Below are 57,671 nucleotides of genomic sequence, written 5' to 3' on the forward strand. Positions count from 1 at the left end.
CTCCGCCTTCAGCTCCAGCAGGATATCGATAAGCGTATCTTGTGCCGGCAGATCCAGTCCCGACATTGGCTCATCTAGCAGGAGCAGCTGCGGCCGGAGGAGCAGGCTCTGGATCAGGTTGACCTTCTGCAGCATCCCCTTGGAGAAGCCTGCCAGCTTGCGGCTGCGTGAGGATTCGAGACTGAACAGCTGCAGCAGTTCGTTGATCCGGGATGCCGAAGCCGCTTCAGGGAGCCCGGCAATCCGGCCCATGCAGCGCAGATAGTCTTCGGCGGTGAGCTTCAAGCCGGGAAAGGCTTCAGGTGCATAACCTGTGGTTATCACCTGGCGGTCGCAGATAAGAGCGCCGGAGGACAGCTTGAGCAGTCCCGCGAGGATGGACAACAGTGTACTCTTGCCGGACCCGTTGCGGCCAATCAGAGCCGAGGCCGTGCCAGGAAGAACCGTCATCGATATTCCGGTCAGTACCGGGCGGCCTCCATACCGCTTGCTGCCTTCAGTAATTGTAATTAGAGGTGATGCATTCGTGGCTTCCAGGCCTCCTTCCATTCGTGCATGCCTATGGGCCGCACCGGACGGCAGCCTGATTATTCTTTTATGTAACATTCGCCGGAATGCCTTTATTCTCCTTTTTAATTTCCCGGTTCCATCCATTTCACATCGAAAAAACCAGAACTGTGCAGAATAAAGTCTGCAGCCGCCCTGGTTCCTGTTAAGTATTCAATGCAGTATATGTTAGTCCTTAAGGGTGATGTCAGGCGTAGACTTCAACAGCTTCACTGACCCTTCTGCAGGCCATGGCTGCATTGCGGCAGGTATCGATGCAATCCTGGCAATGGTTATGCTTATGACGGCTGCTTGTGTCGGCGCAGCGGTCACAGATGTCAGCACATAATTTGAGGATTTCGGCCACGAACGGGCTTCGGCGGGTCATCGCTTGAATAGCGAAGGAGCAGATGTCTGCGCATTCACGGTCCAGCTGGATGCTCTCCCGCAGATCGGCCAGATCATATTCCTTGAGGCTTGAGACATAGCTATAGTTACAGGCATCCATACATTCAATCAAAGCATTAATGCATTCCTGATATTGAATTCGGGTCATAGCCTTACAACCTCCTGCAATTAGTATAGGGTATGCCTATGTATTAACCTGCAAGAATAAGAACGAACCATTCATAAGGAACGGCAGATGGTTAACTATAGGCTTCGTTTGACCGCTGCGGGTCTGGTCAGCAGTCGTCCCTCCAGGCGCAGAAGCTCCCTGCGCAGCTCTCCGGAGGAGAAATGCTCACCGATGAATACCGCAACATCCGGCACCTCTCCCTGGGGCGTAATTCTCATGAAATCCGCTTCCCTGTAGGCATACTGAAACAGAAACCGGCTGGAGGTATCGGTAAAAGTTACGATCCCCTTGGCCCGGTATACATCGCGCGGCAGCTCCTTCACAAACTGTTCAAATTCCTCACTGTTCACGGGATTCTGGAAATAATGGGTGTAAGCCATCACATGATCATGGGAAGCATGCATCGCCCCCTCAGGTCCGCTCTCCACCTGCTCTCCGCCCGCAGACCGGTCTTCCGTATGGACGGCTCCCACACTGCCCAGCAGCACTTCCGGCTCCAGTTCACAGCGTACCGCAGGCAGAATCTCCGCGTAGGCGTTCCACTTGCGTAATACCTCTGAGATTTCTGCAATCTCTGCGGCTTGAATACGGTCCGTCTTGTTCAGGATCAGGACGGATGCACAACGGATCTGCTCCTGCATCAGGCGGTACGTAGCCCCTTGCTGGGAGCGGTAGAGCTCCAGCAGATGGGCGGCATCGACGACGGTAATCAGCCCCTTCAGCTCTACCTGCTGATATAGCGAGGTCTCCGTTACCGCATCCACAATCTCCAGCGGGTTGGCTGCGCCCGTTGCCTCGATGATAACTACATCCGGGGATTCTTTCTTGACCAGCGTGGTCAGCTCGGTGCTCAAATCGCCCCTGCTCGTGCAGCAAATGCAGCCGCCCAGCATCTCTGCCATCGGCACAGACTGCTCCACCAGCAAGCCGTCCAGGTTCACCTCACCCAGCTCATTCATAATTACAGCCGGCCGCAGGCCCTGAAGATTCCAATGATCCAAAAGACGCTGTAGTAATGTGGTCTTGCCGCTGCCGAGAAATCCCGACAAAATATATACTGGTAGTGACTGTTCCAAGTTTGCTCTCTCCCTGCCTCAAACGGTTATGGTAGCGAGTGTACTACAATGACCGCCTCTGTGCAAGGCAGTACTGCCTATGTAGGCCTACAGCAGCTTCCCCCGGAGCTTGTTATTACTGCTTCCATCCCCTATCATGAGAAATATAAGCTGCACAGCAGATATTAAAAGGAGCTGGTTCGTATATCATCCGTCGAAGAACACCGGAGCGAAGCCCCGGATTCAGTCGCTTGCTACATCATAACGGTCTCAGATACCCGGACCATCGATACGGACACCGGAGGGCCTCTGATCCAGAGTCTGCTGGAAGGCGCCGGCTATACCGTGACCGGACGCACCATCGTCAAGGATGATTATGAGGATATCCGGGAGCTGGTCTACAAAAGCTCCGTCCATTCCGGCATCGAAGCTGTGCTTCTGACAGGAGGGACCGGTATTTCCCCCCGTGACACCACCTATGAGGCCGTAGCCTCTCTGCTGGACAAGTCGCTGCCGGGCTTCGGGGAGATTTTCCGGCTGCTGAGCTTCACCGAAGATATCGGCTCAGCCGCTATGCTCAGCCGGGCCATTGCCGGCACGATCGGCAGCACCGCTGTCTTCTCCATGCCCGGCTCCACCGGTGCGATCAAGCTGGCCATGGAACGGCTGATCCTGCCCGAGCTGCGCCACGTCATGCGCGAGATCTACAAGCGTTCGTGAGCTGCAGCATGGACGGACACCTATTTTGCCGGAAAATAGACAAATGAACAAGCAGGCTCCTGCATAACGCGTATACTGGCATAAGTCCACTGCGAAGGAGCTGAGTGTAATGAGAAATTGTCCGAAATGTCCTACTGAAACGGTTACAGATCCCACACAGGTTGTATATGAAGATTACTATCATCCCCAGGTGGTCCAGGTGGTCCACCATGTCGAGGTTGTCAGACGCCACCACTGTGTTCCGGTCCCTCACCATATCTACACTTATTCCGTCCGGGATGAAATGTGCGGGCCTACCGCAATGGTGCGCAGCAGAAGAAGATAGTCTGCCTCTCCCGTCAGTAGGATAGTATATTGCAAAAAGCCAAACCGCCGTCTGCGCTTGAAGATACGCGCAGCGGCGGTTTTGCTTTTGCCGGGAGAGTCTATACAATTGGCGGGTCTGTATGAACGTCTGCATCGGGTGCTGTAGCCGCCCAGCGAGTGAAGGTGACCTCAAAGCCAGCCCGCGTCGGAGCACACAGGAATGGTCCCGCTTGGCTGCCAGTCTCATACGGGAACCGGGCAACTCGGATGGTCCGCCATGGATGATTCTCAGTTCGCGCTCTGAGGATTACCGCATCCTTCATCCGCGAAGCCCGCAGGGTAATCACCTCGCCCTTCCATTCAGGAATAGGGGACAATGACCAGTCAGAGTAACCGTCCGTCACAACTGCACCTATATGGGGAACACCATCATTCAGCTCAATACCGGCTTTGATCCATTGCTCACTGCTGTGCCATAGCATAATGCCTGCCTGGTCATACAGCTCCGTGAACCCGTCCAGAACAAAGCTGATCTCTATCGCCTCTGCCTTATCCCAGGGGGCAAGCAGCGCATGACCGCTATCATGCTGGAAGCCGTACATCGTTTTTTCCCAGTAGTCGCTGCCCTCCGCTGAGAGGGTCACCAATTGACCGTCCACGGTTCTGCTTGACACCGGTTTATTGCTCCATGCTCCATCCTGCCAGTCTATGAATCTCATTACAGGCTCACCTCTCCTTGTCGTTTGCTCATCATCCGGTTAATGATTTCAGAGCTTACTATCATCACTAGGATATACCCGATCATTGCCGGCGGGAGAATCATGAAGGTGCTCCGCGCCGCCGCCCAGCCCAACAATGGAGGCAGAAACGCACCGCCGGTGTAAGCCAAGGCCATCTGATACCCCATAATCTTCTGCGAATGCTCTGCTCCGAACCGGGCGGGCGTCTCATGCAGCATGCAGGGGAAGATCGGTGCCGAGCCAAGGCCAATCAGAATAAAAGCGACCAGTGAATACACCGCCGGAAGCGGCAAGGCCAGCAGCAGCGCACCCGCGAGTGAAACCGCCAGTCCGCCGCGAATCAGCGTACGGTTGCTGAACCGGAAGGTAATGAAGCCGGTAATCAGCCGCCCGGCCGTGATTCCGCCATAATAGAGCGAGACCCATCCGGCCGCCGTTGCCGGGGATACCTCCTTGACGTTCACCAGATAACTGCTGCCCCACAGCCCTACCGTAGCTTCCACTCCGCAATAGAACAGGAAGGTAAGCATCGCCAGCTTCACGCCTTTGATCCGCAGCACCTTACCCTCAGCGGGAACGGCCGCCGGCCGGGAATCTGCCTTCTCAGACATCTCTACAGGCTGCTGTCCGCCCTGTTTGCTTACCCTTGTCCACAGCGGCAGACTGAAGAACAGTACCACGACTAGTGCAAACTGAATCATGCTGACCGCGAAAAATCCTGTTCTCCATGACTCACCATTCGCAATATACCGCGACATCAGGATCGGCCCCAGCATAGCCCCTATCCCCCAGAAACAATGCAGCCAGCTCATATGATGCGCTTTGTAATGAGTTGCCACATAATTATTCAACCCTGTGTCGATCGAACCGGCCCCAAGACCCAGCGGCAAGGCCAGCAGAGCCACCCACAGGACGGAGGAGGAATAAGAGAAGCCGAGCAGGGCAAGAGCCGTTACCGCCACGCTGATAAAAGTAACCATTCCCGTTCCGAGCCGCTTCAGTACCACACTGCTGGCCAAGCTTGAGATAATCGTCCCGGCGACCACTATCATTGACAGCAGTCCGGCCAGCTCGACCGGCGCCCCGAAATCCAGCCGGATAATCGGCCAGGCTGAGCCAAGCATCGAATCCGGCAGTCCCAGGCTGATGAACGCCAAATAAATAATAATTAAGAATACCGTTGCCATGCTACCCCCGCCTAACCTTCTAATGATCGCTGAATTCCTCCACCTGCAGCGGTGGTGGCTTGACCTCAAAACCACTTTTTAACTATCAGTCGCCTCGTTACTATATTACTTTATAAAAGTATTATAATAAATAGTTTTTTCGGGCTATTTGTGGTTACAAAATAGCCCGGCAGAGTGACTCTGCCGGGCGGGTACTAGCTTTAGCTGTTTCTTATGCTTATGAATACCAAGCTTCCAATAAGATCCTACACCTTACAAGTCTGGATGCTCATGCTTCGCTTTGAGGCGGCTCCAGCGGCGCTGAACTTCACCCTCGAAGCTGCGCAGAGCCGGTTCATTCTCCGGCTTCAGCAGATGGCGGGTCTTGCCCATCGTCTTCAGCCAGGCGGATACTTCTATCCGTTTGTCCTTATCTTCCGGGTTGTAAGTGATACTTGTAATTCCCTGCTCAACTTCATAGAGCGGGAAGAAGCAGGATTCGACAGCCAGGGACACGATATCCGTGCCGTCCTTGTCTTCACTCATCCAGTTCAGCGGACAGGCAATGAGAATCTTGCCGTAGACCAGGCCTTCATTTTGCGCATACCACTGGGCTTTTGCTGCCTTCTTCAGCATATCCTGCGGATAAGCTTCACAGCCGGTGAAGACATAAGGAATGTTGGTAGCCGCCATAATCTGTGCTGTATCCTTGTGCTGGGTCACCTTGCCCTGCTGGGTTTTGCCGATGCTTGAGGTGGAAGTCCGGTGTCCGAGCGGTGTCGAATAGGACTGCTGTGCACCTGTGTTCATGTATCCTTCGTTATCATATTCTACGATAATCATCTTATGGCCGCGCAGCGCTGCACCGATTGCAGGTCCCATTCCGATGTCCATTCCGCCGTCACCGGTAACCATCACGAACGTGAAGTCTTCCTTCAGCCCCAGCCCGTCAAGCTCACCCCGGCGTTTGCGTTCCCAGAACATCTCAACCACACCGGACAGTGTAGCCGCACCATTCTGGAACAGATTGTGGATGAACGTCGATTTATGGGAGGAATACGGATAACCTGTAGTCGTTACCATCGCACAGCCGGTGTGGTAGAGCGCTACGATATCGCCTTCGATCCCCTTGAAGAACAGCTCCAGCCCGGAGAAAATCCCGCAGCCCGGACATGCTCCGTGCCCTGGAGACAGGCGTCTTGGCTTCTTCATCAGCGAACGCACCGGCGGAACTCTGACACTCAGCTTGCCGGTCTCTTCGTTCTGGGTTACCGTGATCAGGCCGGTCTTCAGCTTATCGAAGTCCATCGGCTTCAAGAGGCGCTTCGGCGCATTCTCCGGCGCTCCCGGATTGTGGCCGTAGTAATCGAACGGAATCTCGACACGGTCTGCAACAACGGCATCCATAGCCAGCTGGAAGAAGTGGTGTCCGTCTTCGGCGTAGAAGTCTTTACCGCCCAATCCGTAGATCCGGCTGATAACCTTAGTCGTGGTATTGCCGTAAGTGAACAGTGCTGCCTTAATCTCGTTCACCATGTTACCGCCGTGTCCGCCAACCGAATCTGCACGGTCACCTACAGTAATGGCTTTGACATTCTTCAGCGCTTCGGCAATCTGCTTCTGCGGGAACGGGCGGATCATGTTCGGGGAGATCGCTCCCGCCTTGACTCCCTGCTCGCGAAGCTGATCGACTACATCCTTAATGATCTCCGAAGCGGAGTTCATCAGGAAGACTGCGACATCGGCATCCTCCATCCGGTACTGCTCGATCATCTCATAATGGCGTCCGGTCAGCTCTGCGAACTCCTGCGCGATCTCTTCGAACACTTCACCGGCATTGTACATCGCAACGGATTGCTGATAACGGTTGTTAATGTAATCCGGTTCATTCATGTAAGGTCCCACAGTGACCGGGTTATTACGGTCCAGGGTATCAGTGAAGCCTGCAGGCGGCTGTTCGCCAACGAACTTGTGAACATCCTCACGGTGGGCAAAAGCCTGTACCCGGCGCTTCTGGTGCGAAGTGAAGTAGCCGTCAGAGGCCACCATCACCGGCAGCCGGACCTTGGCGTGCTCCGCCAGCTTCAGGGCCATCAGGTTCATATCATAGACCGACTGCGGATCACGGCACATCAGGATCGGCCAGCCGGTGTTCAGGGCAAAGTACAGATCCGAATGGTCTCCGTGAATATTCAGCGGTCCCGAGATCGAACGGCAGACCAGGTTCATGACCATCGGCATCCGCGTACCTGCTTGTACAGGCAATTGCTCCAGCATGAACATGTAGCCTTGAGCGCTCGTTGCGTTGAACACACGGCCGCCCGCTGTAGAAGCGCCATAGCAGATCCCGGCGGAGCTGTGCTCGCCGTCGGACGGTACCAGCATGATATCGTGCTGGCCGCTGGCCTTCATCGTATCGAGGAACTGGGCCACCTCAGTCGATGGGGAGATCGGGAAATAACCCATGACATGATAGTTAATCTGATGCGCGGCATAGGCCGCCATTTCATTGCCGGACTCGTATAGGAATTTCTGCTCCACCTTGGCGGAGCCTAGTTCTTTTTCATAATCAATAGCCACAATGTATTCCACCTTTCTTCCGGGTTTTAGACTGGAGTTACCAGATCGAACTGATGCTTTACGGTATGACTGTCTGCGAAGCCTTCCTTCTCTCTCATGCTGGATAATGCTGAGGTCGGACAGGCACCGATACATTTCAGGCAGCCTTTACAGTACTGGTAGTCAATACCGAGCAGGAACATCTGCGAACGGCCCTTGCGGTCCAGACGCTCTTCCCACACGAAGCACTGGTCAGGACATACCGTGTCACACTGTGCGCAGTTAATGCAGGACTCCATTTCATAGACCGGAAGCATACCGGAACGGGAGATGCTTAGATTCTTCAGGAAGCTGCCGCCAGGATTCGTAATCGTTCCGCCCATCGGCTGCGTCTCATAACCGAGAGCCGAGATATCGGAACGTACATATTCCGGCATGCTGTCTCCGGCAGCCAGCTCGAACTGCATGAACTTCACTTCATTGTAGCCGCGCTCGAAGGTTGTAATAGCGGACTGGACAGCCTGCGGATATTTTTTGCCGAGGGACTTTTCAATGACGCCCTTCATAATTTCAGTGTCAAGGAACGGGCAGAGCCGGAAAAGCGCCCCCAGCATGGCCATATTGACGCGGTTCTTCTCCTTGAGCGCGATGCTGGTAGCATCAATCACTGCAATCGTGCCGGCCTTCATCTTCAGCAGCTCTCTGAGTTCTTCCGGCGTCTTGGCCGAGTTCACGAGAACGGTGCTGTGTTCATGAATTCCGCTGGTTACATTAACGGTCTTGGCAAGTGCTTCGTGAAATACGCCGACAACATGCGGACGCTCGACCGGCGAAGTATCGCGGATATGGGTATCCATATCACAGAAACGGATGTGAGCCTTAACCGCAGACCCCTTCTTCTCCGAACCGTACGATGAGAAGCTGACGCCGTTCAGCCCTGCGCCGACCACTCCTGCTTCCGCCAGCATTTTACCTGCCAGGTTCGCGCCCAGGCCTCCAATGGATTCCAGACGAATCTCAAAGAATCCCAGTTCATTTACTATTGGCAATTGTACCACCGACATAACCCCTTTCTTAGTACATCCTTTTGACTTTTTCAACGATTGTAACTTGATTTTGTAAGCCGCGAAGTGACATATCTTGCATTTTCCACGCTCAGGAAATCACAATTCTTTATAGATTTATGCAGGTTTCTTTATACGCGACAGTGCGGTGTTATTTCAATAGAAGGAAAGCTTCCATGAAAATGACAAAATGTGAAGATTGTGTGTAATCCCGCACTTTCCTAAGCAAACTGTGGATGAGATGTCATCCTTAATTTAGCAATAAAATTAAAAATTAAGATGTTAAAAATATCACAGAAATAATGATATATATCACAGGTGCCTGGTACTAAAAGAAAGAAACTCCTATCCAATCAAGGAAGGAGTTCCATCTTCATTACTATTCCTGCTTAGTAAGCCCACCAGTTGCCTGACATGACAATCATCGAGAACAGCTTGAGGCTGTCTTCATAATAGTTCTCTGCTGCACTGTTAGCCGTATGGGTCCAGAGGGAGTTCAGCCAGCTCTGATTCGCGGAAGAGGTCATTGCGCCCACTCCGAAGGGGCCGTAGAAGGCTCCGCTGTTATAGCTGCCAAAGGTGGTTCCGTCCAGCTTGTAGCCATCCTTGATATTGCCTGGTGTGCCTCCGGTCTTGGTTTTGATCCAGGAGTTAAGCTGATTCAGCTGGGATAAGGCGCGATTGTCGCCGGTGAGCAGATAATCGGTGGTGATCCGCCATGGAACCCGGCACGAATTATAGTTGTAGTCCCCGTCACGCTGAGATTCCAGGAAGTTCGCAGCAGCAGGCTGATACGTATTGTTAGAATAGACTACGAAGTCAGGAAGCAGGCCGGTTGTGGAGCTATAGCCGCTATACAGGCTGTTGATTAAGGTATAAGTCTTGTTCGTTACGTTCTGCCAGCGGGCATCCCCCGTAGCGGCCTGGAAGGCTTTGAAATGATTCACCATGAAATCCGACGGGCGGGTGGCTGTGTTATAAGAGCCGCTGTTCGCCCAGTCTCCGAGACGGATTGTCCACTGGGACTGATTGATGTCATTATTCATAATGGCGTTGATAATATTGGTCGCAGCCTGCAAATAGTTAACAGTTCCGCTGCTGCCCCATTGCTTGTGGGCAAGCAGCAGAGAGTAAGCAATATCCAAGTCGCCGTCTGTGGCTGAATTCTGGCCTTCGATATTCTGGAAGCTGCTGTTCTGCTTCCAGGACATCAGGTAAGGATTAATAGAGCTGGGATGCTCGGTGTAATAATTATAGAGTCCATTGTAATAGGTCTGCGCATTGCCGTCATAGCCGGCCATCAGGACGGTGAACAGCATCCCGTAGCCCTGCGCTTCAGATACGGTCTCGCCATTCGAATTATACTTCACATAGTATTTCCCGGTGCCGGCCGGCTTGAGGTATGTCCCCTTCCAGGCATCCCATTTGGTCTTCACCGCATTATCCAGTGCAGTCTGGCTTACATGATTCGGCTTGATAGTTCCGCTGGTGTAGGCCGTGTGCTGCGGAAACGGCTTGTTGACAGCGGCGAAGGCGGACCCCGCAGGCAGGATGAAGATGGCTAAACAAAGAATCAGCAGACTTGCCCAGTGCAGCTTGCGCTTGGTTGGCTTGTTCATAGATCTTTCACTCCTCAACAGTTAGTGGATTGATAATGTTATAGAATTGCTTGTCTCACAAATGGGCAATGGCAGGTTAAGCTCACCTCCTACATCGAGAGTGGCGGCTACAATAAAGAACGCAGCAGTTATAATGAGCTTGATGGCGGATTTTAGAGCGCTTACACTTTTGCCGCAAAAATCGATCTCTTTCTTCCAATTCTGTCATTTGTAACATATTCAATATATGATTTCATAGACTTGCTGTCAATAAGCAGATGGTTGGCCGCTCACACAAAAAGCCCTCTCAAACCGCAGAATTCACACTGCAGGCCTGAGAGGGCTGACTATATTCTTATTCTAATGAAATGCGGACCAGGTTCTACTCCACATCGGTAATCATATGCTCTGCAATCAGCTGCTGCTTGCGGTTCCATAGCTGCTCGCTGAGATTCACCCGGAAGACTTCCGGGTTCAGCTTACGCAGATACTCCGGCCAGAACAGGTCAAGCTGCTCCTGATGGTAGCGGCGGATCTCCGCCAAATCCGGCAGGGTATAGACCTGGAACCCGTTCACCACAACCGGCTCCAGCATCCGCACCGCGTCGTAACGCTCCACATGCTTCTTCATATAAGGATGCAGCGGGTTGAACAGCTTCAGCCGGACACCGCTGCGGGGCGCAGGCTCATCCGCGAAGCTGATATAGTCAGCCAGCGCCTTGCCGTTCTGCCCGATAATGCGGTAGACTTCCTTTTTGCCGGGCGTAGAGACCTTCTCGGGGTTCGAAGAGATCTTGATTGTAGGAATCATCTCACCGCTTGGCGCTTCAATCTCAACCAGCTTGTAGACGCCGCCGAGTGAAGGCTGATCCGAAGCGGTAATCAGCTGTGTTCCGACTCCCCATGTATCAATTGCCGCCCCTTGCGACTTCAAGTTCATGATGGTGTTCTCATCCAGATCATTGGAGGCCACGATCTTCACATACTGCAGCCCGGCTTCATCCAGCATCTCGCGCGCCTTGCGGGACAGATAAGCAAGGTCACCGCTGTCCAGCCGGATGCCGTTCATCCGCTTGCCTTGCGCTTCCAGCTTCTTCGCCGTATTGATCGCATTCGGCACACCGCTGCGCAGAGTATCGAACGTATCCACCAGCAGCGTCACGCCGTCCGGCATCACTCTCGCATAAGCGTCGAACGCCTCCTGCTCGCTCGGGAAGCTCTGCACCCAGGAATGGGCATGGGTGCCCTTCGTAGGGATGCCGAACTTCTTGCCGGCCAGCATATTAGAGGTCGCGTGGAAGCCGCCGACATAAGCGGCGCGGGCGCCCCAGACTGCGGCATCTGCTTCCTGCGCGCGGCGCGTTCCGAACTCGAGCAGCGTGTCGTTAGGGGCCACCTGCTTGATCCGCGACGCCTTGGTAGCAATCAGCGTCTGATAGTTCATGAAGTTAAGGATCGCAGTCTCAACCAGCTGCGCCTCCATAATTGTGCCTTCGACCCGGATCAGCGGCTCATCCGGGAACACCAGGGCCCCTTCCTTCATGGAATGGAGACTGCCCTGGAAATGGAACTGCAGCAGCTCCTCCAGGAAGGCCGGCGCATAATTCTCCTCCTGCTCCGACAGGTAGCGGATATCCTCTTCCGTGAACCGCAGCTCCGCGATGTACTGGGCAATCCGCTCCAGTCCGGCGAACACGGCGAACCCGTTGCCGAACGGCAGCTTGCGGAAGTAGGCTTCGAATACCGCCCGGCGCTTATGCGTACCGTTCACCCAGTGGGCATACATCATATTAATCTGGTATTTGTCTGTATGTAGAGCAAGTTCTCTCCTCAAGTCCTCATCTCCTAATCATTACACTGCCTGTAGTTGGATGCTGCCTCTGCTGATGTGTTACTGCTCTCCTAACGCCGTGACGACTTTTGCGCCAAGACTGCCGCGGAAGTGTCCGAGCGCCCATACATGACCGTCGGGATTGAAGCTGGCGACGGCATCCTCATGCACTGTAATCCCGAAGCCGTGGTTGTAGGCATCTACGGCCGTATGCAGCACACAGATATCCGTGCAGACTCCGATCAGATGCACCTCGGTAATGCCCCGCTCACGCAGCTTCAGCGCAAGATCCGTGCCGCAGAAGGCGCTGTAACGCGTTTTGTCCATCCAGTAGATGGCTTCCCGGTTATCCTCGTAGACAGCCTTCAGGCTTCCGTACAGCTCACGTCCCTGACTTCCCCGCAGATTATGCGGCGGAAACAGCTTGGTCTCCGGGTGGTACGCGTCATCCGCCTCATGCAGATCTACAGCCATCACCACATAGTCCCCGCTCCGTACGAATTGTTCCGTCAATTCACTGACTCTAGGCGCAATATCGATGCCGGGCTGGCCGACAGGCAGGTTCCCGTCAACGAAATCATTCGTGAAATCAATTACAATCAGTGCTCTCATGGTAGATCAGCCTCCTCCAAGGTTAATGGGCCTGCACTTCCCGGCAGCTTACGTATAAATGGATAATAACGGCTCATGGTCCGTGAACATATAGAGCTGTGCCGGGCGCTGGGAGTATTGATTGGAGCTGAGCGGGTTCCCCGCTTCATCGCTCACTTCTTTTAATATACCCTGACGGCTGCGTGTTGACGTAATTTTGCGGATAAAATTCGGTTCTTTGAATTCCGGCACCACCGTCTGGATCACCTGGTACAGCTCGCTGAGCGTGAAATGGCGCGGCAGGAACTGCCGGGCAATCGTCGTCTGCAGCATCTGCTGCTGAATCCGCAGGTAGGCATCGGTAATAATATCATGGTGGTCAAAAGCCAGCTCCAGCTCCTCCAGCGCTTCCTGCAGGGTGAACAGGCCAACCTCGCCTGCATCATCCGAAGCCTGCCGTTGCTCCAGCATCCACTCCTCCACTAGCGCAAAGAAGGCGTGGCTGATAATCCAGCCGCGCGGGTCACGGCCCGGCTGGCTGTAGACGCCGAGATATTCCAAATGTCCGCCGTCCACGCCCGTTTCTTCCTTCAGCTCGCGCGTGGCAGCATCATAGATCGATTCATCCTCCTGGCAAAAGCCGCCCGGCAGGGCCCACATGCCCGCACACGGCCATTTTTTGCGCCGGACCAGCATCACCTTCAGCTCGCGCAGCGGCAGTGTCTTCGTGACGGTCTTCCGCTCGCGCTTGGTTAGTGTAAACATGACAATATCCGCCGGAACGCCATCCGGAGTGCGGTACTTCTTGGCGTTATAGGCTTGTTCCGCGTTCTCAGTCACTATAGATCATCCTTTGCCGTGCTATTGTTTGTTGTTCGTATCTTTTAATGTACCAAACCTGTCCGCCCAAAATCAACCGGAGCCGGCTTGCCGGCTTATGTAAAAAGGGACGGATTCACATCCGCCCCCGGGGTGTTCTGCATTAATCTCCGCAGGTGGAGGGCGGCGCCTCGGTGCCTGCTTCCACATTGATTTTATCCGAAACGGTATCCCTGATCACTGAAATCACCATCTGCAGCAGATAATTAATATCGCTCTGGCTCTGCTGGAACTCGTTCACGACCGGGATACTGTCGATCTCATCCTGCAGCGCTTCGATCTCACGTTCAATCTTCTCGACCATGGCCTGATTCTTGAAGCTCTCGAATGCCACGATCTCCTTCTGCTTCTTCTTAATCGTAGCAATGAGTCCCTGCACACGCTCGTGATTCAGAATCTTCTGCTCGGCCTGCTGAAAATGACGGACCTCCTCACTGGTGGAGATGAGTGCCGCCAAGTCCTTCGCCTTGCCCATAATATCCTCCCGGACAATTAAATCGCGGGTATTGTGGGTCTGCATGCCATATTCATTCCGTCGTGCTTCTTCCTGGCTCATTCTTCTCGCCCCATTTCTCTATAATTTAGAGGACCGCTGCGGCTTCCGCCTGATAGTCCCCCTGGATGTACCAAGTCTTCGCGCCGGTAATGCTCACCTGCACCAGCGTGCCGATCAGAGAGGGCGGGCCTTCAAAATGTACCAGCTTACTGTCTCGGGTACGTCCCGCCAGCATCCGGGCATTATTCTTGCTCTCGCCTTCCACTAATACCTCTACCCGCCTTCCCAGCATCCGCTCATTTCCCAGACGGCTCTGCTCCTTGATCAGATCATTCAGACGCTGGAGACGAGCGCTCTTGACCTCTGGCGGAACATTATCGTCCATCCCTGCTGCCGGAGTCCCTTCTCGCGGAGAATAAATGAAGGTATACGCCATATCATACCCTACTTCGCGCACCAGGGACAGTGTCTCCTCGAACTGCTCCTCCGTCTCACCGGGGAAGCCGACGATAATATCGGTAGTCAGCACCGCATCCGGGACGCCTGCCTTAATGTTACGGACCAGCTCCAGATAGGCTTCACGGGTATATTTGCGGCTCATGCGCTTCAGCACGGCTGTGCTTCCCGACTGCACCGGCAGATGGATATGCTCCACCAGATTGCCGCCTTTGCCCAGTACATGAATTAACTTATCGTCAAAATCACGCGGATGCGAGGTCATGAACCGGATACGCGGAATATCGATCCCCCGCATGTCGTCCATCAGGTCGCCGAAGGTATAATCGATGTCGGTAAAATCCTTGCCGTACGCGTTCACATTCTGCCCCAGCAGCGTTACTTCCTTGAACCCCTGGCGGGCCAGCTCACGCACCTCGGCAATCACATCCTCAGGGCGTCTGCTCCGCTCCTTGCCCCGGGTGAACGGCACAATGCAGTAGGTACAGAACTTGTCGCAGCCGTACATAATGTTCACCCAGGCGCGCAGCCCCTCCCGCTTCTTGGGCAGATTCTCAATGATATCGCCTTCCTTGGACCAGACCTCAATGACCAGCTCGCGGCTGAATACCGCTTCCTTGATCAGCTCCGGCAGGCGGTGGATATTATGTGTGCCAAAAATCAGATCCACGAAGCCGTACCGGCTCATAATCCGGTTGACCACGCCCTCCTCCTGGGACATACAGCCGCAGATCCCCAGGAGCAGGCCAGGCTTCTCCAGCTTCAGTGTTTTGAGATGGCCCAGCTCTCCGAATACCTTATCCTCCGCATTCTCGCGGATCGCACATGTATTAAGTAAAATAATATCAGCTTCGCTCCGGTCTTCAGCCGCCCGGTAACCGAGCTGCTCCAGCATTCCCTTCATCGTCTCCGTGTCATGCTCATTCATCTGGCAGCCGTAGGTGGTAATATGATAGCTTTTGCCTGCACCGAACTCTGCCATCTCCGGCGGAATGTCGAAATGATACAGCACCTCAATCTCTTCCTTGCCCCGCCGCTTGCCCTCCTTGTAATCGGGCTGGCTGTTGATCTGCACGTTTCTGCCTTTGATCCGGTAGGTGGTCTTGCCTTCAGTCTCGCTGATGATCTTGGCATCTGTGAAATCGAAATACTGCCCGTAATCCTTGCTCCCCTTCGCCATGCTAACGTCACATCCTCTGCTGATGTCCCCATATTTTCCGTGCTTTTCTAATGTCAAATTATATCATACCGCTCCCAAGATAATCCATTCTGTTCCTTCAGGATCTAGGGGCTTTACAGTAACGTATACGTTATAGTTTATAGTGTTAATCAGGAGGGGGCCGTAACTATGATCCGTATTGGAGATTTAGCGAAGACCGCGAATATCAGCAAAAGAACACTGTACCACTATGAGCATATAGGATTGCTGCTGCCCGCAAGGGTCTTAGAGAACGGTTACCGCTACTACGATAACCAAGCTCTAATCCGGCTTCAAAAAATTCTGTTGTTGAAATCTATCGGCTACACTTTAGAGCAAATAAAAGAGCTGTTACAGAATCAGAACCCTGCAGAGGAATCCGACAATTGGATAGCATCCTTGCATGAGCAGATCGAGCTGATCGAACGAAAAAAAGAAGAGTTAAGCCGTAAGCAGTATTATCTCAGGTCCACCCTTCATACCGTCCGGCTCAAAGGTACAGAGCATCTGCAAGATTTAATACAGGTCCTTGCGGCCATGAATGACCGTTCTCTAAACGATGGAATCATTCCCGCCGAATTCACGGAGGAGCCGGCACTAACTGCTGAGGAGGTTGAGCAGCTTAAGCTTCTCCCTGTCCTGGGCAGCAGCGGCAACAACGCGGAGGAGCTTGTACAGCTTTTAGAGCAAGCCGTATCATTAATGCCCTCATCTCCTTACTCTTCAGAAGCTCAAGAGCTGGCTGGCCGTTTGTATGACAAGGGACTGGACCTTTTTGCGGGTGATGAGAAGTTGCTTGATAAATATTGGGAACTGATCCGGCCCGCTGAGGGTGCAGCTCCTGTCGTGATGGGCATGGATAGCGCAGTAATGGCTTTTGTAGATGAGATGATCGGATATTATCTTCAGCATAGAGAGGAGAATCGGCATGAATAGAGGACAACAAGCACTGGGCATTCTTAAAAATCCTTGGCTGCTGGCTATACTGGCAGGAGTACTGATCCCGCTGTCAGCCTGTGGAACAACTGAAGATGCAAACCCTGGAAAGAAGGCTGCGGAGTCAACAGCAACGGTTGAACCGGAAGCGGACGGGATACTCGTAGAGGTGCTAATTGAAAGTGATGGTGATTCAGCACTCAACCTGGAGGTGGAAGTCAATGCCCGCGACCATCCGCAGAGTGTATATTCCGATGCTATCGAACTCCCTTACAGAGAGGAATTTGCTGTCCCCAAAGACACGTTCATACCACTAACCTCAACTAAAGTACAAGCAGAAAAGGATGCCGATGCCACTTGGATAAGCTGCACGATTCTGTATGACGGAGAGGTGGTAGCGACTCACAAATCCAGAGGAGATCGCGCGAAATCAGTATGCGAGAGGAAGTTCCGTCTGGGGCCGGGTTGAATGGGTCTTGATGGGGGAGCGAAAAGAAACACCCCATGCCATGGGCATAGGGCGCTTCACCGGGTAGCTATCTATTAATACAAGGTCTTCGTGGCATCGGAGGTAAAATGATTAATCTCATCGATCTTGCCCGCCTGTACCTTGGCAGGCCAAGCCGGATCACTGATCAGGGCTCTGCCGACCGCCACCAGATCGAATTCTTCCTTCTCCAGCCGCTCCAGCACGCGGTCGATGTTGTCCCCTTGATTCTTCTCCGTGACCGGGCTTGGAAAAGCGCTGTCCAGGCCGACAGAACCCACGGTGATCGCCGGTTTGCCTGTAATCTTCTTGGTCCAGCCTGCCAGATTAAGCTCCGAGCCTGCGAATTCCGGCTCCCAGAACCGCCGGGTTGAGCAGTGGAAGATATCCACGCCCGCATTGCTGAGCGGGGTCAGGAAGCGGGCCAGGTCTTCGGGAGACTCTGCCAGCTTGGCATCGTAGGCCCCGCCCTTCCACTGCGAGAAGCGGAGGACGATCGGGAAATCCGGTCCTACTGCCCGGCGGCAGGCATCGATCACTTCCACCGCGAAGGTGGTGCGTGCCTCCAGATCGCCGCCGTATTCATCGGTCCGGCGGTTGGTCTTCTCCCAGAAGAACTGGTCGATCAGATAGCCGTGGGCACCGTGCAGCTCAATGCCGTCAAATCCGATGGCCTTGGCCGCCTTCGCTGCCTTAGCAAAGGCACTGACGATAGCTTGAATCTCGCTCTTAGTCATCGGCTCCGTAACCTGCTCACCAGCCAGATTCAGCCCGGACGGACCAATCGGCAGCGCCGAAGCGTTAGGCAGTTCACCGATCTTACGGGCCATGCCGACATGCCAGAGCTGAGGCATAATCTTGCCCCCGGCGGCATGCACCTCACGCACGACTTGCGCCCAGCCCTCCAGAGCCGCTTCTCCATGGAAGTTCGGGATATCCTGATGGCTGACTGCCGCCGGATGATCGATGGCTGTGCCTTCGGTAATGATCAGGCCCACCCCGCCTTCCGCACGGCGGCGGTAATAGGCCGCCACCTCAGGACCTGGTACGCCTCCGGGAGAATGTACCCGGGTCATCGGCGCCATTACCACACGGTTACTGAGGGACAAGCCTCCGTATTCAAAAGGTTCAAACAATGCAGCAGCATTCATAATCCATTAGCCTCCCCTTCATACGATTGATTACTTGATGATTACTTTAAGTAAGCATAGTATGACGGTTCCCGGCAGCAAATGCAAATGACTGCCAGTATGAGAGATTAGGAGTAACCTTATAAGTCCAGAATGCCGGGTCTCGGAGTCACGCGGAAGGCAGCGGCCAGATCTGCCAGCTGCTGATCGGTAATCTTCTGCCGGATCTCTCGTCCGCCGATCAGGTTATAGACAATCGCGGCCTTCTCAATCGTTTCAACCAGTCCGAAGGTGGCATCCATCGTCGCCCCGGTAACAAAGATCCCATGCTGCGGCCAGATGACTACGCGGTACTCCTTCATCCGGTCGGCGGTAGCCCGGCCGATCTCGCTGCTCCCCGGCACCATCCAGGGAATAACGCTGACACCATCCGGGAAGACCACCAGACATTCTGTGCACATCTCCCACAGCGTCTTGGTGAATTTCAGCTCATCCAGCTCATGGGTGAAGGTCATAGCAATCACATTCGTTGCATGGGTATGCAGCACAATCCGGTGCGCCGGATCTACCTTCAGCCGTTCGATATGGCTCATGAAGTGGGAAGCCAGCTCACTGGTCGGAACAGCGCCGTTACGCAGTCCCCATAGCACCTCTACACTCTCGCCGCTGCTGCTGACACGCAGCACACCCAGATTGGCCTCCGGGTCCTTGATCACATTACGGAAATACTTGCCCGATCCGGTAACGATGAAGTATTTGCCCGCCAGCTCCGTTACAGGGAAGGTAAGGCTGATCGTACGCAGCGGCTCGCGGATATTGATATACTTGGATACCTCTTCTTCATCCAGGAGGTAACTGACGTTGCCCCCGTTCAACTCATCCCAGCCCAGCGACCACATATGATGGGTAATTTCGGACATTTCCTCGATAAAAGGCGCGGTGACGCCGGATATATACCCCTTGGATTCAATTACGGATGTACTCATTAAGCTCTCTCCTTCTATATGCACCTTCTGCATGCGGGTACTTGTTATTGTGTGAGTTCAGCAGCCTGATTCTATCTTAAAGCCAATACTTCCTGCTCATAGCGCTTCACTTCAGTCAGCCAGCCCTCGCGGACCGGGGTTCCCTGCGAAGCGCAGTAGTAATCCCAGACTGCACCGAACGGGTAAGACTTGAATTCTTCCACCAGGGCCAGCCGCGAGGTGTAATCTCCGGCCCGTTCTATGGCCCGAAGCTCCTCTATCGGCTCCAGCATAGCGCGCAGCAGAGCCTTGATCGTATTGCGCGTACCGATGACCCAAGCTGCCAGGTGATTGATACTGCCGTCGAAGAAGTCGAGGCCGATATGCGTGCGCGGCAGCAAATCTCCGCGCACCAGCTCGCGGGCAATCTCCAGCAGCTCATCATCCATCGTAACCACATGATCGCTGTCCCAGCGGACCGGTCTGCTGACATGCAGCAGCAACTGCTCGCTGAACATCAGAATGGAGCTGAGCTTGTTCGAGATTACTTCCGTCGGATGGAAATGCCCGGCATCCAGGCAGATAGCCTTACCGCGCGTCAGGCCGTAGCCCATGTAGAACTCATGCGATCCGACCACGTAGCTCTCCGAGCCGATACCGAACAGCTTGCTCTCCACGGCATCGATGTTGTACTGGGGATCAATCTCCTCGCTGAAGATTTCATCCAGCGATTCCTTGAGGCGCATGCGCGGTGCCAGCCGGTCCACCGGCGTATCCTTGTAGCCGTCCGGCACCCAGAAATTCGTGACACACGGCTGGCCCAGCTCGCGGCCGAAGTGCTCGGCAATGCTGCGGGCAGCCTTGCAATGCTTAATCCAGAAGCTGCGGATCTCTTCGTCCGCATGGCTGAGGGTGAAGCCGTCAGCCGCCTTGGGATGCGAGAAGCAGGTCGGATTGAAATCAAGGCCTAAGCCCTGCTCCTTGGCCCACTCCACCCAGTTCGTGAAATGGCGGGGTTCCAGCTCATCCAGATCCACCTGCTCCTTCGTATCGGCATAAATCGCATGCAGATTGACCTTATGCCTGCCGGGAATCAGCGAGAGGGCCTTCTCCAGATCCTGACGCAGCTCCTCCAGTGTACCGGCCCGGCCGGGGTAGCTGCCGGTCACGGCAATGCCGCCGCTCAGCTCCTTATCCTTGAACAGGAAGCCCCGTACATCGTCACCCTGCCAGCAGTGCAGCGATACTTTGATCTGCGCCAGCTTCTCTAATACCTCATCCGTATTAATGCCATGAGCGGCATATAATTTCTTGGCTTCGTTATAGCTGTTGATGATGCTCTGATCCATGCTGTGGCCTCCTAATTACGTATTGTGAACATTCGCTTCCGGTTGAAGCTGCTCCCAGCGTTCCAGCAGCTCCGCCAGTTGAGGAACCGGCTGCGGAAGATAAGACTGAATGGCGAAGGACTGGGAGATGATCTGCCGGGCTTCGTGGATGTCAGCCATGCGGCCCGCCTCGATCATCTGTACAGCCAGATTACCTAAGGCTGTAGATTCTGCCGGTCCGGCCAGCACCTCCCTGCCGGTCACATCCGCCGTCAGCTGGCATAGCAGCCTATTGTTAGCGCCGCCGCCGACAATCTGCAGCACTTCGGTATGCTCCCCGGTGAGGTCTTCCAGCTCAGCCAGATAGCTGCGGTAGGATAGCGCCAGACTGTCGAAGATACAGCGGGCCAGCTCACCCGGAGTCTGCGGCACAGGCTGACCGCTCTCCAGGCAGGCCTGGCGGATCTCCTGAATCATATCGTCCGGATTCAGGAACCGCGGATGATTGCAGGGAATCAGGCTGCGGAAGCCTCCGCATTCGCCGGCGTGCTCTGCCAGTTCTGCGAAGCTAAATCTTCCGCCGTCCAGCCTGCGCACTTCCTGGATCAGCCAGAGGCCCATAATATTCTTCAGGAACCGGTAAGTCCCGTAAGCGCCCCACTCATTGGTATAATTGGCTGCCATCGCTCTGCTGTCATTGAGCGGGTGATCCAGCTCTACTCCCAGCAGAGACCAGGTCCCGCTGCTAAGGTAGGCTGACGCACGGTCCTTCTGAGCAGGAACACCAAGCACCGCAGAGGCCGTGTCATGTGTAGCCACGCAGATCAGGCGGCACTCCGGCAGATCATACCGTTCCACCAGCTCCGCTGAGAGGAAGCCAAGCTCTTCCCCCGGCTCAGTCAACAGAGCGAACTGTTCACGCCCAAGACCCAGGAATTCCAGCAGCTCAGGATCGTAATCACGGGCTGCAAGATTGAGTAGCTGTGTCGTGGATGCATTGGTCACCTCGTTCATCTTCCGTCCGCCGAGCCGGTAGTAGAGATAGTCCGGCACCAGCAGAATCTGATCGGCCGCCTTCAGCTCTTCCCGGTCATGTGCGTATAGCTGATACAGTGTATTGAAGGTAAGCTGTTGAATTCCGGTCTTGGCGTATACCTTATGCGGTGGGAGCTGCTTCGCAACCTCCTCCATCACCCCGTCCGTCCGGCGGTCACGGTAGGCATAGACCTCATTGATCCGCTTACCTTCGGCATCCAGCAGCACATAATCCACCGCCCAGGTATCAATGCCAAGGGTGCACTTGTGAATTCCAGCCAGCTTCGCTTGATGAAGCCCCTTAATAATCTCATCTATTAAATAATCCATATCCCAGAAGCAGGAGTCTTCCTGCTCCGTGAAGCCATTGCTGAAACGGTGAAGCTCCGCGAGTTGGAGGCTCCCGTCCACAAGCTGTCCGAGTACCAGCCGTCCGCTGGAGGCGCCGATATCGACGGCAATATGATAGGTCATAGGGAATCTCCTATTCTTTGGGAGTGATTTACAGAATTTTGCGGAATAATGCGATTACTTCATCTTTAGTTGGAATAAAAGGATTACCGGGTGCGCAGGCATCCTTCATCGCATTCTCAGCAAGCAGATCGAGATCTACTTCAGCAACACCAAGCTCAGACAGCTTGGCAGGGATGCCAACCTCCTTGGACAGGGCCTTGATCGCCTCAATGACGTAATCCGCACATTCCTTGTCGCTTCGCCCTTCGGTCTGCAGCCCGGCCGCTCTGGCGATCGCTCTGAATTTCTCCGGCACATGCTTGGCATTCTCTTCTTCCACGTAAGGAAGCAGCATCGCATTGCATACACCATGCGGCAGATCATAGACCCCTCCGAGCTGATGGGCCATGGCATGCACGTAGCCTAAGCCTGCATTATTAAAAGCAAGACCGCCGAGGAAGATGGCATAGACCATCTGCTCACGCGCTTCAATATCGTGTCCGTCCGTCACCGTCCGCGCCAGATTGGCGAAGATCAGCTCCACCGCAGCCAGTGCGGTAGCATCGGTTACCGGATAGGCGCCTGGAGTGACCAGCGCTTCAATGGCATGCGTCAGAGCATCCATACCCGTAGCCGCCGTCAGCGCAGCGGGCTTATCAACCATCAGCTCCGGATCATTCACCGAGATGGTGGCGATGCTGTTCTTGTCTACCATGACCATCTTGATCTTGCGCTCTTCATCCGTAATCACGTAGTTGATCGTCACTTCACTTGAAGTCCCCGCCGTCGTGTTCACCGCGACAATCGGCAGCGATTTGTTCTTGGATTTGTGAACGCCTTCATAATCGGCAATATGCCCGCCGTTGGCGGCAACAATGCCGATGCCCTTGGCCGTATCCTGCGGCGAGCCGCCGCCGATAGAGATCAGATAGTCGCATTCGTGCTGCTTCAGAAATTCCACGCCGTCATGGACGTTTTTGCAGGTAGGATTCGGCTTCACTTCATCATATACCACATACTGAATTCCCGCTTCATCCAGCACAGCCAGCAGCCTTCCGGCGATCCCGCTCTTCATCAGGAACTTGTCTGTGACCACAAGCGCCTTGTGCAGATTCAGCTCTTGAATGTACGGGGCGATGTCCTTCAGACAGCCCTTTCCCATAATGTTAATTGAGGGCACATAATAGACATGAGTACTCATTGCTTAACCAGCCTCCCGGGCATGTAAATAGTTAATGGACACTGTATGCGCACATCTCTCTGTTGACCTTTTCATCGTACTGCCGTTAATCTGTGTTGTCAACATATTAAACACAAAATAAGTTGTTTTTATTTGTTTATTGTTTGTTTTGTGGGAAATAAACGATTATTATTGTGGTTTTCAGAGCAAATCCGGCTGTTTATGTTGTACAACACAGAAATAACAGTCTATATTAAGACTATCAACACTGGAAAGGTGATACGTATGCTCGCTGCCGAAAGACGCAAAAAAATAATCGACCTTGTCCATCAGGACAAACGGGTGCTGGTGTCCGATCTGAGCCGGATGTTCGAGGTGACAGAGGAGACGATCCGCAGAGACCTGGAGAAGCTGGAGAAGGACGGCATTGTAAGCCGGACCTACGGCGGAGCCATGCTGAACAGGCATACGAATGAGGACCTGCCTTTTCTGACCCGGGGAGCACTCAATACGGATATCAAGCGCAGAATAGCGATCCAGGCGCTGGATCTGATTAATGACGGGGATACACTGATGGTGGACCCCAGCTCGACCTCGTTTGAATTCCTGAAGCTGCTGGGTAATAAAAGTAATCTGACGATCATCACCAATTCGATTAATATTCTCCATGAGTTCGCAAGTTCGAGTCACAGCATTATTTCTACAGGCGGCTCACTCCGCCACCGCTCCCTGTCGCTAGTCGGCCCCGTAGCCCATGAGACCATTCAGCGCTACAATGTGGACACCGCCGTAATCAGCTGTAAGGCTCTGGATATGGACCGCGGGGTCACCGACTCCAATGAACCGGAATGCGAGCTGAAGAAATACATGCTGCGCCAGGCACACAAGGTTGTGCTGCTCGCGGACCATACCAAGTTCGACCAGACAGCCTTCGCCAGGCTCGCAGAGCTAAGCCGGATCGATGTGCTGATTACCGACCGCAAGCCTTCGGAAGCGTGGCTGAAGCTATTATCCGAGAAGAATGTGGAAGTATTGTATTAAGGTCATGGACGATCTATCATGGGAGATTCATCTTAGGGAGGAGAATTAAGCAAATGGGCAAAAAGAGAAAAACCTTACCTGCCGACTTCGGCGAGCTGATGAAAACAGGGGATATTGATCTGCTAAAGGCTGTGTTTGAGAAATGTGACTGGAACGCAACCTCGGGATACTACAAAGAACCCGCGCTCAGCATCCGGCAAATTCCGGATGAGCTGGTCCACTGGCTGGTGGAGCAGGGTGCTGACATCAACGCCAGGGATAAATATAAGCGTACTCCGCTGCATTCGCAGGCCGGACACTGGTCGGGTAATATTCCGCTGTTCCTTGCACTTGGCGCTGAGCTGGAAGCCCTGGATTATCAGGACGAGACCCCGCTGCACGCTGCTGCCAACTACTACCGGACTGGGGCGATCCGTGATCTTATCGCTCACGGCGCCAACATCCATGCTGTGAGCAAGCGCGGGAATACTCCGCTGGGGAAGGCCTTGATCAACTGCCGGAATGCCGATATCACCGGCATGGCTGAGATCGCGCAGATGATGCTTGCGGCCGGGGCAGAAGTCACACCGGAGATGAGGGAATCCGTGACGAAGATCGGCAAGAATTTTGAATTCAGCAGAGCTAATTTCAATAAAGACTACCTGGATGATACCGTAGCGGCCCTGGACAAGCTGTTCGGTGTGGAGCCTGTAGCCGCGCGGGTGATGCATGACGGCGTTTCTAAGATCGGGGTTAAGAGCACAAGGTGGCAGGATCAGCATCAGGAGCTGTGGGAGGCGCTCATCCCCGGCTCAGGACCCGCGCTTACCGTACAGGGGGAGGTCATTCGCATCACCGGGCGGATCTCTTATGAAATCATGAATAACGGCGGCGGCAACTGGGATGCGGATTTCCGTAAAATGCTCAGTGCGCTGCTTCTGCACTTCGCCTCAGGCACGCCTCTGGACCCTGCGCAACTGAAGGAAGCTGCGGAATTAGCCGGTTACCTGCGCCATGGCAACGGCAATGACGAACCGGCCAGATTATGCGAATTGGCCGTGAATTGGGTACTGGCCAATCCACAGCCTGTTTCCTTGCCGCAACCAGATTACAAACGCTAAACGCTGAACATCCGGTACTTATCCTGATCCCTATGAAGAAGCAGCTCCCTTGGAGAGCATGATATTCAGAATGGCCTGGTCTGTGGCGGCAAGCCCCTCCTGAACCAGGGTCTCCATATTCTTGATCGTATCCTCTACCTTCTCGAAAATGACACCGTCATTCAGACTCGCGGAGATATTGTTCATGGCGAGGGTAGCGGATTGAATAGCCGCGTTGGTGGCCGTGGAGATTTTGAGTGCACAGGTTGGCTTGGCACCGTCGCAGATCATGCCTGAAGTAGAGGCAATCGTGTTCTGGATGGAGTGCTTGATCTGCGCCAGCGTCCCGCCCATCAGATAGACAATGCCGCTGCCCGCCCCTACTCCGCCGGCAATGCCTGAGCCGCAGAGCGGGGACAGACGGCCAATGTAATGCTTCACATGAATGGTAATCAGATTGCTGAGCGCCATCGCTCTGGCCAGAGTCTCCTCATCCTTGCCGAGGAGCTCGGCCAGGGCAATGACCGGCATAGTGCAGGCAATCCCCTGATTGCCGCTGCCCGCCGTAGTCATTACCGGCATAGCACTCCCGTCCATCCGTGCATCGGATGCTGCTGCCGTTGCAGCGATGATCCGGTTCGCCACATCCGCGCCGAACAGATTGAGGGCGGATTGCTGGCTCATTTTCCGGCCCACCTGGAGGCCATACTCCCCGCGCAGCCCTTCCTCCGAGATCGCCTTATTCATCACCGCTCCCTCCAGCAGGAAGCGAAGATCCTCGAACGGTGTATTCTGAACGAAGGCATAGATATCCTCGAGGGAGACCGAGTATACCTCAGGGTCCAGGCTAAGCGGGTCGCCGCAGTCGGCCTTGTCCAGCTTCGGCTCAAGCCGCCGGCCATCCTTCGCAAGATACTGCACATTCGTGTGCTCTTTTACCAGGATCGCTGTGGCGGTATGGTTCTTGCTGTGTACTCTCGCTTCTATATATAGCTTCTCCGGCGTATCCTTGAGCTCAACCTCCAGCAGCTTCCGCTCCAGCAGTCCCTCTGCACTTGCCAGCTCCTCCGGGGTCAGCCCGGACAGAATCTCCAGCTTCCGCTCCGAACGGCGCACCACCGCACCCAAGGCCGCCGCTATCGGCAAGCCCGTCTGGCCTGTACCGGGAATCCCTACGCCCATCGCATTCTTGATGATATTGCCGCTGAGCAGCAGCTGAATCGCTGTAATCTCCTCTTCCACCAGTTCAGCGGCCAACGAGACGGCATAAGCTACCGCTATCGGTTCGGTGCAGCCTTCTGCCGGCATAATTTCTTTGTGCAATACTTCCAGTAGGTTAACCATCTGTGCATCACCATTCCCTCTGTCTGTCGATCTGTGTCTATATCTGTTTCTATATATAGTACATCAGATAGACGATCCGGGGAATCCCCGTTATTACCCATCACCCGTCCAGCTTCACCAGCCGCTTCAGCCCTTCCGTACAGGCCCAGCCCCCTGCCCCCGCCAGTATTGTATTATGAAACAAGCTCCAGGCCAGCGAATACGTCATACTGCCAACAATCACCTCGACCACAATAAACCGCAGGATATCCCGCTTCGTGATGAGATAGACTCTGAATTCCTGATTACGGGACACCTGCCATCTCCCCCGTCTATTTTCATGCTTCTGTACTTATATGCTTCTGGCGGGTTGTCTGATGAAAAGTACTGCTCTTTTGGTTTGGGGCAGATCTTTATTGAGGAGTGAGATCAACGTGAGCACTTAGATGAACGCTCCGCTGTTTAAACTGGAGGCGAAATACATAACATTCTATAAAATACAAAATATTAATCTCAATGATACGAATTTAGTAACGCTCAATTTTAGCATGGACCAACTGACTCTGAATTTACTGAATGCAGCCCAAAAGAGCTAATGTAGTGTATAAATACACTTGAATTCACCAAAAGTGAGCAAAACGAGCAAATATAGTGTATAAGTACACTTGAATTCCAAAAAGTGAGTAAAAATGAGCAAATGTAGTGTATAAGTACACTTGATTCAAGGGGATGTATCCCTTTCACTTCCCGTACGGCCAACGTACGGCCCGGCTTCCGGCCAAAGCCAAAAAAGAAGAGGCTGCCCATTCAGCCATTGCATGGCTACGGGACAGCCCCCCCCTAATATCAATGCTTCAGTTAATTGCTGCTGCTTACTTCGACTCCACCGCATGGCCGCCGAATTCGTTACGCAAGGCGGCGACGACTTTGCCGGTGAAGGTGTCGGTCTCAAGCGACCGGTAGCGCATGAGCAGAGCCATGGCGATGACCGGAGTCGCTGCCTGGAGGTCGAAGGCTGTCTCCAGGGTCCAGCGTCCCTCGCCGGAGGAATGCATGACGCCCTTGATGTCCTCCAGCTTGGCATCCTTGGAGAAGGCGCGCTCGATCAGCTCCATCAGCCAGGAGCGGACCACCGAGCCATTGTTCCAGACGCGGGCCACCTGCTCGAAGTCAAAGTCATATCCACTTTTCTCCAGCACCTCGAAGCCCTCGCCGATCGCAGCCATCATCCCGTATTCGATCCCGTTGTGCACCATCTTGAGGAAATGTCCGCTCCCGGATTTGCCGGCGTACAGATATCCGTTCTCTACCGCAGTGTCATGGAACAGCGGTTCAACGACTGCCCACGCTTCCTCATCGCCCCCGACCATGTAGCAGGCCCCACTCCGTGCGCCTTCCATTCCGCCGGAGGTTCCCGCATCCAGGAAGTGAATTCCATGGACACCGAGCTCCTCATGACGGCGGATTGACTCTTTATAATGAGAGTTTCCGGCTTCAATGATAATATCTCCCTTGGATAATAGCGGCGCCAGTTCAGCAATTACCGAATCTACAAAAGTGTGGGGAACCATGATCCAGAGAACGCGCGGGGCATCCAGCTTGCCCGTAAGCTCCTCCAGGCTGGCTGTCCCGGACGCGCCGCGTTCGGCCAGTTCCTGCACCGCAGCAGGATTCACATCATACGCTACCACCTCATGGGCATGCTCCAGCAGGTTCTGGCCGAGATTGAAGCCCATTTTGCCAAGTCCGATTAAGCCGACTTTCATTAGAAATCCCTCCGAATAGTGTAGTCATATCTAAGCTAACTCTGTCCGCTTGGTGTTATTACCGCCTACTGCCGCTTATGCTCCCGGCCGGATGACTTCCGGCTCTGCCCCTGTTGTCCGGTGAACGCGTGCAGGCTCTGTATTCTCCGGTTCATCCAGCCACCAGTGGAACTCGCCAAGGAGGTGTTCTGCCGCCGCCGGGCCGTTAGAGCCGGCAGGATACAGGTGCAGCGGCAGGCTGCCTTCTGCTGTTGCTTCGATTATAGGCTGAACCCATTGCCAGGACAACTCTACTTCCTCCCAATGAGCGAAGAAAGTGGCATCGCCGAGCATCGCATCATAGATCAGATTCTCATAAGCCTCCGGCACATCGGGATTGCCCGGCTCATGCTTAATGCTAACCGGCTCAAGCTGCCCGTGCTGAAGCGGATTCTTGGTATTCAGAGTCAGGGAGAGGCCCTCATTCGGACCAATATCAATCACCAGCAGATTAGGGTCAAGCGGCAGCTTGTTACGGTTCTTGTTATGCACATCATTAAACGGCTCTTTGAATTCTATAACAATCCGCGTGGATTTCTCCTTCATGCGCTTCCCTGTACGAATGTAGAATGGCACATCGTTCCATAGCGGATCATTGATCCACAAGCGTGCAGCAATATACGTCTCATTCTGTGAAGCGGCTGCGATTCCCGGTTCAGCGGTATATGCAGGCACTTGCTGTCCGCGCATCTCCCCCGCTGCATACTGGCCTCGCACTACATGCTGCACTAGCTCTTCAGTGAGCAGGGGGCGGACGGAACGGATGACATGCCGCTTTTTGCTGCGGACGTCCTCTGGTGTGCTGCCCTTCGGAAGCTGCATCGCCATCATCATGAGCAATTGGAGCATATGGTTCTGGAACATGTCGCGCAGCGCGCCAGCCTTATCATAGTAACCCGCACGCTCTTCCACCCCCACCGTCTCACTGGCGGTAATCTGGACATTCGCGATATACCGGTTCTGCCACAAGGCCCGCAGCACAGGGTTAGAGTATTTCAGCACCTCCAGGTTCTGTACCATTGGCTTGCCCAGGAAGTGGTCAATACGGAAGATTTCCTCCTCTGCAAAAGCTGCGCTCAAGCTCTCATTCAGCACCCGTGCCGACTGCAAATCCCGTCCGAACGGCTTCTCGATAATCAGACGTTTCCAGCCCTTGGTATCCCCAAGGCCGCTGGCATGGATGCCCGCCGCAATCTCCCCGAAAAATTCGGGACCGACCGACAGATAGAACATCCGGTTCTGCGGAAGCCCCAGGTCTTCCTCCCGGCGCTGTACATGCCCAAGCAGCTTCACATAATCCTCAGGACGTCCGACGTCCAGCACACTATATTCAAAAGCCCGCAGGAAATTCTGCAGCACCGCTGTATCCTCTACCGGACGGCGTGAGAAGGTACGCAGCGAATCCAGCACCTGACGCCGGAACGTCTCGTTAGTGAGCTCCCTTCTGCCCAGCCCAATGACTGAGAGAGGACCCGAAAGCTTGCCATCAGTGAACAGGTTGTATAGAGCGGGGAAGATTTTCCGCTTCGCCAAGTCCCCGGTTGCGCCAAAAAGTACAAATGTAGATGATTCCACTTTCATTCCTCCCGTTGTTATCATTTTATTATATAGTTACTTATTATTACTCAGGAACTTTATAACACATCATACGACTATAAAATCAATTCGTCAATCTCAATTCGACATTTACGATAATTAACCAAACATGCCAAATAGCAGGCCTTCTATTTAGAAGACCTGCTGCGTTACTCAGAACCATGAGGCTACGAGATCATTGAACGGCTTGTAGATTACAACCAGAAACAGCAAGGGGCTGGGAACCTGAATTTTCAGAATAGTACAGCCCGCAGCAGCGAACCCGCCGATCCAGAGGATGAAGTACACCCAGCGGTCCCGCCGCTTCTGCCTTCCCTTCAGGTTAGGGAGATCAATCAGCATACAGCCCGCAGCGATGAGAAGAAAAACAAACATCATCAGCATTGTGTTCACTCCTTGATTTCATCAACAAAAGAATTATCAATCGTACCGATCCGGTTAATGGTTACAGTGGCTTTGTAGTGAATAGGAAGGTTTGCAAGATAATTCTCCTGTTCCTGCAGCTCGTACCAGGCTTTGGGACTCTTTCGGTAGACGGATTGGCCGAATCCAAAGCTATCCACATTATAGTTCTCGGTAATATTCTTTACCGCCCCTTCCATCCGCTCTACAATCCGCTCCTGCGTCTTCAGCTCCAGCTCATGAATTTTGCCCTCGGTATCAATCTTGTCCGGCCCCTCGATCTCCTCCACGTTGCATAAGGCTTCCACACTCAGAAAAATATGCGGCTTGCCGTCAATGATCTTCACCTTTCGTTTGGTAGTAGTTGTCAGCGCCTCCATCACGACCAAGCTTCCATTCTTGTCTTTGAAATATCCCGTGTTCTTGGTGACATTATCAATCACATAGTTGTAACCCACGGTAACAGAATCATCCATCCAGCCGATCAGCTTGTCCTTTCGGAAGATCGCTACGCTTTTATAATTAAGCCTTGCATTCGGATCCGTCCGTTCCACATTGGCCTTCTCACCGCCTGCCTCCGGGTCTCCATCCAACTCAACGCCGGTTAGAACGGGGTTCCTTCCTTCATAGAGCAGATCCTCGATGAAATCGTCCAGCGTAACCGCAACCGTCTTGGAAGAGATTTGGTAGGATTTGTCCAGTGAATTGAACAGCTTGTTCGCCGGCAGCCGGTCCAGTGGAGTTAGCACCTTAAGCACTTTCTCAGCAGTCGTCTTTCGCGCCACCATAACATAGAAATCCATACGCGGCTCCCGGCTTCTTTTCATTACATCCAGCGTCTCGGCAAGGCCGTCACGGGCCAGCTCTTCACCGACAACAAGCACACGGATATGCCCCATATAAGGAGAACGGGGGGCGAACAGGTTGAACTTGCGGAGTGATTCATAGATCGTTTTGACCTTGAAGCTATAGAGCACGACCGGTACACCGCTTCCCCCTGAACCTCCCGCGCTCTGTGAGGTGATGGAGGAAGGAATAACTACCTGCATGGAGACCTTGTAGCCGTCCTCCGCCTTGTCCAGACCCAACCCCAGCACAAAAGCCAGCTCATTCAGCTCCTTGCGCTCCCAGCACCCGCTGAGCAGCATGGGAAGCAGCAATAACGGGATACAGGCAGCCAGCGCCTTCGCCATCCGCTTCCTCATATTAAGACCCCCCACGCTTGTGCGGAGCCTGCCGCCTAAGGTTCTGGGTGCGGTTCTGCTTGGGTCTGGTCCGCAGCATCGGCCAGGTCAGCCTGAAGATCGAATCCTTAAGATCTTCCTGAATATAGGGACCGATCGGACTCAGATAGGGAACGCCGAACGAGCGCAGGCTGACGAGATGCAGCACCAGCATGAACACGCCGCATAGAATTCCGAACAGTCCCATGAATCCAGCCAGGCCGATCATCACAAACCGCATAATTCTCGCCGCCACCGCCATTCCTGCTTCCGGGATGACAAAGCTGGAGATTGCTGTAATCGACACAATGATGACCATGGCCGAAGAGATGAACCCGGCGGCAACCGCCGCTTGCCCGATGACCAGCGTACCGACAATGGAGACCGCCTGGCCGACATTCTTGGGTATCCGCACGCCTGCCTCCCGCAGAATCTCATAGGTCAGCTCCATAATCACCGCTTCAATGAAAGCCGGAAACGGCACTGTCTCCCGCTGGGCGGCCAGACTGATGACCAGATTGGTCGGAATCATCTCCTGATGGTAGGTGGTAACCGCCACATAGAAGGCAGGCGCAAACATCGTCAGGAAAAAGGCTAAAAAACGGATTCCACGCAGAAGCGTGGAGATATCCGCCCGCTGATAATAATCCTCCGCTGACTGAAAGAAGGAGACAAACACCGTCGGTGCCAGCAGTACAAACGGGGTCCCGTCCACAAGAATGGCGACTCTCCCCTCCAGAATCCCTCCGGCAATGGTATCGGGGCGGTCACTGTTATAAATAGTGGGAAACGGCGTAACCGCTGTATCCTGAATGAACTCCTCAATATACCCGCTCTCCAGAATACTGTCGGTATCGATAGCATTCAAGCGGCGCTTGACCTCAGCGACCAGATCGGGATTGGCAATATGCTTCAAATACATGATAGAGACACTGGTTTGCGTCACGCGGCCGATCTGCAACGTTTCCAGCCAAAGCTGGCTATCTTTGATTTTGCGGCGGATCAGAGCCGTGTTCGTCCGCAGATTCTCGGTGAAGCCCTCCATAGGGCCGCGCACCACCGACTGTGAACTGGGTTCACTGACGTTGCGGTCCTCCCAGCCGGGCAGGCCGATCCGCAGCGCCGCCGCCGAGCCCTCCACCATAATCATTACGTTGCCGGACAGCAGGTCATGAATGAAAGGACTGTAGTCCCGAACGATGGTAATGTCGCCGGCCAACAATACGCGCTTGCTGAGAATCTCTATTTTCTGCTCAGGATTCTCCTCCTTCAGCAGATCACAGATCCGTCCTTCCTGAAGCGAATACAGAATGGAATTATGCAGCAGTTGATTGTCGATCAGACCATCTATATAGAAAACAACAAGCTCCGTATGCTCTCCCAGCTGCAGCCTTTTACTGACCAGATCTGTGCTCTGGCCGAGCAGCTGTGACAGTTGTTCCGCGTTGACCTCCAGGCGTGCAGATAATTTGCCGTTCGCTTCATCCTTCATGCGCTCTACCCTCTTCTCCTGAACAATTCGGTACCATGATAGTTTGGTTGGAGGGCTAGTTAATTATTCCGAAGCTAATATAAGGCATATAACACATATTTTTTGGAAGGAGCTGTCATACTAAGAAGATTGCAGTAAGCCAGATTTATGACTCTTGGAACAGAAGGGAGGCCGCTTAGGAATGGGCATCGAAAAGGAACGGATCAGCACCGCGCAGATGGTCATACTCGGTCTGTTCACCTTCATCGGGGACATGGCCCTGGTCTATCCGACCACCATGACAACAGAAGCCCACCAGGATGCCTGGATCGCCGCATTGATAAGCTTACCGCTCGGCATGGCCCTTATCTACCTGCTAATCACTGTAGCCAACATCAGTCCAGACCGGACCATTATTGAAATCAGTCAGCAGGTGCTGGGGAAATGGGCTGGCATTGCCGTGGGCATATTTTATCTGAATTTCTTCATCCTTGCCTCCTCGACGTATGCCCGGGAAATGGAGGATTTCCTGACGACTCAAATCTATGAAGGGACGCCCGGCGGAGTCATCCGGTTCATGAGCTTGGTGATCCTGGTGTACGGGCTGCGTCTGGGGCTGGAAGCAGTCGGCAGAGCGGCGCAGGTGTTCTTTCCGCTGTTCACTCTGTTTCTCGTCTCGCTGGTGGTACTCTTATTTCCGCAGGTTCAAATAGACCGGCTGTACCCGATCATGACCACGCCTCTGCCAGGAATGCTGCATTCCATCATGTTTGGGGTCTTTTACCCGTTCGGGGAACTGTGCGTGTTCTTGATGATTTACCCCTTCACCCGCAAGAGCAGTAAGATTAACCGCAACATCTTCATTGCACTCTTCGCAGGAGCCGTAGCGCTGAATCTGATACTGTTCCTCTCCCTGACCGTGCTGGGCGTCTATTTCTCGGAGCATAATTTCTATGCCGCCTATATCCTGGCCCAAAAAATCAATATTGCCAACTTTCTGCAACGGCTGGAGGCTCTGATGGCGACCGCCTGGATTATTACCACTTATTTCAAAACAGCGCTGTATTTCTATGCCTTTGTCCTGGGCACTGCACAAATGTTCAAGCTGAAAAGCCACCGTCCGCTGATCTTCCCGGTTGCCTTCCTAATCTATGGACTCTCACAGCTCAGCTCCAATGATATTGTTTTCTATGTAAAAGAAATTCCGGCATATTGGGTCGATTGGAACCTCACAGTCTCCTTCGTTCTCCCAATGACGATCCTTATCGTCTATAAGGTTAGAAAACGTAACCCTGCCTCACAAAGATAAAAGAAGGAGCTGTTACTGTAGCGTTCTCCCGGCAGGTCCCCTATAATAGGAAGCAATGAAATGTTTCTATTTTGTCATTGTAGGGGATGAACTGCAGCATGATGAAACAGTTGTTCGAGCCTGTGCTGTTCGATAACCGGCAGTCGCTGATCTGGGACTACCGGATCTATACCGGCGACCATTATAAAGGGTATTACCATTGGCACCAGTGCTGTGAAATCATGTTCGTGCACCGGGGTCAAGGCAGTATTGTGGTCAACCAGCAGATGTATGATATTCGTCCGGGGATGCTGTTCTTTTTCCAGCCCTATCAGCTGCACCGGACCTATTCGGAGGTCTCTCCGGAGCGTCCGTTCGTACGCACGATCTTCTATCTCGATCCGCATACTGCCGAGCAGCTGCTCCAAGGCTTCCCCAAACGCAGGGCTGTCTTCTCTGCGCTCTGGCAGGGCAATAATCCCTCTTGCGGCTTCGATCTCAGTGACCGCATAGAGACCATGGAATGGATCTTCGCGAACTATAACCAGTGCCGGAGCAAAAGCACCGGGGAAGAGACTGAGGATATCTCCATGCTCCTGCTGCAGCTCCTCAGCTGTCTGGGAACTGGAGAACAGTCGCTGATCCACACCGGAGACAAGCGGCAGCTTCGCTATTCGGAGCAGATCATGAACTGGATTGAAGCCCATTACCACGAGGAGATCAGTCTGGAGCAGCTGGCCGCAGAGACCCATCTGTCGAAATCTTACGTGTCGCGGATTTTTCATCTGGAGACCGGCGGACGGCTCGTGGATTATCTTACAGCCCGCCGGCTGAAGCAGGCCTGCCGGCTGCTGGAGACCACGGACCTGACGGTGGAGCGGATCGGCAGCGCTGTCGGATTCCCGAATCCCTCCTACTTCAACCAGCTGTTCAAGCGGGTGCTTGGCCTTTCTCCGCTGCAATACCGTAAGGGAACCTGAGATCCGCTTGCGAGGAATAGGACAATAAAACAACATTTCGTGATATCAAATGACAACTTCCGGTTCGTCAGAGGCGTTATACTGAGACCATAAACGAATTCATGTGGAGGCCTCAGCGATGACAACAGCTTATTGGCAGGAAGTAATGAACAAGCTGGATACGAAGGTATCCAAGATGATAGAGCAGCTAGGCGGAAGAAGCCCGCATATGGCCGGAGAAGACGGCCGGTTCGACAACCCTGCTACGGACTGGTGGACCTCCGGCTTCTGGCCGGGAATGCTCTGGGTCATGCAGGATATGACGGGCAAGGAGCTATATAAGAACACTGCATGGGACTTTGACAAAACGATTGGACAATGGTTCGCGAAGCCGACCGAGGAGCTGCATCACGACGTCGGCTTTCAGTTCCTGGCTACTGCCGTGATCAAGCATACGCTGACCGGTGATGCAGAGGGCTTGCGCCGGGGGCTTGAAGCGGCGAACTATCTGGCTGCTCGTTATAATCCTGCGGGCCGGTTCATCCGCGCCTGGAACGGGGACAAGCACGGCTGGGTGATCATCGACTGCATGATGAACATCTCGCTGCTGTTCTGGGCCAGCCGGGTGACCGGTGATCCGCGCTACCATCATATTGCAATCAGCCATGCCGAGACCGCCATGACGTATGGCGTGCGCGAGGACGGGTCCACGAGACATATTCTCTCCTTCGATGCCGCGACCGGCGCTTATCTGGAGAACTTCGGCGGACAGGGATATTCGTCTGAATCCTGCTGGAGCCGGGGTTCAGCCTGGGGGCTGTACGGCTTCACGAACACCTACCGCCACACCGGAGAAGTGCGCTTCTTGAATACCGCCAAGCGCATCGCCCATTACTTCATTGCAGCTCTCCCGGAAGATCACGTGCCGCACTGGGACTTCCGGCTGGCAGATGACAAGCGCATGGCCAGAGACAGCTCGGCCGCAGCGATCGCCGCCTCTGGCCTGCTGGAGCTGGCAGAGCTTGTACCGCCGGGCGAGAAACGCGTGTATGCGGATGCCTCAGAGCGCATTCTGCGTTCGTTGACCGAGAGCTACGCTACCTGGGAGCAACCAGGGCATGAAGCCATCCTGCTGCACGGCGCAGTCAGCGGCGACTCCCACATGGATGTGTCGCTGATCTACGGCGACTACTTCTACGTTGAAGCTGTAGCAAAGCTGAACGGCTGGAAGCACCGGGTGTTCTAGTCTGGCTGGCAGCAGGCACAGAGAGCTTGCTTGGACGCGCGAGCCGAATGTAATCGGAAAACCGATTACATTTGGCGCTGCGCAGGCGTGTGGGCCCGATGTAATCGGAAAACCGATTACATTTGGCGTTGCGCAGGCGTGTGGGCCCGATGTAATCGGAAAACCGATTACATTTGGCGTTGCGCAGGCGTGTGGGCTGAGTGTAATCGGAAAACCGATTACATTCGGTGCTGCGCAGGCGTGTGGGCCCGATGTAATCGGAAAACCGATTACATTTGGCGTTGCGCAGGCGTGTGGGCCCGATGTAATCGGAAAACCGATTACATTCGGTGCTGCGCAGGCATGTGGGCCCGATGTAATCGGAAAACCGATTACATTTGGCGCTGCGTAGGCGTGTGGGCCCGATGTAATCGGAAAACCGATTACATTTGGCGTTGCGCAGGCATGTGGGCCCGATGTAATCGGAAAACCGATTACATTCGGTGCTGCGCAGGCGTGTGGGCTGAATGTAATCGGAAAACCGATTACATTCGGCACTGCGCAGGCGTGTGGGCACAGTTGTTTTATTCACATAGATAAATTTCGATTCTTTCTTTCCTTCTCCCGATATTGTTACGCTTCAACTTCATTTCTCCTACTCCTGTTTTCTTCAAGTGAGTTCCGCCGCAGTTATACAAAAATAACAATATAAAAAAAACAAACAGCGAATCCCCCATGGAAGATTCGCTGTTTAAGTCAACACCGCCGGACATCCGGCTTCAACTACCTAAGCCCGCTGTTCCTCCAGCCACAGAATAGCCGTTACCCCGCGCGGGTAGTATTTGCTGCCGGTGATTTCGCCGGAGATAATCTGGTCGCTCCAGCTCCAGATCGAGAGCTGCGGATGCGTAAGCCAGGCGGTATGGGCCTGATCTGCTGCGCGCCCCTTCTCATCCCATTCCAGGCCGAGTATTTCTCTGGCGATGAACTGGGAGAGATAGATTTTGCTCAGCCAGCTGTTATTGCTGGTGGAGGAGATTTTCCAGCCGCCGTCCCCGAACAGGCAGACTCCCTCTACAAGCACAGCCTTCAGATGCGTGTCCAGTGCCTCGAGATATTCGCCGAACCGTCCTCCGCGCTCCAAGGCTTCTTTGCAGCCGGTGAAGTAAGGGAATACCAGGCCTTCGATGGCCGGGATAATCTTCGAATCATTGCCTTCGCCGATGACCGCCGGAATATATCCGCCTTCGGTCACACTCGCCACAATCGTAGCCGCACAAAGTTCCGCTTGCCGGCCGGCAGTCTGGGACAGCTCCGTATTGCCGTTGTCGCGGAAAATCCGCTCCATAGCCAGATAAGCAGCCCAGCATTTTCCCGCCAGATATATATTGTTGCGTGCCTGGCCCAGGGAGACATCCAGACTGTCATAGGTCGTAATCTCTGCACCGCCCATCGTCCGTGAGCTGTCGAGCGCCATCACACCATTGCGCTTCGCCGGGTCCGGATGATCCCGGTTCAGCATGCTCTGCAGGCAGCTCTCCAGTACCGTCAGATTGCGCTCCATCCAGCTGCGGTCGCCCGTGTGCTCCACATAGGTTGCCGCAGTGAGAATCCAGTTGACCAATTGCTCGTGGGTCATATGCGAGAAGCAGCCATCAATGCCGTACAGCTCATATGAGGAATATCCCGGACGCGACACAGCGTTGGCTACTCCCATATCATGCGTGAAGCTGAGTCCGCCCGGATACTCGGCCTGGTCTCCCGGGAAGCGGACGGTGTCGACATAACTGAACCGGTCTACGAACATATCGAGCTCATTGCGGACGGTCCACGGGTTCATCTTCAGCTCGAAGAACAACTGGTCTACCGTAAGATCGAACGTGTTCATCATCCGGTATTCGCCTTCATTGACGACCCAGAACGGCTGGCCTTTGTAATCCAAGAGCTCGGTAGAGCCGTAATAGCTGCGGATGGCGTGAGCAAGCATGAAGGTCTGGTCGTCACTTAAGGCTGTTCCCTCCAGCATTCCGTTCGCTTGTTCAGCCTGCTGCTTCAGCGTGTCGAACCGGGATAACGCATATTCCGCAACAGCTTCCACATTGCTGTAATAGCGGTTATAGTAATAGCTCGCATCCATTCCTGATGTCACATAACCGGAGCGGTGGAAGCAGACCGCGAACTGGTACACCTTGTGTTCACCGGCGGGCACATCCATAATAAGCGCGCCAACCTGCCCCAGCCCGAAGGTCCAGTTCTCCTCCAGCTCCGCTGCAAGAATATCCTCCATCGTAAAATGCATTGCCGCCTTAACACTTCCCTGCTTCGCGGCAATCGCCAGGAACCGGCCCTGGCCTACACCCGTCAGATCCTCCTTGCCGCCATCGAATCTTCTCAGGGCGCTATACGGGTCATTCCCCTGGAAGCCGAAGAACGCACGGCGCGAAGAGCTGCCCGCAGTATTATCGACTTCAAGCTCGACCAGCACGGCTGGCAGCAGTACTTCCTTCAGCTCTGCATCGGATGCCGTCTCCGGGTCAGGAACAGGCCGGACGGGGGACAGAATCCGGAAGGTCAGATCGCCCGCCTGCCAGCTGTCGGTGGTTAGCCGGAATTCGCGAGTAATCTCCTCTTCCCCGAAGTGAAAGAGAATTTGCGGCTTATCCGGGCTAGGATCCGGGTTCTCGATGTCGTAGCGCTTGCTCTCATCGTCGCTGCCCTGCTCATGGAAGGGCAACGTGTCATAACCGCGGCCGTCCTTGCGCGCAAGGCCGACATATATGTTCTGTCTCGGCGGTCTGCCGAGTTCGAGGTCAAAGCCGCCGGATGCTCCTTGAAATCCGAGGGTGAAGCTTGAGAATGATCCTATCGGTGAATGATGGGCATTGAAGAATTTGTTCGTTGGCATACAGTAAATACACTCCCTCCAGCTGTGTCCCGGCAGTGCCGGGCTCTAGCTCTATGTTAGCGCTACCCTCCCTTCAGGCAACAGGCGCAAAGCCGCCAATTATTTGGACAAATCAATCGGACGCAGCAGCCTATGCTATAATAGATCCATCTTTTAACAAAGAAGAGGTTGAACATGAACGTATTAGATCCCGGCACACAGCATTCCATGGACGGACGCATGTCCCCCGATGTTCAAGCCGCCTTCCATCTCTTCGCCGCCCACTGGCGCAAGGTGAACAGAGAGTGGCAATATCCGGCACACACTCACCCGATGTTCGAGATCAACATCGTTCTGCAGGGCTCGCAGCACATGGCCGTAGGCGGACAATCTTACATCCAGAAGAGCGGCGACATTCTGTTCATCCGCCCCGGTGTGCAGCACTCCAGTCTGGGCGCAGCCATAGGGGATGAGATGTCTTATTACTGCCTGCACTTCGACATTGACGATCTGGTTCTGCGCCGCTCCTTAATGACGATGGATACTGTCAGTCTGAGCGGAGACACCCCGGAGCTGAAGGCGATCCGCGCTTCCCTGGATGACATCATCCGCTCGACCATTCTTCCGGAGGCCAGCGATGCCCAGCGGGGCCGGCTGGTGATGCTGAACGCGTCACTCCAGTTCTTCACCGCCCTTACCGGCTGGGTGCTGGCTGCCCTGCCTTCCCCTGCCCGGAGCACCCTGCCGGGAGTGACGGAGAAGACCGTCGCCCTGGCGAATGCCATTGAAGGGCTGCTGCAGGAATCCGTCTTCACAGCTGCGGCATCAGGCAGCAGAGCCGGAAGCATCGAGGAGATCGCAGCCAGGCTCGGCTATAGCCCGAGCCACTGTAACCGCGCCTTCCGGCAGATCTACGGGCTGCCGCCCAGGCAGTATCTCTCCGATCTCATTATCCGCCATGCCAAGCTCCTGCTGCTGGATAATGGCCTGTCTGTAGAGAGCATCGCCTACCGGCTGGGCTACCGCGATGTGTCCCATTTCAGCAAGCAGTTCAAACGCTGGACCGGCCTGCCCCCTAAGGGCTACCGCCAGCTTACGGAGGAGCCGGGCATGACGGACGATGGGGCGCCCCTCCCCCCATAACCGCATTCAATTCCGCTTTCACCCTATCCCGGATTATCCAGACTGAAGAGAAGACGCATATCGGCTGCGTATACCTTGGACCCCTGGGAGTAATCGGTTTTCATCAGACGGCCTGTCCGCAGCTGCTGCTCATTGTGAACGGTGAAGGGTATGTGCGCGGAGAGGAAGCTGAATTTACAGCTGTGTGTGCAGGGCATGCCGTCTTTTGGGAGCAAGGGGAATGGCATGAGACCCGGACGGAGTCAGGATTGACTGCGATTCTTATTGAAGGTGATTCACTGAACCCTGACGCTTACATGACTCTCTAACTTGCATTGAAGAGGACTGAGATTCAGCTGGAAGATAACCGTCAGAGTGAATGGAGTTCAATCGTGAAGCGCGTTATAGCTTGCTGTTCCAAGTAGGCATTGAGTGATAGTTGCATAATGTACACGTAAAAACAGCAAAAAAGAAAGCTTACCTCTTGTAGCTGTAATTTGTACAACTAAATCTGCCCCAAAGAGCGGAAACCAGTGAAAACAGGAATTTTAATTGTACGAAATACAACTAAGGTGAGAAGAAGGAGTAAAACAGACGTTTTAGTTGTACAAAATACATTTAAACCTTCCGCCGATGAGCAGGGACAGTAGTCGGGGCGCTGCAAACCCACCGCAAGCGATTTTTCACTAATTTAATTCTGATGCTGTACTAGCTTCAAGCTGCTATGCAGACAGATTTCTGGTGAAATATCTATTATCCTATTTGTAAAAGTTGGTGACCGTATGATCTATCTCATTAAATTCGTATACAGCTTTGTCCTGCCGCCCGGGATATTCGTTCTGCTGCTGCTGGCCATGGTGGTCTGGCTGTGGAAAAATAGCCGCCGGCCTGCAATCGTGCTGCTGGCGGTCACGCTCCTGCTCTATCTGTCGATGACCTCTGCCGTCAGCGACACACTGATCGGGAGCCTGGAGCGGAAGTATCCTCAGCCTGCCGCCGCAGAGGGGGATGTGATCGTTATTCTCGGCGGCGGAGCCACCTCCGGCACCCCGGATCTGGACGGGCTGGGCAATATGTCCGGTCCGGCGGCGAACCGGCTGCTGGCGGCTGCGAGGCTGTACCGTGAGACCGGGCTGCCAATCATTTTCTCCGGGGGACAGGTATTCGCCGACAGCGGCAATGAAGCGGATATCGCCCGGCGGCAGCTCATCGGCCTCGGTATTCCCGCAGAGGACATCCTGCCGGAGAACCGCTCGCTCAATACAGAGCAGAATGCGGTCAACACAGCGAAGCTCATGCAGGAGCATGGATTAAGCCGTCCCGTTCTGGTGACCTCCGGCTTCCATATGCCGCGCAGCATGGTCCAGTTCGAGCATGCCGGACTTACGCCGCAGGCTTTTCCAGTAGACTTCCAGGCGAGCCGTCCGATGTCACTCTATGTAAGCAAATTCACTCCGTCCGCCGGAGCCGTCTCCACAACCGGGCTGGCGCTGAAGGAGTATCTGGGGCTAATAGCTGCGAAGCTGCTGCCTTGACCCCTGCAGCTGGCTGCATACGGCCGCATACTTATCAAAGAAAGCGGGGGATTTAACCAATGAACCACTACGATGAAGAGAAATTAACCGGCGGAAATGTAAATGAGATCATCCGCAAGGCAGACACTGTCCGCCGTCCCACCGGGAGCTGGAGCACGAGTATTCATGCACTGCTTCAGCATTTGGAGCAGCAGAATTTCGCTGGAGCCCCCCGGTTCCTGGGCGTAGATGAAGCAGAGCGCGAGATTCTATCCTTTCTTCCCGGCGAGGTTCCGGGCAACGCTTATCCTGAGCTGGAGCCGTACATGTGGTCCGAAGAGGCCCTTACGGGGCTGGCGCGCCTGTTACGCAGCTATCATGATGCAACGGAGGGTTTTGTAGCGAATAGTATACATACGGAGTGGCAGCTCCCCTATGCCGATCCTGCGGCACATGAAGTGATCTGCCATAATGACGCGGCGCTGTACAACGTGGTGTTTGAGCATCGTGTGCCTGTGGCGCTGATTGATTTTGACATGGCCGGTCCGGGCCCGCGCCTATGGGATATTGCCTATACCCTCTACACCTCGGTTCCGCTCGCCCGTTTTGCTCCTGACTATCTGACAGGCTCCACGGTACCTTACCAGGCAGACCTGCATGCGGCAGACCGGCAGCGGCGGATTGAGCTGTTTTTTGAAGCCTATGGACTCGCGGTCCCGGAAGATCTGCATGACTGGCTGACCCGGAGGCTCACGGCTATGTGCCATACGCTGAAGAAGGAGGCCGAGGCGGGCAACCCTGCATTTGTCAAAATGGTAGAGGAAGGCCATCTGGCCCACTATGAGCGCGAGCTGCAATTCATCGCTGACCATTATAGCGAATGGACTACTGCAGCTCTTTGAAAAAGAAAAAAGCAGCAATTCTCACTCATTACTGAGAGAGTTGCTGCTTTTATTTTTGCCGGTCAAGAGTGAGTTTCGCATCCCGCTTAATCTACTCTTTAACCAGCTCCGTAAAAACCGCAGACACCGCTTCGCCCAGCAGCTTCGGCTCAAGCTCCATCTGAACGCCGATCCGGCCTCCGCTGACTGCAATGACCTCAAGCTCCGCCGCACTGCTGTGAATGAACGTAGGATAGAGCTTCTTCATGCCGACAGGGGAACAGCCCCCGCGCACGTATCCCGTATGCTTCAGCAGCTCCTTCAGCGGCAACAGCTCAATCTTCTTGACTCCGGCGGCTCTGGCCGCGGCCTTCAGATCCAGCTCTTCAGCAACCGGAATCACATAGACGTACGGCTGCGGCCCGCTGTGTGCGACCAGTGTCTTGAATACTACTTCAGGAGGCAGGCCAATCTTCTCAGCAACCGCTGTTCCGTGAATGAGCCCGTCCTCATTGTCGTAGCTATGAATGGTGTAGCTTATCTTCCTTGCATCCAGTATGCGCATGGCATTCGTTTTGTTCATCTGCCGCTCCCCTTAATCCCGGGGGTAATTGATTTGCATAATGTCCATGAACGGCACCTTAATAATCTCTTCGTTATTTCTGACATGCACTCTGCCGGTACGCGAATCCATCTCTACAATCACCCCGCGCACCTCTTCTTCCTTCCCCCAGACGGTCAGCAGAATCTCAGAATCCTCCTGCTTCGCCTCTACCAGCTGGTTGCCCAGCTCCTCAAGCACGAATTCGTCGCGGGTTGGACGTTTTGCCACTTTTGCCTTCGCCACACTTTGCCTCCAGTAAGCCATTACAGAATATAGGATCATGCCCGGTGTAAATGCTCCTGTCTATTATACCATGAGAGGAAGCCTGATTTTACACAAATCACGATTATTATTCATGATTCAAAAGCGCCGCCCCCGCGATGCCGGGATGGGTCATTTCATACGGGTCCAGAATCAGGTTCAGCTCCTCTTCGCTCAGCACATTGTACTTCAGACACAAGGCCCGCACCGATTCTCCGGTCAGAATAGCTTCCCTGGCAATCCGCGAGACGACCTCATATCCCAGATGCGGGTTCACTGCGGTAATGATGCCGACGCTTCGCTCCACCTCACGCGCAAGCTTCTCCTTATTGGCTTCGATCCCTGCCAGACAATAGTCGGTGAACACCCGGAAGGAATTGTTCATGATGCTAATCGATTGAATCAGATTGAACACCATCACCGGCTCCATCACGTTCAGCTCCAGTTGACCGGCCTGAGCGGCGAGGCAGATCGTATGATCATTGCCAATCACCTGAAAAGCCACCTGGTTAATCACCTCGGCCATCACCGGATTCACCTTGCCGGGCATGATGGACGATCCCGGCTGGCGGGCCGGCAGCGTAATTTCATTGAACCCGGAACGCGGGCCGGAGGCCATCAGGCGCAGATCATTGGCGATTTTGGACATATTCATCATGCAGACCTTCAGGGACGCCGAGACTTCGGTATAGGCATCCGTATTCTGCGTAGCATCCACCAGATGCTCCGCGCTGACCAGCGGCAGACCGCTGATCTCAGCCAGCAGCTCAACGACCCGCTTGATGTACCGGGGATCGGCGTTCAGTCCGGTACCTACGGCGGTCGCGCCCATGTTCACCTCATAGAGATGGCCCCGCGTATGCTCGATCCGCTGAATATCACGCTCCAGCACCCGGCTGTACGCCTCGAATTCCTGTCCCAGACGGATCGGCACCGCATCCTGCAAGTGGGTCCGCCCCATTTTTATCACAGAATCGAATTCAGCCGCCTTCTGCAAAAACACCCCGTGCATCGTCCGCATCGTGATCAGCAGCTGCTCCAGCAGCGATAGCGTGGCAATATGAATCGCCGTCGGAAACGCATCGTTCGTTGATTGCGCCATATTCACATGAGTGTTCGGACTAAGCTGCAGGTAATCCCCCTTGGCCTTGCCCAGCAGCTCCAGCGCACGGTTCGCAATCACTTCATTGGCATTCATATTCAGCGAGGTGCCCGCGCCGCCTTGAATCGGATCGACGATGAACTGCTCATCCCAGTTCCCCGCGATCACCTCGTCTGCCGCTTGCACGATGACCTCACCAAGGCCCTTATAGAGGCGGCCGATTTCCATGTTGGCGAGCGCAGCGGATTTTTTGACAATCCCCATCGCCTTGATTAATTCATGATGTACACGGTAGCCGGTAATCGGGAAATTCTCCACCGCCCGGAGGGTCTGTATCCCGTAATAGGCCTGATGCTCCACCTGCTTGCTGCCCAAAAAATCCTTCTCCAGCCGATATTCTGTCTCTGTCATCCTGCTCTCCCCCATGTCTTCAGTAGTAGATCCTCAGCTGCAAATAAGTCAACTTATTCTTTCCTTGCAGCCCTAAAGATATTACCTTCATTGCTGCTCCATGCTCAGGCCCTATGCGGGTAGCGCAAAGAACCCGGCAGCCATTACTGACCCCCGGGCTCTCTGTCATTGTAGCTTAAAATTTGAGATAGTTCCAATCTGAAAAAATCTTGATATCCCTGGGAGCGAAATCTCCCTTTTAGACCTTATAATGTTCAAATGATACCGGTTTGCCGTTAATCTGCGAAAGTATTCCCAAATGCTTATTGTCTAGGCTGAGCTGCAGGTGTTCATTCCCGCTCCAGGCCGTATACACTGCCGAGAGGCTCTCTCCCTCCGTAAATTCTGGTGCCCGCTTCATAGCGGCTGCGGCGAATTCCTCAAGCCCGTATATCCCCAGCTCTGCCGCCTGATCAGTGCTAAGCGCTTCAATCACGACACCTCCAGGCATGTTCCGGCATGTTACCTCCAGATAGGATGGCCGCTCCAGCAGTTCATAGTCCTGTGATACATAGACGGCAAAATACACATTGCCCGCATAGCCAAACAGCGCCTTGGGCTGCCTGATCCATTTCCCTAACGGAAGCACCCCGACAATGGCTGTATCCTCTCCTTCGGGCACAGGGAACAGTGACAGGATCGTGTTCCGGTGATACAGCACCTCCATATAAGGACTCTGATGCCGGGGATCGCCCGGCTGGTAGCCCTGACCCGGATGGAAAAAGTAAAGCCGGTTCACACCCGCCGCCGCAGGGAGCGGCAGTGAGAAGGCCCAGCGCAGCTGCTCATTGTCGAATTCCTCCACCCGCTCCCACATCCCCCCTGCCGCGTAATCCTTGCAGATATAGGCGTAAGAATGCAGCGCCGGCTGGCGCTCCGGGGAACCGTCAGCCACCTTCTCAGTCTTCCTGCAGACCTCTACCGGTAACTGGCGGTTCAGGGCAGCCGAGCGCACATTCTCCGGTGCTTCATAATAGAGGAAGCCTGCATATTCGGTACGGGGCATCTCCGCAGGAAGCGCGAAATCACCGAACTGCACATAGTCGTGAAGCACATTGCCGTCAGCCGGTACATCATGCGGCCAGCCCCGGGAATGCGCGCCAGCCCACGCCCCTTGCAGATACCACTGGCTCCGCTCGGTCCACAGGAAGTCCAGCATCTCGCCAAGTCTCTCTCTGACGCCGCTGTCCTCTTCAAGCTCCCAGGCACAGGTGAACGCCTGCACCCAGTGCCAGAACCACGGCAGGCTGCCATACTCCGGCATGCCCTTCGCTCGGATATGCGCAAGCGTAATTTCCAGGCTGTGCCGCCCGTCTTCCCGCAGCTCCTCATCCTCAAACAGCTGGCCGAAGACCAGCTTCGCCGCCGTATATTTCGCTTCATGGTGGCCAAAGGTCAGTACCGGCTTACGGAAGAAGCCGCTGCGGTAGATATGTCCAATTGCCGTATGGAACGCTACGCGCAGTCCCGCGCTGAACCGGGCCGAATATTGCTTGCAGAACCAGACCATCAGGCTGCCCATGATCTCCACCGGCAGCTCATGCGGTGCAGCTTCCTGAGGCGCGGGACTTAGGCCCAGCGGCCAATGTCCATACAAGGGTGTTCCCGGCATCCGGTTCTGAAGTCTAACCGTCTCTAAAAGTACAGCTTCGGCCTTCCGCTTGGCATCCTCCCGGCTGAACGGCAGCTCCAGGTTATCCTCCACCGCAGCGGCAAATAAGTAGGAAGCATAATAGAAGTTGTTGCGTACATCATCATGGAACCAGAGCCCGCTGAACAGCAGCGGAAGGCGCTCCGCCTCCACGGCGACCGAATACATGATCTCCCGCTGGCGTATTTTATAAGAAGTCTCTTGCTGATGCTTAGGCTGGTCTGTCATATTGTTCACCCTCCAATCCAATCTCTCCAGCTCTATTGTGCACGCTTTCAGTTCAGATGGCAATCATTTCGCGGAATAAATGCACTAAAATAAACGTACTAAAAAAGATTACGCTTGATAAATGAACGTAAATGAATTAAATTGTACCTATACGAACGAAAATATGTTTTCTAAGGAGACTGAATATTCGATGGAAAGACGTTTTGCATCACATCCGAATGAAGTGAAGCAGTTTGACACTGAGCGCCTGCGCAAGGAGTTCCATATCCCGGTGATCTTTGCACCAGACGAGCTGAAGCTTGTGCTGACGCATGAAGACCGCATGATCGTTGGCGGAGCGAATCCGGTGAACGGCGAGGTGGTTCTGACTACGGACCTCAAGGAGCTTGGCGTAACTTACTTCCTGGAACGCCGTGAGCTGGGAATCATCAATGTCGGCGGCCCGGGTTCGGTGGTTGTGGACGGGACTGAATATGAGGTTGATTTCAAGGAATGCCTGTATGTGGGCCAAGGCTCGAAGGATGTTATTTTCAAGAGCGCGGACAGTACTAAGCCGGCAAAATTCTATCTGAATTCCGCTCCGGCGCATCAGTCCTACCCGACTACGAAGACTACGCTGGCTGAATCCGAATCCGGGGCTATGGGCGGTCTGGAAAATTCCAACGAACGGACAATTCATCGCTTCATCCACACGAACGGCGTGCAGAGCGCACAGCTTGTAATGGGGATGACTCAGCTGAAGCCGGGCAGCATGTGGAACACCATGCCATCGCACACACATCCGCGCCGGATGGAAGCCTACTTCTATTTCGATCTGCCGGACGATTCCATCGTCTTCCACCTGATGGGCGAACCGACCGAGACCCGCCATATTGTCATGCACAATGAACAGGCTGTCATCTCGCCAAGCTGGTCCATTCACAGCGGTGTGGGCACACATAACTATACCTTCATCTGGAGCATGGCCGGTGACAACAAGCGTTACGATGATATGGACCCCGTAGGGATGAAAGAATTACAATAGAAGCAAATCAACTACGGAAAGATGAGGCAGGCGGATGAACCCGATACGGCGGCACGAGATGATTATGGAAGTTATGCTGAACCAGAAGGATGTAACCGTGAACGAATTGAGCGACAAGCTCCAGGTCACCGGCAAAACGATCCGCGAGGACTTAAGCAAGCTGGAGGAACAAGGACTGATTATGCGTGTCCATGGCGGCGCCGTGCTGGCCCAGAGCGATCAGTTCGGCATTCTGCCCCTGCGCAATCCGCTGGATAAATACGCTGAGGAGAAGACGGAGATTGCCCGGCGTGCGCTGGCGCATATCGCTCCGGATGACATCATAGCCCTGGACGGCGGAAGCACAACGCTTGAGATTGCCCGGCGGCTGGACAATATCCCCCTTACGGTCATTACCAATGATGTCTACATCATCAGTGAGCTGGTTCCCAGAGACAACATCCGGCTGGTCGTTCCCGGCGGTTATCGTGTCCGCAATATGCTGGCCGGTCCCGAAGCGGTGTCCTATGTACAAAAGCTTAATATTCAAAAAGCCTTTCTCTCGGCCACAGCCGTTCATATTGAACATGGCCTGTCCATCTATACCGGCGATCTCATAGATTTCAAACAGGCGTTAGTCTCCACGGCCCGTCAGGTGTTCGCCGCATGCGATCATCACAAATTCGGTCAGACCGCGCTGCGCACCTTCGCTTCCCTGCAGGAGGTCGATGTGCTGCTGACGGACAGCGGGCTCGCCCCGGAGACCGCCGAGCTGTTCCGCACGGCCGGTGTCAACATTGAATGCGGATAATTGTACAATTCAAATCGCTCAAAGGAGAGAATAATCATATGTCATCTTTATTCAGCTTGGCAGGCAAAACAGCAATCGTAACAGGCGCAGCGCAAGGTCTTGGACAAGGCATTGCCATCGCCTTCGCAGAAGCCGGTGCAGACGTAGTCTCCGTATCTCTTAATTCCAGTGACGAGACTGTAGCAGCCTGTGAAGCTTTTGGCGTCAAAGCACTGAGCATCTCCGCTGACCTCAGCGATCATTCCAAGCTTCAAGGCATGTTCGACGAAGCCGTTGCCTTCACCGGCAAAGTGGATATCCTCGTCAACTGTGCAGGCATGATCCGCCGCACTCCGGCCAAGGACCATAGCGAGAAGGACTGGTTCGATGTCATTAACCTCAACCAGAACACCGTCTTCCTGCTGTCGCAGATTGTCGGACGTCACTTCCTGGAACGGGGAAGCGGCAAAATCATCAACATCGCCTCCATGCTCTCCTATCAGGGCGGCATCAACGTGCCGGGCTACACAGCTAGTAAGCATGCTGTAGCCGGTCTGACCAAAGCCTTCGCCAATGAATGGGCAGGCTCGGGCCTTAATATCAACGCGATTGCTCCAGGCTACATGGCTACTGAGAACACCGCTCCAATCCGTGCGGACCAGAGCCGCTCCGACTCCATCCTTGACCGTATTCCAGCGGGACGCTGGGGAACTGCCGAAGATGTGAAGGGCCCTGCCGTATTCCTGGCCTCCGCCGCTTCCGACTATCTGAACGGCCACATTCTGAATGTGGATGGCGGCTGGTTGGCTAGATAAGGAACGACAAGTGGAAACGGGTGCCGTCCTTACAGAGACGGCCCCCGTACAAAGAACCCCCGGTTGCTTCTCAGGAAGCATGGCCGGGGGTTTTGTATGTTCCTTATAGTCTGCTCATGAGCTGAGGACGGGTTATGTTGTCCGATATTCTTTTTAGACAGATCAGATTGCCAATTACAAGAATCACGAGATAGATTATGGCCCCCACTAGCATGTCCGGAACCAAGTATATAACCACTAATACCGGAAACACAAACACAACCGAAAGAAAGCTTGTCACATACAAGCCCTGACGCGGAGTTCTGAGCCGCAAAGAAAGAATAGCCGCTATGAACATCATAGCGATGGATGAGAGCAGACTAACGGGAAACAGCAGGATAAGCTGCGCAGCCGTATAGCCTTGGATAGAGACAAGCTCAGGACTGATCATCGCTCCAATACTTACGCCCGCCAATGTCAGCAGGGATGAGAGCGTTAGCATGACCGCCGTTACAAGCACTGGAATCATACATTTAGCCAGAAATACCGGCCGGATCTGCAGAGGAGTAGACAATAAGGCTTCCCCCGTCTTATATACTTTTTCACCGCCTATGGAATACGCTATTAAGTTAGTCGGCACTCTCGGGATCATTAGCACGGTTAGCAGGACGGCATAGTTGAGGTCAAACTTTCCCGTAAAATACAGCAGCAGGCACACCATAGCAACCGGCGAGAAGCACAGAAATCCAAAGCTCAGGAGCATTCTTTTCAAGGTCATTAGCATCTTCCATTCCAATCTCAACACTATGCCAAACTGAGTTCTCGGCAGAGCTGATGATATACGCTGCTGATGCGACCTCTGCGGCTTCTGGATGGCTATCGGCTGGAAGAAATCCGGCTGCTTCATCCTCCTGATCTTCGCTGCGAACATAGATATAACCCAAAGGTAAATCAATGAACAGATACAACTTATGATCAGCGCCGATAACAAGTCCGCAGTTCCTATAACTGACAGACAGATGACCAAGAGAAGGCTTAGAGGATAAGCCATTATCGACACCCTATGGTTGGCAGCCCGTAGATCCCCTGATCTGGAGGAAACATACACTCCGCCCATGCATATTGCACTATAATTCAATGCAGCTACAATCATGATGCACATCCATTGCCAAGGAATCAGCGCTGCTTCGCCACCGGCAAGAAAGCCCGTTAACGCAGAGCAGAGGACGGTTAAAGTGAAGTAGCCCAGCGCAAATAAGAAGCAGAATTCAAACTTCCTCCAAAGTATACTTTTCCCATGGATGGGACTGGAGAGGAGTGTCTCCAAAGTTCGGTGCTCCCGTTCTCCCGCGACGCTGTCAGATAACATGGGTCTCAGTAAGATTGCCGTAAGTAATGCTGCGGTGGTTAAGGAGACTTCTACCCCATGCATGTACAACGGAAGGATTATACCAGTAATGCCTATGGACAGGCCGTAAAAGAAGAGCATCCCTTTGTCACTTGTAAACTCTGCGCACTGCATACGAAAAACGGGATAGGATCTGTTCATCTGCCTCCCCCCTGCTCTATCTCCATGTACAGCTTCTCAAGACTGAATTGCCCGTTCTCCATGTAATGCTCGCTGTCCCGGAGCGCTAAGATGGAATCGGTAAAAATACTCCGCCCGTGCCTCAGAATCGTGATTCTATCGCATAGCTTTTGGACCTCTTCCAGGTGATGCGTGGTCATAATGATGGTGGTCCCCTCATTCTTTGCCAGCCGCAATAACATCTTCCTTAGATCGGTTGTACTGACAGGGTCAAGCCCATTCGTCGGCTCATCCAGGATCAGAAGGCGCGGTTTATGCAGTATGGCCCGGATCAGGGCAACCTTTTTCTTCATGCCGGTAGACAAGCCCTTAATCATCGTTCGTTTCTTCTCATGCAGTTCAAATGTCCGCAGCAGCTCGTCAATACGGCTACTAGATTCTACACGGCTCATACCATAAATATCAGCGTAATACATCAGGTTATCCCAGACGGTCAAAGACTCGTACAGCCCTGTATCTTCAGATAAAACGCCACATAGCCCGCGCACGCTATGCCCCTCCTGTATAGGATTCCGCCCAAAAACATTGACCTCCCCGCCGTCAGGCTCCAGCAAACCAAGCAGCAGGCGAAGCGTTGTGGTCTTTCCCGCACCATTATGCCCCAGCAGTGCGTAAACCTCGCCCTCCGCAATACTCAGATCCAGCCCGTTTACGGCAGCGACATCGCCAAAGGACTTTCTGACCCCTTCGAACCGTATATTCCCCATGCTTCCCACACCATCCTTTAGGTTAACATATGTATAGCTTACTGCACATATTTAGTGTAGTCAACTATACATAAATGGTATAGTGAACTTGACTAAGCCCATAAGCGTGCAACATAATAACAGAGTTGAGGTGCAGATAACATTACTTCAGGGAAGGTGGAGGGTAGTGAAGACTAGAATACGCGAGCTGCGAAAAGAGCGGCGGATTTCCCAAGAGGAATTGGCTAAGGCACTGCGTGTCACACGCCACACCATCACTTCAATTGAGAATGAAAAGTACATCGCCTCCCTCCCGCTTGCCTATAAAATTTCAAAATTTTTCGGTTTGCCGATCGAGGATATTTTTGATTTTTCAGATGTGGAGGATATCGACTATGAAGTCTTTTGAACAGGAGCTGCGGCGGCGGATCGTTATCAATTCCTTCTACGCGGCAGGTATGGGGATAACCGTTATAGTGGCATTTATACTGAAAGCATTCGAATGGGGCAGGCTCGACACACTGGACAGCTGGGATATAGGGATTCTCGCCGGGTTATTCTCCGGTTCGTGGATTTCTGCCGCTCTCCGTGTTGTCAGGCTCCGCAAGGCGCTCAAAAACCCTGAAGTACTTGAAGCGTTACATATTGCCGCGCAAGACGAACGAAACCGGATGATCGCTTTAAAAACGGGCAGAGCTGCTATACGTCTGTTCTTTCTTTTATTGTCTCTTTCTGCTATCGTCGCCTCTTTGATTAACCAAACCGTGTTCTTAACGATTGCTGCTACCTTGGTTACACTTCTGTTGTTGTACCTTCTGTTATCGGCATACTACTCCCGGAAAATTTAACACTTATTAGGTACTGGAGGCGAACTGTATGAACGAAGAGATATTAGCTACACTTGATGAACAAGGGAATCGTACGGGGACGGCTCCTTCAGATTCCACCTCACGATGGACACCCTTGCCTTCAGCTAACGGTAGGCGCTCGCAAGCCCCGTTCGAGGCTTTTCACCCTAAAGATAACGCCCCTGCTGGGTGTACCCTTAACCCCCGGATGCTTTATTAGCTCCCGGGGGTTTTTTGTACGTCTGAATGTATGGGTTGGTTAAGCTTGTTCGTTACTGAAGACCACGAATTCTTCGGGCCTCTCTCGGATATAATCCGCTATGATCTGCAGACTGCTTGCTGTAATCTGCTGATACCGGGTGTAGAGTCCGCTTACCGCTGTTTGAAGCTCACTATCTGCGTTCAGGTCCGGGATCGCTGCCTCGCCCCAGCCTCTTCCTAACCGCCGATTCCTCGCTGCGAATATCTCCTTAGACTCTTCCAGAAGCTGAATCAGCGCAGAGTCTCCAAAAAACTGCAGTCCCTCGAGCACCCCGTCCCAATACCCTGGCTGATCCAACAGATAGCAGATCCAGCCATAGTATTCTTCAGCAGAGTTAGAACTATGGCCATACAGAATCCGGAACATACAGAGTGCCTTCTGTCCTCTTCCAAGATGCGAGAATGCCTCATTCTTCACCTCCGGAGATTGTGCGCGGATCTGCTGGAAGGTCGGCTCCATACAGGCCCAGCCGAGCCGCTCGGCGCTTAGGGAATCGAAAATAATACGGTCCATCGTTACCAGCTTCAATAATGTTCCTCCTCAATTGTTATACATATAGGACAGGAATCCGGCCAGAGCGAAGCCGAAACCACAGCCTTCATGGCGCCTCCCGTTCATCCATCAAGCGCTCTAGGGTTCTATCCTCAAATCTACTGGATATTATTATTTTTCCTTATTTATGGTAAGCTGTTTATAAATTATCGTCAACTCCTGCGAGGTATTGTGCGCGGGATCAATCGGCATTTTGTGAAGGAGCAACTATTATGGTCCAGGAAATATTGACTACCTTTGATGAGCATGGCAATAGAACCGGGACTGCTCCCCGGGACGAGGTTCACCGCCAGGGCCTCTGGCATGAGACCTTCCACTGCTGGTTTGTCCGTAAGGATGAGAGCGGGCTGATGATCTGCCTCCAGCTACGCAGTCAGCAAAAGAAAGATTATGCCGGTCTGCTCGACATCACCGCTGCCGGACATCTGCTGGCGGAGGAGACGGCTTTGGACGGTATCCGCGAGGTGCAGGAGGAGCTGGGGCTTGCGATAGCTTTTGACGAGCTGCAGCCGCTTGGGGTCATCCCTTACCAGATGGATTCTGCCGGATTCTTGGACCGTGAACGGGCGCATGTATATGTCTATGAGAGCCGCTATGCACTCAGTGCATTCACTCCACAGCTGGAAGAAGTGGCAGGCATCGTAGAGGCCCGCTTCGCTGACTTCCGCAGCTTCATCTCGGGAGCAGACAACAAGCTTCATGTGCAAGGCTTCCAGATTAACGGGAACGGTGAACGAACGGACATCGATGAACTGGTGGACTTCACGCGCTTTGTGCCGCATGAGCGTGAATATTTTAGGCGGGTGATTGAGGGGATTGAGCGGTTGTACGGTTAAAGCTGAAATTTTGCTTCCTGATCATCCGACTCCTTTATAGCAGATGGATTTTGTACATTTAATTGATATAGAGTAAGCCGATTTTTGGAATTAGGTGGATAAACAGCATCTAATTCGTTCCCTTTAGCTATTTGAGGCGATAGGAGAGGGATTAAATGTACTTTTTCCAATTAAATTCCTGATATTAGCTAAACGAGAAAAAGTAAGTGCTCTTTTTCCAACTATGTCCCACTCGCCGGAACAATACCGAGATGAAGCGCCTTAGGCAGATGTAGAGCCACAACCTAAGGCAGCTGCACAACCAGAACCTAAACTAAAAGGCAGAACCCCATCGGGGCTCTGCCTTCTTTTGTAACTCAATGTGTATTTACCTGATACATGTAACTATATTAAGCGATTTAGACGCTTCACTTATGCTTTAGCCGCTGCACGCTTCAGAATTGCAAGTCCGTTCACTGCCAGCTTCAACTCGGCCGGAGCCGCAGCGCCGGATTCAACATCAGTGTAGGCTTGTCCGTCCAGCGTCACTACTTGCTCGGAGCCGCTGAAATTCTGCACGAATACATACTCATGCTCGCCGTCGGAACGCAGTTGGGCGGTTACTCCGGTCGGAAGCTCAGCGTTCAGGGTGCGGCTGATCCGCTCTTTTCCGGTAATTGCAGCGTACAGATCCACATAGAACTGCGCGTCCTTCACACGTGTTGCCAGATGATAGGCCTTACCTGCTCCCAGCTTGTTCACAGTGAGTGCAGGACGTCCGGCGTAGAAGTCGCTGCGGTAATGACCCAGCGCCTCAGCGCCTTCCAGATGAATCAGCTCGGCGATCTCATGTGCATCGTATTCCCCGCTCAGCTTCAAGCTGTTGCCGGGGTCAAGCACCAGACCGTTCAGGTCGCGGCTGTGCAGGCCTTCTGTCTCTTCGGCCCAAATGCCCAGTGTTCTGCGCAGCGGTCCCGGGAAGCCGCCCAGGTGACACAGATCGGTCTCGCCGACCACTCCCGACCAATAGGTGGCCAGGAAAGTTCCTCCCTGCTCAACGTATTTCTCAATCCGCTTCCCGTTCTCTTCGCTGATCAGATACAGCATTGGAGCAATCACCAGCTTATAGCCGGACAGGTCATCGCCTGAGCCTACCACATCTACCGGAATTCCCAGTTCCCACAGTCCCCGGTAATGCTGAAGCACCGTCTCTTCATATTTCAGGCCGGAATTGCGGATACCTTGGGCATCCTTCACCGCCCAGCGGTTATCCCAGTCGAACAGAATGGCCGTCTCAGCAGGAGTTGTAGTACCTACAACTTCCTCCAGTCCCGCCAGGGTACGGCCCACCTCAGCTACATCCTTGAAGACACGGGTCTCCGTATGTCCGCTATGGTCGATCACTGCACCGTGGAATTTCTCACTGGAGCCGCGGCTTTTGCGCCACTGGAAATATTGTACGGAATCAGAACCATGCGCAACTGCCTGGAGTGAAGACAGCTTGTGCATGCCCGGACGCTTCAGCTTGCTGACAATCTGCCAGTTCGTGAGGGAAGGCGTGCTTTCCATGAGCAGGAACGGCTTCTTTTTGAAGCTGCGGTACATGTCATGATGCATCGCTGTCCAGGCGGCCAAGCGGGCGTCATCATCGTCCTCGGTATATCCCCAATCCGGGTAAGCATCCCAAGATACCACATCAAGGATCTTAGCCATATTGCGGTAGTCCACGCCGTCAATCATGTGCATGTTGGTAGTCACCGGCAGGTCAGGGTTGAAGCCGCGCACCGCATCAATCTCATGCTGGCAGAAGTTGATTGTCTGATCGCTTACGAACCGGCGCCAGTCCAGGTTAAGCCCATGAACCTGTGTCTCACCATGCGGAGCAGGGGATTCGATCTGTTCCCATGAAGTATACGTATGGCTCCAGAAGGTAGCCCACCAAGCGTGATTCACCTCATCCAGATCATTATTGTATTTCGCCTTGAGCCAGTCTCTGAAGGCATCCTGACAGTAATTACAGTGACATTCGCCGCCGAATTCATTAGAGATATGCCAGCCAATCACTGCCGGATGATGCGCGTAACGCTCAGCCAGCTTGGAGTTGATCAGCGCTGTTTTTTCACGGTAGACCGGTGAAGTGAAGCAGTGATTATGACGGACGCCGTGCAGGTTGCGCACCCGGTTCCGTTCCACCCGCAGCACTTCAGGATACTTCTCGGACATCCATGCCGGACGCGCACCGCTCGGAGTCGCCAGGAAGGCGTAAATTCCATTCTCGGCAAAACGGTCCAGGAGCTGGTCCATCCACTCAAAGTTAAATACCCCTTCTTCGCGCTCCAGCGATACCCAGGAGAAAATTCCGACAGACATGACATTGCAGCCTGCCAGCTTCATCATGCGGATATCTTCTTCCAGCACCCCCGGATATTTCAGCCATTGCTCGGGATTATAGTCGGCACCGTGAAGCATTACAGGAGCCTTGCTGCTGATTGCAGGAACTTTGCTGCTCATATGATTTCATCCTCTCGTTTATGTGTGATAGCAGATGTCAGGATGGGACTTTTCTCGGATACAATTTCTTCTGTTGTGCTGTCCCTCTTGCTTGTATCGATTTATACTATTTATAATAAAGGATAACCTGTGATCAATGGTAGGATAATAATAACGTTTGCATAGCACAAAATGAATATGAGGTGTTCGCATGCTCCCCTTCTCTCTGATTGAAATGCCGCGTGACCTGCGTGCTTTTCCTCTATACCCGTATTCGGTCGGCCGTCATATCCAGTATCACCATGTGCGTCCTGCCGGATTCCCGGTGCATCAGATTTTTCTGATCCGCAGCGGCAGCGGGCGGTTCCGTGATCTGGAGGATGGCACCGAAACGGTTTTGCAGCCGGGGATGGCCTATGCCTTTCCGCCCGACCGCGG

At 53.7% G+C, this 57,671-nt stretch carries 54 protein-coding genes (2 of these 54 running past the window's edge); 20 read left to right on the forward strand and 34 right to left on the reverse strand.

Going from position 1 to position 57,671, the window contains the following annotated elements; translation table 11 throughout:
- The 3 genes from MKX63_RS30475 to MKX63_RS30485 all read right to left on the reverse strand — a co-directional run.
- On the reverse strand, positions 1-549 hold the 5' portion of the coding sequence (locus tag MKX63_RS30475) for an ABC transporter ATP-binding protein (protein WP_341022475.1). 396 nt of this gene lie to the left of the window's left edge; 549 of the gene's 945 nt are visible here — the first part of the coding sequence; its start codon is at positions 547-549; its stop codon lies off the left edge, out of view.
- Between the two features lie 205 nt (positions 550-754).
- On the reverse strand, positions 755-1,102 hold the full coding sequence (locus MKX63_RS30480) for a four-helix bundle copper-binding protein (RefSeq protein ID WP_341022476.1): 348 nt from the start codon (positions 1,100-1,102) through the stop codon (positions 755-757).
- A gap of 95 nt (positions 1,103-1,197) precedes the next feature.
- Positions 1,198-2,199, reverse strand: a complete 1,002-nt coding sequence (locus MKX63_RS30485) for a CobW family GTP-binding protein (RefSeq protein WP_341022477.1) — start codon at positions 2,197-2,199, stop codon at positions 1,198-1,200.
- Between the two features lie 183 nt (positions 2,200-2,382).
- On the opposite strand from MKX63_RS30485, the gene MKX63_RS30490 reads away from it, so the two are divergent.
- Both MKX63_RS30490 and MKX63_RS30495 read left to right on the forward strand, forming a co-directional pair.
- On the forward strand, positions 2,383-2,898 hold the full coding sequence (locus MKX63_RS30490) for a MogA/MoaB family molybdenum cofactor biosynthesis protein (protein ID WP_341023359.1): 516 nt from the start codon (positions 2,383-2,385) through the stop codon (positions 2,896-2,898).
- A 109-nt stretch (positions 2,899-3,007) separates the two neighbouring features.
- Entirely contained in the window at positions 3,008-3,223 is a 216-nt protein-coding gene (locus MKX63_RS30495) for a hypothetical protein (protein ID WP_341022478.1), read from the forward strand.
- A gap of 100 nt (positions 3,224-3,323) precedes the next feature.
- On the opposite strand, the gene MKX63_RS30500 is transcribed toward MKX63_RS30495, so the two are convergent.
- From MKX63_RS30500 to miaB, 10 genes are all read right to left on the reverse strand, one after another.
- Positions 3,324-3,923 carry a DUF1349 domain-containing protein gene (locus MKX63_RS30500; RefSeq protein ID WP_341022480.1) on the reverse strand — a complete coding sequence of 200 codons (600 nt, stop codon included), beginning with the start codon at positions 3,921-3,923 and terminating at the stop codon, positions 3,324-3,326.
- A complete protein-coding gene (locus MKX63_RS30505) occupies positions 3,923-5,131 on the reverse strand; it encodes an MFS transporter (RefSeq protein WP_341022482.1) in 1,209 nt (402 codons plus the stop codon). Before MKX63_RS30505 ends, MKX63_RS30500 begins: the two co-directional genes overlap by 1 nt.
- A gap of 252 nt (positions 5,132-5,383) precedes the next feature.
- A complete protein-coding gene (locus tag MKX63_RS30510; RefSeq protein WP_341022484.1) occupies positions 5,384-7,690 on the reverse strand; it encodes a thiamine pyrophosphate-dependent enzyme in 2,307 nt (768 codons plus the stop codon).
- Between the two features lie 26 nt (positions 7,691-7,716).
- Positions 7,717-8,727, reverse strand: a complete 1,011-nt coding sequence (locus MKX63_RS30515) for a 2-oxoacid:acceptor oxidoreductase family protein (RefSeq protein ID WP_341023361.1) — start codon at positions 8,725-8,727, stop codon at positions 7,717-7,719.
- Positions 8,728-9,122: 395 nt separating this feature from the next.
- Positions 9,123-10,352, reverse strand: a complete 1,230-nt coding sequence (locus MKX63_RS30520; RefSeq protein WP_341022487.1) for a glycosyl hydrolase family 8 — start codon at positions 10,350-10,352, stop codon at positions 9,123-9,125.
- A 361-nt stretch (positions 10,353-10,713) separates the two neighbouring features.
- Positions 10,714-12,165: a nicotinate phosphoribosyltransferase gene (locus MKX63_RS30525; protein ID WP_341022489.1), complete on the reverse strand. Its 1,452-nt coding sequence runs from the start codon at positions 12,163-12,165 to the stop codon at positions 10,714-10,716.
- Between the two features lie 57 nt (positions 12,166-12,222).
- Entirely contained in the window at positions 12,223-12,774 is a 552-nt protein-coding gene (locus MKX63_RS30530) for a cysteine hydrolase family protein (RefSeq protein ID WP_341022490.1), read from the reverse strand.
- Positions 12,775-12,822: 48 nt separating this feature from the next.
- Positions 12,823-13,593, reverse strand: a complete 771-nt coding sequence (locus tag MKX63_RS30535) for an NUDIX domain-containing protein (RefSeq protein WP_445321783.1) — start codon at positions 13,591-13,593, stop codon at positions 12,823-12,825.
- A 142-nt stretch (positions 13,594-13,735) separates the two neighbouring features.
- Positions 13,736-14,188, reverse strand: coding sequence for a RicAFT regulatory complex protein RicA family protein (locus tag MKX63_RS30540; protein WP_341022491.1), 453 nt, complete (start codon positions 14,186-14,188; stop codon positions 13,736-13,738).
- A gap of 25 nt (positions 14,189-14,213) precedes the next feature.
- Positions 14,214-15,764 carry a tRNA (N6-isopentenyl adenosine(37)-C2)-methylthiotransferase MiaB gene (gene miaB, locus MKX63_RS30545; RefSeq protein WP_341022494.1) on the reverse strand — a complete coding sequence of 517 codons (1,551 nt, stop codon included), beginning with the start codon at positions 15,762-15,764 and terminating at the stop codon, positions 14,214-14,216.
- A 168-nt stretch (positions 15,765-15,932) separates the two neighbouring features.
- Between miaB and MKX63_RS30550 the strand changes: the two genes are divergently transcribed.
- Positions 15,933-16,718 carry a MerR family transcriptional regulator gene (locus MKX63_RS30550; protein WP_341022496.1) on the forward strand — a complete coding sequence of 262 codons (786 nt, stop codon included), beginning with the start codon at positions 15,933-15,935 and terminating at the stop codon, positions 16,716-16,718.
- Entirely contained in the window at positions 16,711-17,187 is a 477-nt protein-coding gene (locus tag MKX63_RS30555; RefSeq protein ID WP_341022497.1) for a hypothetical protein, read from the forward strand. Before MKX63_RS30550 ends, MKX63_RS30555 begins: the two co-directional genes overlap by 8 nt.
- A gap of 74 nt (positions 17,188-17,261) precedes the next feature.
- Here MKX63_RS30555 and MKX63_RS30560 read toward each other — a convergent pair whose 3' ends face one another.
- From MKX63_RS30560 to MKX63_RS30580, 5 genes are all read right to left on the reverse strand, one after another.
- On the reverse strand, positions 17,262-18,356 hold the full coding sequence (locus tag MKX63_RS30560) for an NADH:flavin oxidoreductase (RefSeq protein ID WP_341022498.1): 1,095 nt from the start codon (positions 18,354-18,356) through the stop codon (positions 17,262-17,264).
- 119 nt (positions 18,357-18,475) lie between these two features.
- Complete coding sequence (gene rhaD / locus MKX63_RS30565; RefSeq protein WP_341022499.1) at positions 18,476-19,321, reverse strand: rhamnulose-1-phosphate aldolase; 846 nt, start codon at positions 19,319-19,321, stop codon at positions 18,476-18,478.
- A gap of 71 nt (positions 19,322-19,392) precedes the next feature.
- A complete protein-coding gene (gene rhaA / locus MKX63_RS30570; RefSeq protein ID WP_341022501.1) occupies positions 19,393-20,649 on the reverse strand; it encodes an L-rhamnose isomerase in 1,257 nt (418 codons plus the stop codon).
- A gap of 15 nt (positions 20,650-20,664) precedes the next feature.
- Positions 20,665-22,137: a rhamnulokinase gene (gene rhaB / locus MKX63_RS30575; protein ID WP_341022503.1), complete on the reverse strand. Its 1,473-nt coding sequence runs from the start codon at positions 22,135-22,137 to the stop codon at positions 20,665-20,667.
- A gap of 28 nt (positions 22,138-22,165) precedes the next feature.
- On the reverse strand, positions 22,166-23,317 hold the full coding sequence (locus tag MKX63_RS30580; RefSeq protein ID WP_341022504.1) for an iron-containing alcohol dehydrogenase: 1,152 nt from the start codon (positions 23,315-23,317) through the stop codon (positions 22,166-22,168).
- 264 nt (positions 23,318-23,581) lie between these two features.
- Here MKX63_RS30580 and MKX63_RS30585 point away from each other — a divergent pair, with 264 nt between their 5' ends.
- Positions 23,582-24,337, forward strand: a complete 756-nt coding sequence (locus MKX63_RS30585; RefSeq protein ID WP_341022506.1) for a DeoR/GlpR family DNA-binding transcription regulator — start codon at positions 23,582-23,584, stop codon at positions 24,335-24,337.
- 53 nt (positions 24,338-24,390) lie between these two features.
- Complete coding sequence (locus tag MKX63_RS30590; protein ID WP_341022509.1) at positions 24,391-25,437, forward strand: ankyrin repeat domain-containing protein; 1,047 nt, start codon at positions 24,391-24,393, stop codon at positions 25,435-25,437.
- Positions 25,438-25,467: 30 nt separating this feature from the next.
- Here MKX63_RS30590 and MKX63_RS30595 read toward each other — a convergent pair whose 3' ends face one another.
- The 7 genes from MKX63_RS30595 to MKX63_RS30625 all read right to left on the reverse strand — a co-directional run bounded on the left by MKX63_RS30595 (position 25,468) and on the right by MKX63_RS30625 (position 33,257).
- Positions 25,468-26,739: an L-cysteine desulfidase family protein gene (locus tag MKX63_RS30595; RefSeq protein ID WP_341022511.1), complete on the reverse strand. Its 1,272-nt coding sequence runs from the start codon at positions 26,737-26,739 to the stop codon at positions 25,468-25,470.
- Positions 26,740-26,860: 121 nt separating this feature from the next.
- Positions 26,861-27,055: a hypothetical protein gene (locus MKX63_RS30600; RefSeq protein WP_341022512.1), complete on the reverse strand. Its 195-nt coding sequence runs from the start codon at positions 27,053-27,055 to the stop codon at positions 26,861-26,863.
- Positions 27,056-27,611: 556 nt separating this feature from the next.
- The gene (gnd, locus tag MKX63_RS30605) at positions 27,612-28,505 is read right to left on the reverse strand and encodes a phosphogluconate dehydrogenase (NAD(+)-dependent, decarboxylating) (RefSeq protein WP_341022514.1); all 894 of its coding nucleotides are present in this window, start codon (positions 28,503-28,505) and stop codon (positions 27,612-27,614) included.
- 75 nt (positions 28,506-28,580) lie between these two features.
- Positions 28,581-30,119 carry a glucose-6-phosphate dehydrogenase gene (gene zwf / locus MKX63_RS30610; protein WP_341022516.1) on the reverse strand — a complete coding sequence of 513 codons (1,539 nt, stop codon included), beginning with the start codon at positions 30,117-30,119 and terminating at the stop codon, positions 28,581-28,583.
- Between the two features lie 174 nt (positions 30,120-30,293).
- Entirely contained in the window at positions 30,294-30,524 is a 231-nt protein-coding gene (locus MKX63_RS30615) for a hypothetical protein (protein ID WP_341022518.1), read from the reverse strand.
- A gap of 5 nt (positions 30,525-30,529) precedes the next feature.
- A complete protein-coding gene (locus MKX63_RS30620; RefSeq protein ID WP_341022519.1) occupies positions 30,530-31,747 on the reverse strand; it encodes a Ger(x)C family spore germination protein in 1,218 nt (405 codons plus the stop codon).
- A gap of 1 nt (position 31,748) precedes the next feature.
- Positions 31,749-33,257 (reverse strand): spore germination protein, encoded by a 1,509-nt coding sequence (locus tag MKX63_RS30625; protein WP_341022521.1) that lies wholly within the window; start codon positions 33,255-33,257, stop codon positions 31,749-31,751.
- A gap of 181 nt (positions 33,258-33,438) precedes the next feature.
- On the opposite strand from MKX63_RS30625, the gene MKX63_RS30630 reads away from it, so the two are divergent.
- The 3 genes from MKX63_RS30630 (at position 33,439) to MKX63_RS30640 (ending at position 36,729) form a co-directional block, all read left to right on the forward strand.
- On the forward strand, positions 33,439-34,545 hold the full coding sequence (locus MKX63_RS30630; RefSeq protein ID WP_341022525.1) for a GerAB/ArcD/ProY family transporter: 1,107 nt from the start codon (positions 33,439-33,441) through the stop codon (positions 34,543-34,545).
- A 98-nt stretch (positions 34,546-34,643) separates the two neighbouring features.
- Positions 34,644-35,504 (forward strand): AraC family transcriptional regulator, encoded by an 861-nt coding sequence (locus MKX63_RS30635; protein ID WP_341022527.1) that lies wholly within the window; start codon positions 34,644-34,646, stop codon positions 35,502-35,504.
- Positions 35,505-35,622: 118 nt separating this feature from the next.
- On the forward strand, positions 35,623-36,729 hold the full coding sequence (locus tag MKX63_RS30640; protein ID WP_341022529.1) for a glycoside hydrolase family 88 protein: 1,107 nt from the start codon (positions 35,623-35,625) through the stop codon (positions 36,727-36,729).
- 766 nt (positions 36,730-37,495) lie between these two features.
- Here MKX63_RS30640 and MKX63_RS30645 read toward each other — a convergent pair.
- Complete coding sequence (locus MKX63_RS30645; RefSeq protein WP_341022532.1) at positions 37,496-39,613, reverse strand: glycoside hydrolase family 52 protein; 2,118 nt, start codon at positions 39,611-39,613, stop codon at positions 37,496-37,498.
- A gap of 174 nt (positions 39,614-39,787) precedes the next feature.
- Here MKX63_RS30645 and MKX63_RS30650 point away from each other — a divergent pair, with 174 nt between their 5' ends.
- The 4 genes from MKX63_RS30650 (at position 39,788) to MKX63_RS30665 (ending at position 43,130) form a co-directional block, all read left to right on the forward strand.
- Positions 39,788-40,735, forward strand: a complete 948-nt coding sequence (locus MKX63_RS30650) for an AraC family transcriptional regulator (RefSeq protein ID WP_341022535.1) — start codon at positions 39,788-39,790, stop codon at positions 40,733-40,735.
- A 134-nt stretch (positions 40,736-40,869) separates the two neighbouring features.
- Entirely contained in the window at positions 40,870-41,043 is a 174-nt protein-coding gene (locus tag MKX63_RS30655) for a hypothetical protein (RefSeq protein WP_341022536.1), read from the forward strand.
- A 453-nt stretch (positions 41,044-41,496) separates the two neighbouring features.
- Positions 41,497-42,249, forward strand: a complete 753-nt coding sequence (locus MKX63_RS30660) for a YdcF family protein (RefSeq protein ID WP_341022539.1) — start codon at positions 41,497-41,499, stop codon at positions 42,247-42,249.
- A 59-nt stretch (positions 42,250-42,308) separates the two neighbouring features.
- Entirely contained in the window at positions 42,309-43,130 is an 822-nt protein-coding gene (locus MKX63_RS30665; RefSeq protein WP_341022541.1) for an aminoglycoside phosphotransferase family protein, read from the forward strand.
- A 91-nt stretch (positions 43,131-43,221) separates the two neighbouring features.
- On the opposite strand, the gene ybaK is transcribed toward MKX63_RS30665, so the two are convergent.
- The 4 genes from ybaK to MKX63_RS30685 form a co-directional block, all read right to left on the reverse strand.
- Positions 43,222-43,692 (reverse strand): Cys-tRNA(Pro) deacylase, encoded by a 471-nt coding sequence (gene ybaK / locus MKX63_RS30670; protein ID WP_341022543.1) that lies wholly within the window; start codon positions 43,690-43,692, stop codon positions 43,222-43,224.
- A 12-nt stretch (positions 43,693-43,704) separates the two neighbouring features.
- The gene (locus MKX63_RS30675) at positions 43,705-43,977 is read right to left on the reverse strand and encodes a YolD-like family protein (RefSeq protein ID WP_268748447.1); all 273 of its coding nucleotides are present in this window, start codon (positions 43,975-43,977) and stop codon (positions 43,705-43,707) included.
- Between the two features lie 85 nt (positions 43,978-44,062).
- Entirely contained in the window at positions 44,063-45,487 is a 1,425-nt protein-coding gene (aspA, locus tag MKX63_RS30680; protein WP_339310098.1) for an aspartate ammonia-lyase, read from the reverse strand.
- A 238-nt stretch (positions 45,488-45,725) separates the two neighbouring features.
- Positions 45,726-47,405 (reverse strand): hypothetical protein, encoded by a 1,680-nt coding sequence (locus MKX63_RS30685; protein ID WP_341022546.1) that lies wholly within the window; start codon positions 47,403-47,405, stop codon positions 45,726-45,728.
- Between the two features lie 190 nt (positions 47,406-47,595).
- On the opposite strand from MKX63_RS30685, the gene kduI reads away from it, so the two are divergent.
- From kduI to kduD, 3 genes are read left to right on the forward strand one after another with little or no spacing between them, the layout of a single operon-like run.
- The gene (gene kduI / locus MKX63_RS30690) at positions 47,596-48,429 is read left to right on the forward strand and encodes a 5-dehydro-4-deoxy-D-glucuronate isomerase (protein WP_341022548.1); all 834 of its coding nucleotides are present in this window, start codon (positions 47,596-47,598) and stop codon (positions 48,427-48,429) included.
- 34 nt (positions 48,430-48,463) lie between these two features.
- Complete coding sequence (locus MKX63_RS30695) at positions 48,464-49,219, forward strand: DeoR/GlpR family DNA-binding transcription regulator (protein ID WP_341022550.1); 756 nt, start codon at positions 48,464-48,466, stop codon at positions 49,217-49,219.
- 38 nt (positions 49,220-49,257) lie between these two features.
- Positions 49,258-50,013 carry a 2-dehydro-3-deoxy-D-gluconate 5-dehydrogenase KduD gene (gene kduD, locus MKX63_RS30700; RefSeq protein ID WP_341022554.1) on the forward strand — a complete coding sequence of 252 codons (756 nt, stop codon included), beginning with the start codon at positions 49,258-49,260 and terminating at the stop codon, positions 50,011-50,013.
- Positions 50,014-50,116: 103 nt separating this feature from the next.
- Here kduD and MKX63_RS30705 read toward each other — a convergent pair whose 3' ends face one another.
- Positions 50,117-51,541, reverse strand: a complete 1,425-nt coding sequence (locus tag MKX63_RS30705; protein ID WP_341022556.1) for a hypothetical protein — start codon at positions 51,539-51,541, stop codon at positions 50,117-50,119.
- Complete coding sequence (locus MKX63_RS30710; protein ID WP_341022559.1) at positions 51,538-52,287, reverse strand: ABC transporter ATP-binding protein; 750 nt, start codon at positions 52,285-52,287, stop codon at positions 51,538-51,540. Before MKX63_RS30710 ends, MKX63_RS30705 begins: the two co-directional genes overlap by 4 nt.
- A 166-nt stretch (positions 52,288-52,453) precedes the next feature.
- Between MKX63_RS30710 and MKX63_RS30715 the strand changes: the two genes are divergently transcribed.
- Together MKX63_RS30715 and MKX63_RS30720 are read left to right on the forward strand one after the other, a co-directional pair.
- Positions 52,454-52,675, forward strand: a complete 222-nt coding sequence (locus MKX63_RS30715; RefSeq protein ID WP_036699162.1) for a helix-turn-helix transcriptional regulator — start codon at positions 52,454-52,456, stop codon at positions 52,673-52,675.
- Complete coding sequence (locus tag MKX63_RS30720; RefSeq protein WP_341022563.1) at positions 52,662-53,114, forward strand: hypothetical protein; 453 nt, start codon at positions 52,662-52,664, stop codon at positions 53,112-53,114. The genes MKX63_RS30715 and MKX63_RS30720 overlap by 14 nt, the downstream gene beginning before the upstream one ends.
- Before the next feature lie 259 nt (positions 53,115-53,373).
- Here the strand turns inward: MKX63_RS30720 and MKX63_RS30725 are convergent, their stop codons facing one another.
- Complete coding sequence (locus MKX63_RS30725) at positions 53,374-53,904, reverse strand: hypothetical protein (RefSeq protein ID WP_341022566.1); 531 nt, start codon at positions 53,902-53,904, stop codon at positions 53,374-53,376.
- Between the two features lie 236 nt (positions 53,905-54,140).
- Here MKX63_RS30725 and MKX63_RS30730 point away from each other — a divergent pair, with 236 nt between their 5' ends.
- A complete protein-coding gene (locus MKX63_RS30730; protein ID WP_341022568.1) occupies positions 54,141-54,764 on the forward strand; it encodes an NUDIX hydrolase in 624 nt (207 codons plus the stop codon).
- 411 nt (positions 54,765-55,175) lie between these two features.
- Here the strand turns inward: MKX63_RS30730 and MKX63_RS30735 are convergent, their stop codons facing one another.
- On the reverse strand, positions 55,176-57,254 hold the full coding sequence (locus tag MKX63_RS30735) for a beta-galactosidase (protein ID WP_341022571.1): 2,079 nt from the start codon (positions 57,252-57,254) through the stop codon (positions 55,176-55,178).
- A gap of 190 nt (positions 57,255-57,444) precedes the next feature.
- Between MKX63_RS30735 and MKX63_RS30740 the strand changes: the two genes are divergently transcribed.
- Positions 57,445-57,671 carry the 5' portion of an AraC family transcriptional regulator gene (locus MKX63_RS30740; protein WP_341022573.1) on the forward strand. 646 nt of this gene lie beyond the right edge of the window, so the window shows 227 of its 873 coding nt (coding positions 1-227); it begins with the start codon at positions 57,445-57,447; its stop codon lies beyond the right edge, outside the window.

Origin of the sequence: Paenibacillus sp. FSL R7-0179, assembly GCF_038002265.1 — a bacterium.
Classification (GTDB): domain Bacteria; phylum Bacillota; class Bacilli; order Paenibacillales; family Paenibacillaceae; genus Paenibacillus_AQ.

What these genes read in the sequence shown, in the direction of transcription:
- MKX63_RS30480 (WP_341022476.1), bottom strand. Translation starts at nt 1,102, where the DNA reads ATGACCCGAATTCAATATCAGGAATGCATTAATGCTTTGATTGAATGT.
- MKX63_RS30495 (WP_341022478.1), top strand. Translation starts at nt 3,008, where the DNA reads ATGAGAAATTGTCCGAAATGTCCTACTGAAACGGTTACAGATCCCACA.
- MKX63_RS30500 (WP_341022480.1), bottom strand. Translation starts at nt 3,923, where the DNA reads ATGAGATTCATAGACTGGCAGGATGGAGCATGGAGCAATAAACCGGTG.
- MKX63_RS30505 (WP_341022482.1), bottom strand. Translation starts at nt 5,131, where the DNA reads ATGGCAACGGTATTCTTAATTATTATTTATTTGGCGTTCATCAGCCTG.
- MKX63_RS30520 (WP_341022487.1), bottom strand. Translation starts at nt 10,352, where the DNA reads ATGAACAAGCCAACCAAGCGCAAGCTGCACTGGGCAAGTCTGCTGATT.
- MKX63_RS30530 (WP_341022490.1), bottom strand. Translation starts at nt 12,774, where the DNA reads ATGAGAGCACTGATTGTAATTGATTTCACGAATGATTTCGTTGACGGG.
- MKX63_RS30540 (WP_341022491.1), bottom strand. Translation starts at nt 14,188, where the DNA reads ATGAGCCAGGAAGAAGCACGACGGAATGAATATGGCATGCAGACCCAC.
- miaB (WP_341022494.1), bottom strand. Translation starts at nt 15,764, where the DNA reads ATGGCGAAGGGGAGCAAGGATTACGGGCAGTATTTCGATTTCACAGAT.
- MKX63_RS30550 (WP_341022496.1), top strand. Translation starts at nt 15,933, where the DNA reads ATGATCCGTATTGGAGATTTAGCGAAGACCGCGAATATCAGCAAAAGA.
- MKX63_RS30555 (WP_341022497.1), top strand. Translation starts at nt 16,711, where the DNA reads ATGAATAGAGGACAACAAGCACTGGGCATTCTTAAAAATCCTTGGCTG.
- MKX63_RS30560 (WP_341022498.1), bottom strand. Translation starts at nt 18,356, where the DNA reads ATGAATGCTGCTGCATTGTTTGAACCTTTTGAATACGGAGGCTTGTCC.
- rhaD (WP_341022499.1), bottom strand. Translation starts at nt 19,321, where the DNA reads ATGAGTACATCCGTAATTGAATCCAAGGGGTATATATCCGGCGTCACC.
- rhaA (WP_341022501.1), bottom strand. Translation starts at nt 20,649, where the DNA reads ATGGATCAGAGCATCATCAACAGCTATAACGAAGCCAAGAAATTATAT.
- rhaB (WP_341022503.1), bottom strand. Translation starts at nt 22,137, where the DNA reads ATGACCTATCATATTGCCGTCGATATCGGCGCCTCCAGCGGACGGCTG.
- MKX63_RS30580 (WP_341022504.1), bottom strand. Translation starts at nt 23,317, where the DNA reads ATGAGTACTCATGTCTATTATGTGCCCTCAATTAACATTATGGGAAAG.
- MKX63_RS30585 (WP_341022506.1), top strand. Translation starts at nt 23,582, where the DNA reads ATGCTCGCTGCCGAAAGACGCAAAAAAATAATCGACCTTGTCCATCAG.
- MKX63_RS30590 (WP_341022509.1), top strand. Translation starts at nt 24,391, where the DNA reads ATGGGCAAAAAGAGAAAAACCTTACCTGCCGACTTCGGCGAGCTGATG.
- gnd (WP_341022514.1), bottom strand. Translation starts at nt 28,505, where the DNA reads ATGAAAGTCGGCTTAATCGGACTTGGCAAAATGGGCTTCAATCTCGGC.
- MKX63_RS30615 (WP_341022518.1), bottom strand. Translation starts at nt 30,524, where the DNA reads ATGCTGATGATGTTTGTTTTTCTTCTCATCGCTGCGGGCTGTATGCTG.
- MKX63_RS30620 (WP_341022519.1), bottom strand. Translation starts at nt 31,747, where the DNA reads ATGAGGAAGCGGATGGCGAAGGCGCTGGCTGCCTGTATCCCGTTATTG.
- MKX63_RS30625 (WP_341022521.1), bottom strand. Translation starts at nt 33,257, where the DNA reads ATGAAGGATGAAGCGAACGGCAAATTATCTGCACGCCTGGAGGTCAAC.
- MKX63_RS30630 (WP_341022525.1), top strand. Translation starts at nt 33,439, where the DNA reads ATGGGCATCGAAAAGGAACGGATCAGCACCGCGCAGATGGTCATACTC.
- MKX63_RS30635 (WP_341022527.1), top strand. Translation starts at nt 34,644, where the DNA reads ATGATGAAACAGTTGTTCGAGCCTGTGCTGTTCGATAACCGGCAGTCG.
- MKX63_RS30640 (WP_341022529.1), top strand. Translation starts at nt 35,623, where the DNA reads ATGACAACAGCTTATTGGCAGGAAGTAATGAACAAGCTGGATACGAAG.
- MKX63_RS30645 (WP_341022532.1), bottom strand. Translation starts at nt 39,613, where the DNA reads ATGCCAACGAACAAATTCTTCAATGCCCATCATTCACCGATAGGATCA.
- MKX63_RS30650 (WP_341022535.1), top strand. Translation starts at nt 39,788, where the DNA reads ATGAACGTATTAGATCCCGGCACACAGCATTCCATGGACGGACGCATG.
- MKX63_RS30660 (WP_341022539.1), top strand. Translation starts at nt 41,497, where the DNA reads ATGATCTATCTCATTAAATTCGTATACAGCTTTGTCCTGCCGCCCGGG.
- MKX63_RS30665 (WP_341022541.1), top strand. Translation starts at nt 42,309, where the DNA reads ATGAACCACTACGATGAAGAGAAATTAACCGGCGGAAATGTAAATGAG.
- ybaK (WP_341022543.1), bottom strand. Translation starts at nt 43,692, where the DNA reads ATGAACAAAACGAATGCCATGCGCATACTGGATGCAAGGAAGATAAGC.
- MKX63_RS30675 (WP_268748447.1), bottom strand. Translation starts at nt 43,977, where the DNA reads ATGGCTTACTGGAGGCAAAGTGTGGCGAAGGCAAAAGTGGCAAAACGT.
- aspA (WP_339310098.1), bottom strand. Translation starts at nt 45,487, where the DNA reads ATGACAGAGACAGAATATCGGCTGGAGAAGGATTTTTTGGGCAGCAAG.
- MKX63_RS30685 (WP_341022546.1), bottom strand. Translation starts at nt 47,405, where the DNA reads ATGACAGACCAGCCTAAGCATCAGCAAGAGACTTCTTATAAAATACGC.
- kduI (WP_341022548.1), top strand. Translation starts at nt 47,596, where the DNA reads ATGGAAAGACGTTTTGCATCACATCCGAATGAAGTGAAGCAGTTTGAC.
- MKX63_RS30695 (WP_341022550.1), top strand. Translation starts at nt 48,464, where the DNA reads ATGAACCCGATACGGCGGCACGAGATGATTATGGAAGTTATGCTGAAC.
- kduD (WP_341022554.1), top strand. Translation starts at nt 49,258, where the DNA reads ATGTCATCTTTATTCAGCTTGGCAGGCAAAACAGCAATCGTAACAGGC.
- MKX63_RS30705 (WP_341022556.1), bottom strand. Translation starts at nt 51,541, where the DNA reads ATGAACAGATCCTATCCCGTTTTTCGTATGCAGTGCGCAGAGTTTACA.
- MKX63_RS30710 (WP_341022559.1), bottom strand. Translation starts at nt 52,287, where the DNA reads ATGGGGAATATACGGTTCGAAGGGGTCAGAAAGTCCTTTGGCGATGTC.
- MKX63_RS30720 (WP_341022563.1), top strand. Translation starts at nt 52,662, where the DNA reads ATGAAGTCTTTTGAACAGGAGCTGCGGCGGCGGATCGTTATCAATTCC.
- MKX63_RS30730 (WP_341022568.1), top strand. Translation starts at nt 54,141, where the DNA reads ATGGTCCAGGAAATATTGACTACCTTTGATGAGCATGGCAATAGAACC.
- MKX63_RS30735 (WP_341022571.1), bottom strand. Translation starts at nt 57,254, where the DNA reads ATGAGCAGCAAAGTTCCTGCAATCAGCAGCAAGGCTCCTGTAATGCTT.